The sequence below is a fragment of the Curtobacterium sp. SP.BCp genome (assembly GCF_051903255.1).
Lineage (GTDB): Bacteria > Actinomycetota > Actinomycetes > Actinomycetales > Microbacteriaceae > Curtobacterium.
In genome coordinates, this window is the sequence record NZ_CP194338.1 from 57,672 (window position 1) to 113,937 (window position 56,266).

The 56,266-nt window shown below is 70.2% G+C and carries 50 protein-coding genes and 3 tRNA genes (2 of these 53 only partly in view); 29 read left to right on the forward strand and 24 right to left on the reverse strand.

Annotated features, from left to right (window positions below):
* The 10 genes from dnaN to ACRQ4C_RS00335 form a co-directional block, all read left to right on the forward strand.
* Positions 1–367, forward strand: partial view of a DNA polymerase III subunit beta gene (dnaN, locus tag ACRQ4C_RS00290; protein WP_290133375.1) — the final stretch only. It extends 779 nt beyond the left edge of the window; only the last 367 of its 1,146 coding nucleotides appear in the window; its start codon lies off the left edge, out of view; its stop codon occupies positions 365–367.
* Between the two features lie 70 nt (positions 368–437).
* The gene (gene gnd, locus ACRQ4C_RS00295; protein WP_439689630.1) at positions 438–1,325 is read left to right on the forward strand and encodes a phosphogluconate dehydrogenase (NAD(+)-dependent, decarboxylating); all 888 of its coding nucleotides are present in this window, start codon (positions 438–440) and stop codon (positions 1,323–1,325) included.
* Between the two features lie 33 nt (positions 1,326–1,358).
* The gene (gene recF, locus ACRQ4C_RS00300) at positions 1,359–2,597 is read left to right on the forward strand and encodes a DNA replication/repair protein RecF (protein ID WP_439689631.1); all 1,239 of its coding nucleotides are present in this window, start codon (positions 1,359–1,361) and stop codon (positions 2,595–2,597) included.
* Positions 2,597–3,097 carry a DUF721 domain-containing protein gene (locus ACRQ4C_RS00305; protein ID WP_290133372.1) on the forward strand — a complete coding sequence of 167 codons (501 nt, stop codon included), beginning with the start codon at positions 2,597–2,599 and terminating at the stop codon, positions 3,095–3,097. The genes recF and ACRQ4C_RS00305 overlap by 1 nt, the downstream gene beginning before the upstream one ends.
* A gap of 133 nt (positions 3,098–3,230) precedes the next feature.
* The gene (gene gyrB / locus ACRQ4C_RS00310) at positions 3,231–5,207 is read left to right on the forward strand and encodes a DNA topoisomerase (ATP-hydrolyzing) subunit B (protein WP_058724804.1); all 1,977 of its coding nucleotides are present in this window, start codon (positions 3,231–3,233) and stop codon (positions 5,205–5,207) included.
* A 128-nt stretch (positions 5,208–5,335) separates the two neighbouring features.
* On the forward strand, positions 5,336–7,972 hold the full coding sequence (gene gyrA / locus ACRQ4C_RS00315) for a DNA gyrase subunit A (RefSeq protein ID WP_439689632.1): 2,637 nt from the start codon (positions 5,336–5,338) through the stop codon (positions 7,970–7,972).
* Complete coding sequence (locus tag ACRQ4C_RS00320) at positions 7,965–8,372, forward strand: DUF3566 domain-containing protein (protein ID WP_022904049.1); 408 nt, start codon at positions 7,965–7,967, stop codon at positions 8,370–8,372. Before gyrA ends, ACRQ4C_RS00320 begins: the two co-directional genes overlap by 8 nt.
* A gap of 76 nt (positions 8,373–8,448) precedes the next feature.
* Positions 8,449–8,525: transfer RNA gene (locus ACRQ4C_RS00325), tRNA-Ile, on the forward strand.
* Between the two features lie 32 nt (positions 8,526–8,557).
* A tRNA-Ala gene (locus ACRQ4C_RS00330) sits at positions 8,558–8,630 on the forward strand.
* Between the two features lie 309 nt (positions 8,631–8,939).
* On the forward strand, positions 8,940–9,533 hold the full coding sequence (locus ACRQ4C_RS00335; RefSeq protein ID WP_439689633.1) for a dihydrofolate reductase family protein: 594 nt from the start codon (positions 8,940–8,942) through the stop codon (positions 9,531–9,533).
* A gap of 64 nt (positions 9,534–9,597) precedes the next feature.
* Here the strand turns inward: ACRQ4C_RS00335 and ACRQ4C_RS00340 are convergent, their stop codons facing one another.
* Positions 9,598–10,170: a hypothetical protein gene (locus ACRQ4C_RS00340; protein ID WP_058724803.1), complete on the reverse strand. Its 573-nt coding sequence runs from the start codon at positions 10,168–10,170 to the stop codon at positions 9,598–9,600.
* A 116-nt stretch (positions 10,171–10,286) separates the two neighbouring features.
* On the opposite strand from ACRQ4C_RS00340, the gene ACRQ4C_RS00345 reads away from it, so the two are divergent.
* Both ACRQ4C_RS00345 and ACRQ4C_RS00350 read left to right on the forward strand, forming a co-directional pair.
* Positions 10,287–10,826, forward strand: coding sequence for a peptidylprolyl isomerase (locus ACRQ4C_RS00345; protein WP_290133369.1), 540 nt, complete (start codon positions 10,287–10,289; stop codon positions 10,824–10,826).
* Between the two features lie 146 nt (positions 10,827–10,972).
* Positions 10,973–11,683 carry a rhomboid family intramembrane serine protease gene (locus tag ACRQ4C_RS00350; RefSeq protein WP_439689634.1) on the forward strand — a complete coding sequence of 237 codons (711 nt, stop codon included), beginning with the start codon at positions 10,973–10,975 and terminating at the stop codon, positions 11,681–11,683.
* 335 nt (positions 11,684–12,018) lie between these two features.
* Here the strand turns inward: ACRQ4C_RS00350 and ACRQ4C_RS00355 are convergent, their stop codons facing one another.
* The gene (locus ACRQ4C_RS00355) at positions 12,019–12,273 is read right to left on the reverse strand and encodes a cell division protein CrgA (protein ID WP_058724800.1); all 255 of its coding nucleotides are present in this window, start codon (positions 12,271–12,273) and stop codon (positions 12,019–12,021) included.
* Between the two features lie 82 nt (positions 12,274–12,355).
* On the opposite strand from ACRQ4C_RS00355, the gene ACRQ4C_RS00360 reads away from it, so the two are divergent.
* Positions 12,356–13,000, forward strand: coding sequence for an anthranilate synthase component II (locus ACRQ4C_RS00360; RefSeq protein WP_290133367.1), 645 nt, complete (start codon positions 12,356–12,358; stop codon positions 12,998–13,000).
* Positions 13,001–13,115: 115 nt separating this feature from the next.
* On the opposite strand, the gene pknB is transcribed toward ACRQ4C_RS00360, so the two are convergent.
* From pknB to ACRQ4C_RS00395, 7 genes are all read right to left on the reverse strand, one after another.
* Positions 13,116–14,936 (reverse strand): Stk1 family PASTA domain-containing Ser/Thr kinase, encoded by a 1,821-nt coding sequence (gene pknB, locus ACRQ4C_RS00365; protein WP_290133366.1) that lies wholly within the window; start codon positions 14,934–14,936, stop codon positions 13,116–13,118.
* A gap of 115 nt (positions 14,937–15,051) precedes the next feature.
* A complete protein-coding gene (locus ACRQ4C_RS00370) occupies positions 15,052–16,812 on the reverse strand; it encodes a protein kinase domain-containing protein (RefSeq protein WP_439689635.1) in 1,761 nt (586 codons plus the stop codon).
* Entirely contained in the window at positions 16,809–18,266 is a 1,458-nt protein-coding gene (locus ACRQ4C_RS00375) for a peptidoglycan D,D-transpeptidase FtsI family protein (RefSeq protein ID WP_290133364.1), read from the reverse strand. The genes ACRQ4C_RS00370 and ACRQ4C_RS00375 overlap by 4 nt, the downstream gene beginning before the upstream one ends.
* Positions 18,263–19,699 carry an FtsW/RodA/SpoVE family cell cycle protein gene (locus tag ACRQ4C_RS00380; protein WP_290133363.1) on the reverse strand — a complete coding sequence of 479 codons (1,437 nt, stop codon included), beginning with the start codon at positions 19,697–19,699 and terminating at the stop codon, positions 18,263–18,265. The genes ACRQ4C_RS00375 and ACRQ4C_RS00380 overlap by 4 nt, the downstream gene beginning before the upstream one ends.
* Positions 19,696–21,048, reverse strand: coding sequence for a Stp1/IreP family PP2C-type Ser/Thr phosphatase (locus ACRQ4C_RS00385; RefSeq protein WP_439689636.1), 1,353 nt, complete (start codon positions 21,046–21,048; stop codon positions 19,696–19,698). The genes ACRQ4C_RS00380 and ACRQ4C_RS00385 overlap by 4 nt, the downstream gene beginning before the upstream one ends.
* 4 nt (positions 21,049–21,052) lie before the next feature.
* Complete coding sequence (locus tag ACRQ4C_RS00390) at positions 21,053–21,601, reverse strand: FHA domain-containing protein FhaB/FipA (RefSeq protein ID WP_290133361.1); 549 nt, start codon at positions 21,599–21,601, stop codon at positions 21,053–21,055.
* On the reverse strand, positions 21,598–22,278 hold the full coding sequence (locus ACRQ4C_RS00395) for an FhaA domain-containing protein (RefSeq protein ID WP_290133360.1): 681 nt from the start codon (positions 22,276–22,278) through the stop codon (positions 21,598–21,600). The genes ACRQ4C_RS00390 and ACRQ4C_RS00395 overlap by 4 nt, the downstream gene beginning before the upstream one ends.
* Positions 22,279–22,364: 86 nt before the next feature.
* Between ACRQ4C_RS00395 and ACRQ4C_RS00400 the strand changes: the two genes are divergently transcribed.
* Positions 22,365–22,451 (forward strand) — tRNA-Leu (locus tag ACRQ4C_RS00400).
* Between the two features lie 179 nt (positions 22,452–22,630).
* Complete coding sequence (locus ACRQ4C_RS00405; RefSeq protein ID WP_439690928.1) at positions 22,631–23,296, forward strand: NUDIX domain-containing protein; 666 nt, start codon at positions 22,631–22,633, stop codon at positions 23,294–23,296.
* 12 nt (positions 23,297–23,308) lie between these two features.
* Here ACRQ4C_RS00405 and ACRQ4C_RS00410 read toward each other — a convergent pair whose 3' ends face one another.
* The gene (locus tag ACRQ4C_RS00410) at positions 23,309–24,331 is read right to left on the reverse strand and encodes a LacI family DNA-binding transcriptional regulator (RefSeq protein ID WP_290133359.1); all 1,023 of its coding nucleotides are present in this window, start codon (positions 24,329–24,331) and stop codon (positions 23,309–23,311) included.
* Positions 24,332–24,545: 214 nt separating this feature from the next.
* Here ACRQ4C_RS00410 and ACRQ4C_RS00415 point away from each other — a divergent pair, with 214 nt between their 5' ends.
* From ACRQ4C_RS00415 to ACRQ4C_RS00430, 4 genes are all read left to right on the forward strand, one after another.
* Complete coding sequence (locus tag ACRQ4C_RS00415; protein WP_439689637.1) at positions 24,546–26,579, forward strand: beta-galactosidase; 2,034 nt, start codon at positions 24,546–24,548, stop codon at positions 26,577–26,579.
* Positions 26,576–27,490, forward strand: coding sequence for a carbohydrate ABC transporter permease (locus ACRQ4C_RS00420; protein ID WP_400411550.1), 915 nt, complete (start codon positions 26,576–26,578; stop codon positions 27,488–27,490). The genes ACRQ4C_RS00415 and ACRQ4C_RS00420 overlap by 4 nt, the downstream gene beginning before the upstream one ends.
* The gene (locus tag ACRQ4C_RS00425; protein WP_439689638.1) at positions 27,487–28,437 is read left to right on the forward strand and encodes a carbohydrate ABC transporter permease; all 951 of its coding nucleotides are present in this window, start codon (positions 27,487–27,489) and stop codon (positions 28,435–28,437) included. The genes ACRQ4C_RS00420 and ACRQ4C_RS00425 overlap by 4 nt, the downstream gene beginning before the upstream one ends.
* Positions 28,438–28,537: 100 nt before the next feature.
* Complete coding sequence (locus ACRQ4C_RS00430) at positions 28,538–29,875, forward strand: ABC transporter substrate-binding protein (RefSeq protein ID WP_439689639.1); 1,338 nt, start codon at positions 28,538–28,540, stop codon at positions 29,873–29,875.
* A gap of 89 nt (positions 29,876–29,964) precedes the next feature.
* Here the strand turns inward: ACRQ4C_RS00430 and ACRQ4C_RS00435 are convergent, their stop codons facing one another.
* Positions 29,965–30,201, reverse strand: coding sequence for a PLDc N-terminal domain-containing protein (locus tag ACRQ4C_RS00435; RefSeq protein ID WP_439689640.1), 237 nt, complete (start codon positions 30,199–30,201; stop codon positions 29,965–29,967).
* A gap of 123 nt (positions 30,202–30,324) precedes the next feature.
* Here ACRQ4C_RS00435 and ACRQ4C_RS00440 point away from each other — a divergent pair, with 123 nt between their 5' ends.
* Entirely contained in the window at positions 30,325–30,543 is a 219-nt protein-coding gene (locus tag ACRQ4C_RS00440) for a hypothetical protein (protein WP_439689641.1), read from the forward strand.
* Positions 30,544–30,650: 107 nt separating this feature from the next.
* Positions 30,651–31,622, forward strand: coding sequence for an alpha/beta hydrolase (locus ACRQ4C_RS00445; RefSeq protein WP_439689642.1), 972 nt, complete (start codon positions 30,651–30,653; stop codon positions 31,620–31,622).
* Between the two features lie 93 nt (positions 31,623–31,715).
* Here the strand turns inward: ACRQ4C_RS00445 and ACRQ4C_RS00450 are convergent, their stop codons facing one another.
* Together ACRQ4C_RS00450 and ACRQ4C_RS00455 are read right to left on the reverse strand one after the other, a co-directional pair.
* On the reverse strand, positions 31,716–32,333 hold the full coding sequence (locus tag ACRQ4C_RS00450) for a TetR/AcrR family transcriptional regulator (RefSeq protein WP_439689643.1): 618 nt from the start codon (positions 32,331–32,333) through the stop codon (positions 31,716–31,718).
* A gap of 9 nt (positions 32,334–32,342) precedes the next feature.
* On the reverse strand, positions 32,343–33,929 hold the full coding sequence (locus ACRQ4C_RS00455) for a PucR family transcriptional regulator (protein WP_439689644.1): 1,587 nt from the start codon (positions 33,927–33,929) through the stop codon (positions 32,343–32,345).
* A 92-nt stretch (positions 33,930–34,021) separates the two neighbouring features.
* Between ACRQ4C_RS00455 and gabT the strand changes: the two genes are divergently transcribed.
* The 4 genes from gabT to ACRQ4C_RS00475 all read left to right on the forward strand — a co-directional run bounded on the left by gabT (position 34,022) and on the right by ACRQ4C_RS00475 (position 38,536).
* Complete coding sequence (gabT, locus tag ACRQ4C_RS00460; RefSeq protein WP_439689645.1) at positions 34,022–35,386, forward strand: 4-aminobutyrate--2-oxoglutarate transaminase; 1,365 nt, start codon at positions 34,022–34,024, stop codon at positions 35,384–35,386.
* Positions 35,383–36,903 (forward strand): NAD-dependent succinate-semialdehyde dehydrogenase, encoded by a 1,521-nt coding sequence (locus ACRQ4C_RS00465; protein WP_439689646.1) that lies wholly within the window; start codon positions 35,383–35,385, stop codon positions 36,901–36,903. Before gabT ends, ACRQ4C_RS00465 begins: the two co-directional genes overlap by 4 nt.
* Complete coding sequence (locus tag ACRQ4C_RS00470; RefSeq protein WP_439689647.1) at positions 36,900–38,270, forward strand: flavin monoamine oxidase family protein; 1,371 nt, start codon at positions 36,900–36,902, stop codon at positions 38,268–38,270. The genes ACRQ4C_RS00465 and ACRQ4C_RS00470 overlap by 4 nt, the downstream gene beginning before the upstream one ends.
* Before the next feature lie 110 nt (positions 38,271–38,380).
* On the forward strand, positions 38,381–38,536 hold the full coding sequence (locus ACRQ4C_RS00475; RefSeq protein WP_439689648.1) for a hypothetical protein: 156 nt from the start codon (positions 38,381–38,383) through the stop codon (positions 38,534–38,536).
* A gap of 4 nt (positions 38,537–38,540) precedes the next feature.
* Here ACRQ4C_RS00475 and ACRQ4C_RS00480 read toward each other — a convergent pair whose 3' ends face one another.
* Complete coding sequence (locus tag ACRQ4C_RS00480) at positions 38,541–38,993, reverse strand: hypothetical protein (RefSeq protein ID WP_439689649.1); 453 nt, start codon at positions 38,991–38,993, stop codon at positions 38,541–38,543.
* Between the two features lie 81 nt (positions 38,994–39,074).
* Here ACRQ4C_RS00480 and glgX point away from each other — a divergent pair, with 81 nt between their 5' ends.
* Positions 39,075–41,093, forward strand: a complete 2,019-nt coding sequence (gene glgX, locus ACRQ4C_RS00485) for a glycogen debranching protein GlgX (RefSeq protein ID WP_439689650.1) — start codon at positions 39,075–39,077, stop codon at positions 41,091–41,093.
* Between the two features lie 121 nt (positions 41,094–41,214).
* Complete coding sequence (locus tag ACRQ4C_RS00490) at positions 41,215–41,991, forward strand: hypothetical protein (RefSeq protein WP_439689651.1); 777 nt, start codon at positions 41,215–41,217, stop codon at positions 41,989–41,991.
* 33 nt (positions 41,992–42,024) lie between these two features.
* Here ACRQ4C_RS00490 and ACRQ4C_RS00495 read toward each other — a convergent pair whose 3' ends face one another.
* The 3 genes from ACRQ4C_RS00495 to ACRQ4C_RS00505 form a co-directional block, all read right to left on the reverse strand.
* Complete coding sequence (locus tag ACRQ4C_RS00495; RefSeq protein ID WP_439689652.1) at positions 42,025–42,513, reverse strand: hypothetical protein; 489 nt, start codon at positions 42,511–42,513, stop codon at positions 42,025–42,027.
* Between the two features lie 174 nt (positions 42,514–42,687).
* On the reverse strand, positions 42,688–44,070 hold the full coding sequence (locus ACRQ4C_RS00500; protein ID WP_439689653.1) for an NAD-dependent succinate-semialdehyde dehydrogenase: 1,383 nt from the start codon (positions 44,068–44,070) through the stop codon (positions 42,688–42,690).
* On the reverse strand, positions 44,067–45,497 hold the full coding sequence (locus ACRQ4C_RS00505) for an APC family permease (RefSeq protein ID WP_439689654.1): 1,431 nt from the start codon (positions 45,495–45,497) through the stop codon (positions 44,067–44,069). Before ACRQ4C_RS00505 ends, ACRQ4C_RS00500 begins: the two co-directional genes overlap by 4 nt.
* Before the next feature lie 335 nt (positions 45,498–45,832).
* Here ACRQ4C_RS00505 and ACRQ4C_RS00510 point away from each other — a divergent pair, with 335 nt between their 5' ends.
* Positions 45,833–46,960 carry an alpha/beta hydrolase gene (locus tag ACRQ4C_RS00510; protein WP_290133339.1) on the forward strand — a complete coding sequence of 376 codons (1,128 nt, stop codon included), beginning with the start codon at positions 45,833–45,835 and terminating at the stop codon, positions 46,958–46,960.
* A 40-nt stretch (positions 46,961–47,000) separates the two neighbouring features.
* On the opposite strand, the gene ACRQ4C_RS00515 is transcribed toward ACRQ4C_RS00510, so the two are convergent.
* The 7 genes from ACRQ4C_RS00515 to ACRQ4C_RS00545 form a co-directional block, all read right to left on the reverse strand.
* The gene (locus ACRQ4C_RS00515) at positions 47,001–48,017 is read right to left on the reverse strand and encodes an agmatine deiminase family protein (protein ID WP_439689655.1); all 1,017 of its coding nucleotides are present in this window, start codon (positions 48,015–48,017) and stop codon (positions 47,001–47,003) included.
* Positions 48,014–49,066, reverse strand: coding sequence for a nitrilase-related carbon-nitrogen hydrolase (locus ACRQ4C_RS00520; protein ID WP_439689656.1), 1,053 nt, complete (start codon positions 49,064–49,066; stop codon positions 48,014–48,016). Before ACRQ4C_RS00520 ends, ACRQ4C_RS00515 begins: the two co-directional genes overlap by 4 nt.
* Before the next feature lie 39 nt (positions 49,067–49,105).
* The gene (locus tag ACRQ4C_RS00525; protein WP_439689657.1) at positions 49,106–49,759 is read right to left on the reverse strand and encodes a hypothetical protein; all 654 of its coding nucleotides are present in this window, start codon (positions 49,757–49,759) and stop codon (positions 49,106–49,108) included.
* Positions 49,760–50,255: 496 nt separating this feature from the next.
* A complete protein-coding gene (locus ACRQ4C_RS00530; RefSeq protein WP_439689658.1) occupies positions 50,256–51,602 on the reverse strand; it encodes a flavin monoamine oxidase family protein in 1,347 nt (448 codons plus the stop codon).
* Positions 51,602–52,966 (reverse strand): NAD(P)/FAD-dependent oxidoreductase, encoded by a 1,365-nt coding sequence (locus ACRQ4C_RS00535; protein WP_439689659.1) that lies wholly within the window; start codon positions 52,964–52,966, stop codon positions 51,602–51,604. The genes ACRQ4C_RS00530 and ACRQ4C_RS00535 overlap by 1 nt, the downstream gene beginning before the upstream one ends.
* Before the next feature lie 2 nt (positions 52,967–52,968).
* Complete coding sequence (locus ACRQ4C_RS00540; RefSeq protein WP_439689660.1) at positions 52,969–54,399, reverse strand: aspartate aminotransferase family protein; 1,431 nt, start codon at positions 54,397–54,399, stop codon at positions 52,969–52,971.
* Complete coding sequence (locus ACRQ4C_RS00545) at positions 54,396–54,878, reverse strand: Lrp/AsnC family transcriptional regulator (protein WP_058724777.1); 483 nt, start codon at positions 54,876–54,878, stop codon at positions 54,396–54,398. The genes ACRQ4C_RS00540 and ACRQ4C_RS00545 overlap by 4 nt, the downstream gene beginning before the upstream one ends.
* A 133-nt stretch (positions 54,879–55,011) precedes the next feature.
* Between ACRQ4C_RS00545 and ACRQ4C_RS00550 the strand changes: the two genes are divergently transcribed.
* Positions 55,012–56,266: the 5' portion of a gamma-aminobutyraldehyde dehydrogenase gene (locus ACRQ4C_RS00550; protein WP_439689661.1), read on the forward strand. 191 nt of this gene lie beyond the right edge of the window; 1,255 of the gene's 1,446 nt are visible here — the first part of the coding sequence; its start codon is at positions 55,012–55,014; the stop codon falls past the right edge of the window.

Here is a 56,266-nt window from a genome sequence, read left to right on the forward strand (position 1 = left end):
GATCAACACCGCGGAGCTCGTCGAGGCGGTCCGACGGGTCTCCCTCGTCCTGGAGCGCGAAGCGGCGCTCCGGTTCTCCTTCTCGGTCGACGGGCTCACGCTCGAGGCGATCGGGTCCGAACAAGCGCAGGCGTCAGAGTCGATCAGTGCGTTGCTGACCGGAGAGGAAACGGTGGTCTCGCTGAAGCCCGCCTTCCTCCTGGACGGGTTGAACGCGGTGCACTCCGAGTTCGTCCGCATCTCCTTCACCAAGACGGAGAACCCGAACAAGCCCGGCCCGGTGCTCCTCACCGGCCAGACTTCGCAGGACGCACCTGCCACGGACGGATACCGGTACCTGCTGCAGCCCAATCTCCTGCTGCGGTAAGCGCAACAGCCGAACACTGCGCTGACGCGCCACCCCTGCATCAGCGCGACGACGAACAGAAGAGGAAATCATGCACATCGGTCTTGTCGGCCTCGGTCGCATGGGCAACAACATGCGTGCCCGTCTCCGCAACGCAGGCATCGAGGTCACCGGCTACGACGCGAACCCCGAGGTCTCGGACGTCGCTGACCTCGGCGCGCTCGCAGCGGCGCTCCCCGAGGGCAAGAAGCTCGTGTGGGTCATGGTCCCGCACGGCAAGATCACCGACGACGTGATCACCGACCTGTCGAACGTCCTGGGCGAGGGTGACCTCGTCATCGACGGCGGCAACTCGAAGTGGCTCGACGACGAGGTGCACGCCAAGCAGCTCGACGCCAAGGGCATCCGCTACATGGACGCCGGTGTCTCCGGTGGCGTCTGGGGCAAGGACAACGGCTACGGCCTCATGGTGGGCGGTGCCCCCGAGGACGTCGAGTTCGCCATGCCGGTCTTCGACGCGCTCCGCCCCGAGGGCCCGCGCGAACAGGGCTTCTCGCACGCCGGCGGCGTCGGCGCGGGCCACTACGCGAAGATGGTCCACAACGGCATCGAGTACGCGATCATGCAGGCGTACGGCGAGGGGTACGAGCTCCTCGAGGCGAAGGACATCATCCACGACGTCCCCGCCGTGTTCGCCGGGTGGCAGCGCGGCACCGTCGTGCGCTCCTGGCTGCTCGACCTGCTCGTGCTCGCGATCAACGAGGACCCGAAGCTCGACGAGCTCGAGGGATACGTGGACGACTCCGGCGAGGGTCGTTGGACCCTCGAAGAGGCGATCGAGCTCGCGGTGCCGATGCCCGCGCTCTCGGCCGCGATGTTCGCCCGCTTCGTCTCGCGTCAGGGCAGCGAGTCCCCGACGATGAAGGCCGTCGCGGCGCTCCGCAACCAGTTCGGCGGCCACGCCGTCAAGAAGGCGTAGCTCGGGTAACCACCTGAGCTCGTCTCGGCCCGCGTGCACGTCGACCACCTGCAACTCACCGACTTCCGGAACTACCGGGAGGCGGAGGTCGACCTCGCACGTGGGCCGAACCTGTTCGTCGGCCGGAACGGACAGGGCAAGACCAACCTCGTCGAGGCGATCGGCTACCTGTCGACGCTCGGCTCGCACCGGGTCCCGACCGACGCGGCGCTGGTCCGCCAGGGCTGCGATGCGGCGATCGTCCGCGCGAAGCTCGCGCACGAGGACCGCAGCATCCTCGCCGAGGTGCAGATCAACCGCTCGGGGTCGAACCGGGCGCAGGTGAACCGCGCGGCCATCAAGCCCCGGGAGCTCCCGCGCTACTGCACGAGCGTGCTCTTCGCCCCCGAGGACCTCGCGCTCGTCCGCGGCGAACCGGCCGGACGACGCCGTATGCTCGACGAACTCCTCGGACAGATCGCCCCGCGCATGCAGGGAGTCCTCGCCGACTACGACCGGACGCTCCGGCAGCGCAACACCCTGCTCAAGTCGGCGCGAGCCACCGGCTCCAAGGCGGGCGCCCTGTCGACGCTCGACGTCTGGGACGACCGACTCGTCCAGTTCGGCGCCGAGATCATCGCCGCGCGCGACCACCTCACCCGACGCCTCGCTCCGTTCGTGGCCGAGGCGTACGCGACCGTCGCCGGTGAACGCCACGAGGCGACCATCACCGGCGTGCTCAGCGTCCGCGGTGTCGACCCCGAGGACGCTGCTGCCACCGATCCGGTGCTCGGGACGCCGGACGAGCCGGTGAGCGTGCCCGCTGCGGCCGAGGCGTTCCGGAGCGCGCTCGAACGACGCCGTCGCGACGAACTCGACCGCGGGTTGACCCTCGTCGGTCCGCACCGCGACGACGTGCTCTTCCAACTGAACGGGTTACCCGCTCGCGGGTACGCCAGTCACGGCGAGTCCTGGTCGTTCGCGCTCGCCGTCCAGCTCGCGAGCGCCGCGGTGCTCCGGGCGGAGTCGACCCTGGGCGACCCCATCATCATCCTCGACGACGTGTTCGCGGAACTCGACGAGTCCCGTCGCGAACGTCTCGCGAACGCGGTCGCCGACTACGAGCAGGTGCTCATCACGGCGGCCGTGTTCGGGGACGTGCCCGCGCAGCTGGCGGCGCACACCGTGCACATCGAGGCGGGGACGATCGTCGACCCGACGAGTGCGGGGAGCATCGTCGACCCGAGCAACGCGGCGGTCGTCGACCCGTCGACCGCGGACACGGCGTCCTGATGCCGAAGCCGTGGAAGCCGACCGAGCCCTCCCGGTTCTACCGGCACCTCAAGGCGGTCTTCGGCGACCCCTCGCTCCGGACCGTCGATGCTCGTCGACGTCGCGCCCGCGAGGTCGACGCCGATTCGGTGCCGTACGGTCGCGGTCGTGAGCCGAAGGGCCTCGGCGACGTCGTCGGGTCGCTCGCGGACGAACTCGGTTGGGTCGAGCCGCTCGCACGTTCCGAGCTGTTCGTCGACTGGTCCGGCGTCGTCGGGGAAGAGCTCGCGAAGCACTCCCGTCCGGTGACCATCGACGACGGTGCGCTGGTCATCCGGTGCGACTCGACGGCGTGGGCGACGCAGCTCCGACTCATGCGGTCGACCATCACCACGACCATCGCCGAACGGCACCCGCAGGCCGGGGTCCAGTCGATCCGGGTTTCCGGGCCCGACGCCCCCACCTGGAAACGCGGTCCCAGGACGGTCCAGGGGCGCGGTCCTCGCGACACCTACGGTTGAGCCGACAATTTCATCCTGCCGGGCGAAAAAAGGCCCGTCAGCGCCCGGATTCCGCCTCGAACGAACGCCCGACGCGGTAGACTGGGCAGTGCAGTGTGCGGGTGTTCCGCGCGCAGGCAGGAGCTCTCTCGACATGACATCAGGATCTGACGACGCACAGAAGAACGAACCGTCCTACGGTGCAGACCAGATCCAGGTGCTGGAGGGCCTCGAAGCCGTCCGCAAGCGCCCGGGCATGTACATCGGCTCGACGGGTCCGCGCGGTCTCCACCACCTGGTCTACGAGATCGTCGACAACTCTGTCGACGAAGCCCTCGCCGGCTACTGCGACACGATCGGCATCACCATCCGTGAAGACGGTGGCATCCGCGTGGTCGACAACGGCCGTGGCATCCCGGTCAGCACGCACCCGACCGAGGGTGTCTCCACCCTCCAGGTCGTCCTGACCGTCCTCCACGCCGGTGGCAAGTTCGGCGGTGGCGGCTACGCGGTCTCCGGTGGTCTGCACGGTGTCGGTTCGTCCGTCGTCAACGCGCTCAGCACCGAGCTCGACGTCGAGGTCGCCCGCGACGGGCACGTCTACCGGCAGAGCTACACCGACGGCGTCCCCGTCGCCCCGGTCGCCGAGGGTGAGGAGACCGACCGCACGGGCACGACGATCACGTTCTGGCCGAACGACCAGATCTTCGAGACGACCGAGTTCGACTACGAGACGCTGCGCACCCGGTTCCAGCAGACGGCCTTCCTCAACAAGGGCCTGAAGATCGAGCTCCGCGACGAGCGCACCCCGGACGAGGGCGAAGAGGCCCGGAAGGACACCTTCCACTACGAGCGCGGGCTCATCGACTACGTCGAGTACCTCAACGCGCAGAAGAAGTCCGACAAGGTCCACGAGGACGTCATCTCGATCGAGGCCGAGGACAAGGAGCGCCAGATCGCGCTCGAGATCGCGATGCAGTGGAACACCTCCTACCAGGAGAGCGTCCACACCTTCGCGAACACGATCAACACGCACGAGGGCGGCACTCATGAAGAGGGCTTCCGCGCCGCGCTGACCTGGCTCGTCAACAAGTACGCGCGTGAGAACAAGATCATCAAGGAGAAGGACGACAACCTCACGGGTGACGACATCCGTGAGGGTCTGACGGCCGTCATCTCCATCAAGCTCGGCGAACCGCAGTTCGAGGGCCAGACGAAGACCAAGCTCGGCAACACCGAGGCGAAGGGCTTCGTGCAGAAGGTCGTCGGCACCGAGCTCGCCGACTGGTTCGACCGCAACCCCACCCAGGCGCGCGACGTCATCCGCAAGGCGATCCAGGCGTCCCAGGCCCGACTCGCCGCCCGCAAGGCGCGCGAGACCACCCGCCGCAAGGGTCTCCTCGAGTCCGGTGGGATGCCCGGCAAGCTCAAGGACTGCCAGTCGAAGGACCCGACGATCTCCGAGATCTTCATGGTCGAGGGCGACTCCGCCGGTGGTTCGGCCGTGCAGGGGCGCAACCCGCTCACGCAGGCGATCCTCCCGCTGCGGGGCAAGATCCTGAACGTCGAGAAGGCGCGTCTCGACCGTGCCCTCGCCAACCAGGAGATCCAGTCGATGATCACGGCGTTCGGTGCCGGCATCGGCGAGGACTTCGACCCGGAGAAGGCGCGGTACCACAAGATCGTGCTCATGGCCGACGCCGACGTCGACGGCCAGCACATCACGACGCTCCTCCTCACCCTGCTGTTCCGCTACATGCGGCCGCTCATCGAGCGCGGCTACGTCTACCTCGCGCAGCCGCCGCTGTACCGACTGAAGTGGTCGAACTCGGCGCACGAGTACGTGTTCTCGGACCGTGAGCGCGACGCGCTGCTGCAGGCCGGCCTCGCGTCCGGCAAGCGGATCCCGAAGGACAACGGCATCCAGCGCTACAAGGGTCTCGGCGAGATGGACTACAAGGAGCTCTGGGACACCACCATGAACCCGGACACCCGCACGCTCCTGCAGGTCACCCTCGAGGACGCCGCCGCCGTCGACAGCGTCTTCGCGACGCTGATGGGCGAGGACGTCGACGCGCGTCGCCAGTTCATCCAGCAGAACGCCAAGGACGTCCGCTTCCTCGACATCTGAGCTCGTCACCAGCCGAGCCGGGAGGCACGGCGTGAGCAGCGAGCACCAGACCCGACCACCTGTGGTCGCGCCCGGCGCGACCAACGGAACCACAGCCTCCAGGCTGTCCAGAAAGGGAACGAAGCCACATGGCTGACGACAACGAGAACGGCGCCGACGAGCAGCCCGAGATCGTGCACGGCGACAGCGGAGACATCGTCGTCTCCGGTGACCGCATCTCGCAGGTCGACCTGCAGCTCGAGATGCAGCGCTCCTACCTCGACTACGCGATGTCGGTCATCGTCGGCCGCGCGCTGCCGGAGGTCCGTGACGGGCTGAAGCCGGTGCACCGCCGCGTCCTCTACGCGATGTACGACGGCGGCTACCGCCCCGACCGCGCGTTCTCGAAGTGCTCCCGCGTCGTCGGCGACGTCATGGGCCAGTTCCACCCGCACGGCGACTCGGCGATCTACGACGCGCTCGTCCGCCTCGTGCAGCCGTGGTCCCTGCGGTACCCGCTCGCGCTCGGCCAGGGCAACTTCGGCTCTGCCGGCAACGACGGCGCCGCCGCTCCGCGGTACACCGAGACCAAGATGGCCCCGCTCGCCCTGGAGATGGTGCGGGACATCGAGGAAGAGACCGTCGACTTCCAGGACAACTACGACGGTCGTACCCAGGAGCCGGCGATCCTGCCGTCGCGGTTCCCGAACCTCCTCGTCAACGGTTCCGTCGGCATCGCGGTCGGCATGGCGACGAACATCCCGCCGCACAACCTCCGCGAGGTCGCGGACGGCGCGAAGTGGGCACTCGAGAACCCCGAGGCCACGCGCGAGGAACTCCTCGTCGCGCTCATGCAGCGGATCAAGGGCCCGGACTTCCCGACCGGCGCGCAGATCCTCGGCACCAAGGGCATCCAGGACGCCTACCGGACCGGCCGCGGCTCGATCACGATGCGCGCCGTCGTGAACGTCGAGGAGATCCAGGGCCGCGCGTGCCTCGTCGTCACCGAGCTGCCGTACCAGGTGAACCCGGACAACCTCGCGATCAAGATCGCCGAGGGCGTGAAGGACGGCAAGCTCGCCGGCATCGCCGACATCCGCGACGAGACGTCGGGCCGCACCGGTCAGCGCCTCGTCATCGTGCTGAAGCGCGACGCGGTGGCGAAGGTCGTCCTCAACAACCTGTACAAGCACACGCAGCTGCAGGAGAACTTCGGCGCGAACATGCTCGCGATCGTCGACGGCGTGCCCCGCACCCTCGCGCTCGACGGGTTCATCTCCGCCTGGGTCGACCACCAGATCGACGTCATCGTCCGCCGGACCCAGTACCGCCTGCGCGAGGCCGAGAAGCGCGCGCACATCCTGCGCGGGTACCTCAAGGCCCTCGACGCGCTCGACGAGGTCATCGCGCTCATCCGTCGGTCGCCCGACGCCGAAGAGGCCCGCTCCGGCCTGATGGAGCTCCTGGACGTCGACGAAATCCAGGCGCGCGCGATCCTCGAGCTCCAGCTCCGTCGCCTCGCCGCCCTCGAACGGCAGAAGATCCACGACGAGGCCGAGGAACTCGAGCGGAAGATCGCCGACTTCAACGACATCCTCGTGAAGCCCGAGCGGCAGCGCGCGATCGTCATCGAGGAGCTCGACGAGATCGTCGCGCGCTTCGGGGACGACCGTCGCAGCGAGATCATGCTCGGGTTCGACGGCGACATGTCGATGGAAGACCTCATCCCCGAAGAGGAGATGGTCGTCACCATCACCCGCGGCGGGTACGTCAAGCGCACCCGGAGCGACAACTACCGGTCCCAGCACCGCGGTGGTCGCGGGGTGAAGGGCGCGCAGCTCCGCGCCGACGACGTCGTCGAGCACTTCTTCGTCACCACGACGCACCACTGGCTGCTGTTCCTGACGGACAAGGGCCGGGTCTACCGCGCGAAGACGTACGAGCTGCAGGAGGCCGGCCGCGACGCCAAGGGTCAGCACGTCGCGAACCTCCTCGCGATGCAGCCCGACGAGCAGATCCAGCAGGTGCTCGACATCCGCGACTACGAGGCCGCGCAGTACCTCGTGCTCGCGACGCAGCACGGGCTCGTCAAGAAGACCGCGCTCACCGAGTACGACACGAACCGCAGCGGCGGCATCATCGCGATCAACCTCCGCGACGGGGACACCCTCGTCCAGGCGCTGCTCGTCGACGAGACCGACGACCTGCTCCTCGTGTCGAAGCACGGCATGTCGCTGCGCTTCACCGCCTCGAACGACGCGCTCCGCCCGATGGGCCGATCGACCTCGGGTGTGAAGGGCATGTCCTTCCGCGACGACGACTCCCTGCTCGCGGCGCGGGTCGTCTCGGACGACGGATACGTCTGGGTGATGACCGAGGGCGGGTACGCGAAGCGCACCTCCGTCGACCAGTACCGCGTGCAGGGCCGTGGCGGTCTCGGCATCAAGGTGGCCAAGCTGGCGGCCGACCGGGGCGACCTTGTGGGGGCTCTCATCGTGGGCGAGGACGACGAGGTGCTCGTCGTGCTGCAATCGGGCAAGGTGGTAAGGTCTGCCGTGGCCGAGGTGCCCGCCAAGGGCCGCGACACGATGGGCGTCGTCTTCGCGAGGTTCGCGGACAACGACCGCATCATCGCAGTGGCCCGGAACAGTGAGCGGAACCTGGACGACCAGGACGACGCCGAGATCGAGCCCGCGGGCCCGGTGGAGACGGTCAGCCCGACCGAAGCAGCCGACGACCAGCCCGCCGACCGCGAGGCCGGAGAGGACCAGTCAAGCAATGAGTAGTGTCGCCGAGAAGCTCCAGAAGAAGGCGAAGCGGCCCGTCGGCACCCGGCAGGTCCGCCTGCGACTGGTGTACGTCGACTTCTGGTCGATGGTGAAGCTGAGCTTCCTCATCGCCCTCGCCGGTTCGATCGTCATCGTCGTCGCCACGGCGCTGGTGTGGGTCATCCTGAACCAGACGGGCGTCTTCACCCAGGTCGACGCCCTGCTGAAGGACGTCACCGGTCAGAACAACTACTCGATCATGGACCAGTTCTCGCTGGGCCAGGTGCTCGGGTTCTCGATCGTCGTGGGCATCCTCAACGTGGTCGTCGGCACCGTGCTCGGCGCGATCGTGAGTGTCCTCTACAACCTCAGTGTGCGGATCACCGGCGGCCTGCTCGTCGGCTTCACGAACAACTGACACACCCGGGCCAGGTGGGGTCGACCGCTCGATTTCGTTCTGCGAGATCGGTACGGTAGGCTCTCATCTGGTCTGAGGGGCTATAGCTCAGGCGGTTAGAGCGCTTCGCTGATAACGAAGAGGTCCAAGGTTCAAGTCCTTGTAGCCCCACCATCTCCTCCTCGGTCCAGTACGCTGGACCTCTCGGGGCCTTAGCTCAGTTGGTAGAGCGCCTGCTTTGCAAGCAGGATGTCAGGAGTTCGATTCTCCTAGGCTCCACTCGCAGAAGCCCCTGGTCGCGACTCCGTCGCTTCCCAGGGGCTTCGTCGTGTGCCCATGACGCGCCGCCGCTCCTGCGGCGCGTGCGTCGCAGGCGCCCCTGGTCGCGACTCTGTCGCTTCCCAGGGGCTTCGTCGTGTGCTGATGACGCGCCGCCGCTCCTGCGGCGCGTGCGTCGCAGGAGCACCGGGTCGCGCCGTCGTCGCCGTGGGTCGGGACGGACTGGAGGCGCGGGTCGGCGCCGCCACGGGCCTCCCGTCCGCTGGTCCGTGCGGAACGCACGCTGCGCCACCGGCGCAGGATGGGCCCATGGGAACGCTCGTGGTGGTGGAGAACGTCAGTCTCGACGGCGTGATGCAGGCACCGGCGTCACCCGACGAGGACACCCGCGGAGGGTTCCGGCTCGGCGGGTGGGCGGTCGCGCCCCTCGCGGCGGACCCCGAAGCAGCGATGGCGGCCTTCGGCGGCGGATCGGGATCGGCGGACGGGGCGATGCTGTTCGGTCGGCGGACCTACTCCGACGTCGTGGGGCACTGGCTCGGCGTGACCGAGGAGAACCCCTTCACCCCGGTGCTGCGGGACACCCGGAAGTACGTCGTCACGCGCGACCCGGACCTCGAGCTGCCGTACCCGAACTCCGAACGGCTCGCCGGGGACCTCGGTGCAGCGGTCCGGCGCGCCGTCGACACGGTCGAGGGCGAGGTCGTCGTGCTGGGGAGCGGTGACGTCGTCCGGCAGCTCGCTGCCCTCGGGCTCGTGGACCGCTACGTCCTCACGGTGATCCCCGTCGTGCTCGGTGGCGGTCAGCGGCTGTTCGGGGACACCCCCGCGGAACTCCAGGTCGTGCGCACGTCGGTCTCGCCCACCGGGATCGTCACCGGCGTGTACGACGTCGTGCACTGAGACGGACAGCGGTACGACGACGGCCCCCGGCGCGTGCCGGGGGCCGTCGTACGAACCGAGGAGGTCAGGCGGCGGGCTTCTCCGCTGTGTCGGCGTCGTCGGCGACCCAGAGGTCGTCGTCGGCGCGGAGGGTCTGGTACGCGGCGTAAGCAGCGCCCGCGACGGCGACGACACCGACCACGATCAGTGCGACACCCCCGAAGCCGAGGCCCTTCTTCTTCTGGTGCGGCACGTACTTCTCCGCCGTCTTCTTCGCCTTCTTGCCCTTCTTCTGGGCCTCCTTGACGATCTTCTTGACGCGCGGGTCGCTCGCGAGGTCCTTGACGCTCATCACGGAGCCCGCGGTCGCGACGAGTCCGGGGACGACCTCGGTCTGGAAGCGGTGCGAAGCGGTCTGCGCGGCGCTCTTCGTCGCGTGCACGCCCGTAGCGACGGCGGGACGGATCCCGTTGTCGATGGCGTTCTGCACACGGGGTGCGATGTCCTTGCGGGCCGCGTCGGCCGCGTTGGAGCGGGCCTCGGCCAGGATCGCGTTCGCGTGCTCGAGGACCTTGCGCTGCTCACCGAGGAGCGAGGCGGTCTTGCCCTTGAGCTTCTTGATCTGCTTCCTGCGCTTGCGCGGGATCTCGATCGTCATCTGGTACCTCCACAGGATCGGCGTGTCCCCATCCTGCCACCGCGCCGCCTGACAGGTCACGGAGGCTTGCCTGTGCGTACCGTCTGTACGTCAGCAGTACATGCGAGAATCGGAACATGTCTCTGCACACCGCTGTCGCAACGATCCACACGAACAAGGGCGACATCCGCGTCAACCTCTTCGGCAACCACGCTCCCAAGACCGTCAAGAACTTCGTCGACCTCGCGACGGGCAAGCAGGAGTGGACCCACCCCGGGACCGGGAAGGTCTCGACCGACAAGCTCTACGACGGCGTCGTCTTCCACCGCATCATCAAGGACTTCATGATCCAGGGCGGCGATCCGCTCGGTCAGGGCATCGGCGGCCCGGGCTACCGGTTCGACGACGAGATCCACCCGGAGCTCACCTTCCAGAACCCGTACATCTTCGCGATGGCCAACGCCGGTATCCAGGGCGGCCGCGGGACGAACGGCTCGCAGTTCTTCATCACGACCGTGGCGACGCCGTGGCTGCAGGGCAAGCACACCATCTTCGGCGAGGTCGCGGACGACGAGTCCCGCGCGGTCGTCGACGCCATCGAGGGTGTGGCGACCGACGGTCGTGACAAGCCGCTCGAGGACGTCGTCATCGAGAGCATCGACGTCGAGGACGTCTGAACCCGTTGACCGACCCGGCATCCAACCCGAACACCTGCTACCGGCACCCCGACCGGCAGAGCTTCGTGCTCTGTCAGCGGTGTGGCCGGACGATCTGCCCCGAGTGCCAGACGCCGGCGGCGGTGGGTGTGCACTGCCCGGAGTGCGTGCGTGAGCAGCGGGCGCAGTTCCAGGCGAACCGTCGGGCATCGGGTGCCCCGAGCGGTCTGACCGTCGCTCGACGACGGTTCGCGATGCTCGACCAGAAGGGGACCGTCGTCCTCGTGGCGGTCAGCGTCGCGGTGTGGCTGCTCGACCAGGTGACGGGGCGGGCGCTCACGAGCGCGATGCTGTACTTCGCACCGGTCGCGGACACGCAGCCGTGGCGGATCGTCACCGGGCTGTTCGTGCACTCGTCCATCTTCCACATCCTCTTCAACATGTGGGCGCTGTGGATCTTCGGGCGGATGCTCGAGAACATCCTCGGGACCTGGCGGTTCCTCGCGCTGTTCTTCCTGTCGGGCCTCGGGGGCGACCTCGCGGTGACCCTGTTGAGCCCGAGTTCGCCGGTCGTCGGCGCTTCCGGTGCGATCTTCGGCCTGTTCGCTGCGTTCTTCGTGATCCAGCGGAGCCTCGGGTACAACGCGGTGCAACTGCTCGTGATCATGGGACTGAACCTGATCGTGGGGTTCCTGCCCGGGACGAACATCTCGTGGCAGGCGCACATCGGTGGCATCGTGCTCGGGTTCATCACCGGATTCGTGTTCTCCAAGACACGGAACATCCGCCAGCGCGGTCTGCAGACGGCGTTGCTCGTGACCGAGGCGGTGGTCCTGCTCGCCGGGATCCTCCTGGGGGCGACGGGCATGTTCGCCTGATCTCGACGTCCTGAACGCCCTGTCGCACGAAGCGGCAGGGCGTTCGTCGTTCCCAGAGGTGCGTCGGAGGCTGCGTTTCCACAACCTCCGCATCGAGTTGTCCACAGCTGTGGACAGGTCGGTGAGTTACACGCGTGTGATTATCCCCACTGTGGATTCACATGTGGATAACTCGGGGATCTACATGTGGAGAGCGGTGTGGAAAGTGTGGATAGCTGTGGGTGATCGGTGGAGAACGCGCTCGCCAGCGCGCGCGGCAACCCGAAGCTTGTGGAGAAACGACGACGCCCGCCGTACCGATCGGCACGACGGGCGTCGAGGAGTGTGGAGGCCGGTCAGCGCCACCGCGTGGTCATCAGGAAGCCGATGAACATGATGCCGAAGCCGATGAGGATGTTCCACGAATCGAGCGACGGCACCGGGAGCGTGCCCTGGGACACGTAGAAGACGATGACCCAGGCGAGCCCGAGCAGCATGAAGCCGAACATGACCGGCTTGAACCACACAGGGTTCGGGCTGTCCCCCGCGGTGTCGACCGAGTCGGCTCGGGTCCTCCGGGCGGGCTTGGTGCGGTCCTTGTCCTTGGCCATGGCCGGTATCCTACCGTCAACACAGGTGTGCAGAGGCCTCGTTCCGACTGTGCACATCCCCCAGGAGTACGGTGAACCGCTCATGACCAAGATCCTCGTCGTCGACAACTACGACAGCTTCGTCTACACGCTGAACGGGTACGTCCAGCAGCTGGGCGCCGAGACGGACGTCGTCCGCAACGACTCGTTCTCCGAGGACGAGATCGCCGAGCGGATCGCCGACTACGACGGCGTGCTCCTCTCCCCGGGCCCTGGCACCCCCGCGGACGCCGGTGTGTCGATCCCGACCGTCCGTGCGGCCATCGCCGCCGACAAGCCGCTGCTGGGCGTGTGTCTCGGCCACCAGGCCATCGCCGAAGCCCTCGGCGCGGTCGTGACCCACGCGGACGAGCTCATGCACGGCAAGACGTCGCAGGTCGACCACGACGACAGCACGCTCTTCACCGGTGTCCCGCACCCCTTCACCGCGACGCGCTACCACTCCCTCGCGATCGTCGACGGAACGGTCCCCGACGAGCTCGTCGTGACGGCTCGGACGGGTGGCGGCGTGATCATGGGCGTCGAGCACCGCGACCACCCCGTCTACGGCGTGCAGTTCCACCCCGAGTCCGTCCTCACGGAGGGCGGCTACCGGATGGTGGGCAACTGGCTCCAGACCACCGGGTTGGACGGCGCCGCTGCGCGGGCGGCCGACCTCAACCCGCTCATCGCCGCACACCGGCCCTGACGCCGCTCCGCGGCCGAGGCGACCAGGAGCACAGGCCCGGTGTTCCTGGGACCCGTGGCGGGCCTCCCGGCCGGATCGGCGTCAGCCGTCGTTGCGCTTGCCGGACGGACCGGCGTCAGCCGTCGTCGCGCTTGCCGCCGTCGCCCTTGCCGCCGTCGCCCTTGCCGCCCGAGGAGTCGCCGGGCGACGGCTGCTCGGTCTGCTGCGGCTGCGCAGAACCGGCGCAGTAGGTCAGCGTGACGGTGCTGCCCTGGGCGATGTCGCCCGCGGGCTGGTCCTGCTGCGTGACGAGACCACCCGTGCAGGAGTACGACGGGTTCTGCCCGACGGTCAGCCCGAGGTTCTGCAGCGTCTGGTTCGCGGCCGGGAACTGCTGGTTCGTGACGTCGGGGAGCTGCACCTTGCCGTTCGACACCGTGAGGTTCACGACCGTGCCCTTGGTGGCGGTCGAACCGCTGCCCGGGTCGCTGCTCAGCACGGTGCCCTCGGGCACGCTCGACGAGTAGTCGGAGCTCACCGCGCCGACCTCGAGCCCGGCGGCCTGGAGCGCCTGCTGGGCGGCGTCCTGCGTCTGGTTCGCGACGTTCGGCACGGTGACCTGGGCCGGCCCGGAGGACACCACCACGTTCACCTTGTACTTGCGCGCGACCGTGTTGCCCGATCCGGGTTCCGTCCGGATGACCGATCCGCGATCGACGTCGTCCGAGGCCTCCGGGACCTTGACGGGGACCAGGTCGTCCTTCTTCAGTCGCGTGGCCGCCGAGTCCCACGTGGCACCGACGACGTTCGGGACCGTCACCGAGGACGACACGGGCGCCTTGCCGGGCTGCAGGTTCGCGACGAAGAACACGGTCGCGGCGATGATCGCGACGATGAGCACGATGCCCACCCAGATCCACGCCACCGGGGGGCGGTTCTGCGTGCGTTGCGGCCGGTGCTCGGCGGTGTCGTCGTCGAGCTCGCGGAACGCCACCGCCGGGTTCGACGTGGTGCGCGGGTTGACGCCGAACAGCATCGTCGAGGCGTCGCTCGCGTGCTGCTGCTGGAGCTTCCGCGTCGAGGACGGCACCTGACCGGCGGCCGCCTGCTGCAGGTCGGTCCGGAACTCCGCCGCGCTCTGGAACCGACGCGTGCGGTCCTTGACGAGGGCGTGCAGGGTCACGGCGTCGAGTGCCGGGGAGACGTCCGATGTGATCGTGGACGGAGCGGCAGGCTGCTCGCTCACGTGCTGGTAGGCGACCGCGACCGGGCTGTCGCCGATGAACGGCGGACGTCCGGTGAGCAGTTCGAAGAGGACCACACCGGTCGAGTAGAGGTCGGTGCGGGCGTCGACGGTCTCGCCGCGCGCCTGCTCCGGCGAGAAGTACGACGCCGTGCCGAGGATCGAGGTGGTCTGCGCGACCGTGGCGGAGGTGTCCGTGATGGCGCGGGCGATGCCGAAGTCCATCACCTTCACCTGGCCGGTGTGCGTGACCATGATGTTCGCCGGCTTGATGTCGCGGTGGACGACCCCGGCACGGTGCGAGTACTCGAGGGCCGTGAGGATGCCCTCGGTGATGCGGACGGCCTCGGCCGGGGCGACCGGACCGTCCGAGATGATGTCGGAGAGCGGACGCCCCTCGACGTGCTCCATCACGATGTACGGCACCTGGACCTCGGCACCGGAGGTCTCCGTCACGGTCTCCTCGCCCGCGTCGTACACGCGCACGATCGTCGGGTGGGCCATCCGCGCGGCCGACTGGGCTTCCTGCCGGAAGCGGGTCCGGAACGCCGGGTCGTTGGCGAGGCTCGGCTTCAGCAGCTTGACGGCCACCTTGCGCCCGAGCCGGGTGTCGTTGCCGAGGTGCACGGTGGCCATGCCGCCACGACCGATGACGTCACCGATCTCGTAGCGGTCGGCGAGGAGCGTGATCCCCGCTGTCACACCTTCTGGCACGTACTCCTCCGTCTGTTCGTCCGGCCAAGTGTACGGCAGGACGACCTGGTGGGACGCTGGTGACGTGCGCCCGCGCCGAACCGTTACGGAACGGTGTCGAGCCCCCGATCGGGGGTCAGTTCGGGTCTTGCGGCGAGCCGGTCGATCCGTCGCCGGGGTCGGTGCCGTCGCCCGGGTCCGTCGTGTCGCCGACGGTCCAGGTCGCCGTGGCGGCGTCGGAGCCGGGCGACTTGGCGAGGTTGTTGCCGCCGGCGCCGCACGTCACCGAGTACTTGAACGTGACGGGCTCGTCCGCAGCGTCGGCCTGGATGTTGACGGCGGTCGAGGAGATCGTCCCGGACGTGGCGCCCGAGGAGTCCTTGCCTCCGGTGGCGATCCACGTGTAGGTCGAGACCGTGTACCCGGTCGGGCAGGTCGCCTCGGCCCAGCTGAACGTGACCGCACCCGTGTCCGAGACATCGCTCGCGGTGGGCGTCGCGGGCTTCTCCACGCTCGGCGGCGTCGTGTACTGCCGGATGGTGATCGTCGTGCCGGCGGTCAGGCTGCCGGTCGGGTCGAGCGACTGCACCGTGTTCGGCTGGTTCGACCCGGTCGCGGGGTCGCCGTCCACGACGTTCGGCACGAGCTGGAGGTTCCGGAGTTCTGCCTCGACGTCGCTCGTGGCACGGCCGACGTAGTCCGACGAGTCGATGTCGATCCGGCTCACCTGCGTCGGGGTGGGCGTCGGCGTGCTCCGGGTCGGAGTCGATCGCGGGGACGAGCTGGTCGATGCGGGCGTCTCGGGTTCCGCGTTGCCGTTCAGGGCGACCGCAGCGATCACACCACCGATGGCGAGCAGGACGACGATGCCGACCACCCACCAGATCCACGCGCGCTTCTTCTTCGGCTCGTCGTCCTCCGAGGTGGGCGACGGCGGGGTGCGGGGACCACCGACCGATGAGCCGGCCTGGGTGCCGAGGAGCGCGGTCGCGGCGTCGTCACCCTGCCGCTGCGGCGGGTTGAAGGCGACGGTCCCGGCGTCGGCGAGCATCGGGACGGCGACGGTCGCGGCAGCGACGTCCCCGCGGCGGAGCGCCTGTGCCGCGCGGGCCAGGTTCGCCGCGGTCGCGGGGCGGTCCGCCGGCTTCTTCGCGATGCAGGACATCACCAGCGCGGAGACCGGCTCCGGGACGTCGGCGGGCAGCGGCGGCGGCTGTTCGTTGATGTGCGCCATCGCGATCGCGACCTGCGACTCGCCCGTGAAGGGGCGCCGTCCCGCGAGGCACTCGTACGCCACGATGCCGAGCGAGTAGATGTCGGTCGACGGCGACGCCGGGTGTCCGCTGGCCTGTTCGGGCGAGAGGTACTGGACGGTGCCCATCACCTGGCCCGTCGCGGTCAGGGGGACCTGGTCGGCGATGCGTGCGATGCCGAAGTCGGTGATCTTGACGCGGCCGTCCGGCGTGATGAGCAGGTTGCCCGGCTTGATGTCGCGGTGCACGAGGCCCACGGCGTGCGCGGCCTGGAGGGCGTTCGCGGTCTGCGCGACGATGTCGAGCACCTTGTCGACCGGCAGCGTGTGCTCCCGCTCGATCATGGTGGAGAGGGCCTCACCGGGCACGAGCTCCATCACGAGGTAGGCGCTGCCGTCCTCCTCGCCGTAGTCGAAGACGTTCGCGATGCCCTCGTGGTTGACGAGCGCCGCGTGCCGGGCCTCGGCGCGGAAGCGCTCGAGGAACCCGGGGTCACCGAGGTACTCGTCCTTGAGGATCTTGAGCGCGACGGTGCGGCCGATGACCAGGTCGGTCGCCTGCCACACCTCACCCATGCCGCCGATCGCGACGCGGGACGAGAGCTGGTACCGCCCACCGAAGGTGAGCCCGCTGGTGGGTCTCATTTGTTCAGCACCGCCTCCATGACCTTCTTCGCGACCGGAGCCGCGACCGTGTTGCCGACCCCGGACTGCCCGAGACCGCCGCCGTTGCCGACGACGACCGCGACGGCGACCTCCGGGTCCTTCGCCGGAGCGAAGCCCGTGAACCAGAGCGTGTAGGGGTCGCCGGTCCCGCCCTCGGCGGTCCCGGTCTTGCCCGCGACGTCGACCCCGGGGATCTTGGCGTTCGTCCCGGTCCCCGCGTTGACGACGCTCTGCATCGCCTCGGTGAGGTCACCGGCCTCCGACGAGGACAGCGGGCTGCTGAACTCCTTCGGGGAGAACGACTCGACCGTCTTGAGGTCGCTCGTCGTGATCGAGTCGATCAGCGTCGGCTGCATCACCGTACCGCCGTTCGCGATGCCCGCCGACACCATCGCCATCTGCAGCGGGGTGACGCGGACGCTCGCCTGGCCGAACGCGCTGAGCATGAGCTGGGCGGTGTCGTCGCTGACGTCGGGGTACTGGCTCGCGGTGGCCTTCATCGGGACCTCGATCTGGTCGCTGAAGCCGTACTTGTCCGCCATGCTCTTGATCGCGTCGTAGCCGAGCTTCTGTCCGAGCTCCGCGAACGGGATGTTGCACGAGTACTGGATCGCCGTGCGGAGCTTGACCTTGTCGCCGCCCCCGCACGAGCCGCCCTCGGCGTTGTTGATGTACGTGCTCGTGCCCGGGAGCTGCAGCCGCGAGGGGTTGGGGAACGTCGAGTCGAGGGTGTACTTGCCGCCCTCGAGTGCCGCCGACGCGACGATGAGCTTGAACACCGAGCCCGGCGTGTAGAGGTCGCCCGCGATCGCACGGTTCTTCAGCGGCTGCCCGGCGGCCTGCTCGAGCGCCTTGTACTTCGCGACGACGTCGGCGGTGTCGTGCGAGGTCAGGACGTTCGGGTCGTACGACTCCTTCGAGACCATCGCCAGGATCTTGCCGGTCTTCGGCTGGATCGCCACGACGGCACCGGTGTTCGAGCCCAGGGCGTCGTACGCGGCCTTCTGCACGTCGGGGTCGATCGTCAGGTTGACGTTGTCGCCCTGGACGTCCTGGCCGGTGAGGATCGCGTTGAGGTTCTGGAAGAACGAGGCGTCCGAGTTGCCGGACAGCACTCCGTTCTCCGCGCTCTCGATGCCGGAGTTGCCCTGACCGATCGTGAAGTACCCCGTGACCGCCGAGTAGAGGTCACCGTCGGTGTACTTCCGCTGGTACTGGTACTGGTCGTTCGACGGGGAGGACTCCGCGATCGGGCTGCCGTCCACGAGGATGGCGCCGCGCTTCGTGGAGTAGCTCGCGAGGATCGTCCGGGAGTTGCGGGGGTCGGCACGCAGCTGTTCGGCCGAGAAGAACTGGATCGACGTGGTCGACACGAAGAGCGCGACGAACATGAGCACGATGACGGTGGACACACCGCGGAGTTGTCGGTTCACCGGGCACGCTCCTTCCTGGTCGCCCCTCGTCCGCGAGCAGCGGGGATCGACCCCTGCTGCACGCGCTGTTCGGCCGGGATCGCATCGGTCAGGCGCAGCAGCATCGCGGCGATGATCCAGTTCGCGATCAGGGAGGATCCACCGGCCGCCATGAACGGTGTGGTGAGGCCGGTCACGGGGATGACGCGCGTGATGCCGCCGACGACGACGAACACCTGCAGGGCGATGATGAAGCCGAAGCCGACGCCGAGGAGCTTGCCGAAGTCGTCCTGCGCCATGAAGCCGACGCGGATGCCGCGCGAGGCGAAGACGATGAACAGGGCGAGGATGGCGAACACGCCGATCAGGCCGAGCTCCTCGCCGAGCGACGCGACGATGTAGTCGGCGTTCGCCACCGGGGTGATGTAGGGCCGCCCCTGCCCGAGCCCCGTGCCGGTGATGCCACCGTTCGCGAAACCGAACAGACCCTGCACGAGCTGGTAGCTGGCCTGGGTGTCGGCGTTGTAGATCGCGTTGTCGAAGGGGTTCAGCCACTGCTCGAACCGGCCGTGCACGTACACGAGGACCGACTGCGCCACGAGGGCGCCGCCGACGAACAGCACGAGGCCGATGAGCACCCAGCTGAGCCGCGCCGTCGCGACGTAGATCATGACGAGGAACAGGCCGAAGTAGAGCAGTGCGGTGCCGAGGTCGCGCTGGAACACGAGGACGCTCATCGCAGCGGCCCAGATGATGAGGATCGGCCCCAGGTCGCGGGCACGCGGCAGGGTCATGCCGAGGACCTTGCGCCCGACGATCGACAGGGAGTCCCGCGCGGTCACGAGGTAACCGGCGAAGAACAGCGCCATCGTGATCTTCGCGAGCTCACCGGGCTGGAAGGTGAACGAGCCGACCTTGATCCAGACGCGTGCGCCGTTCACGTTGTGCCCGATGAGCGGGAGCATCGGCATGAGCAGCAGGAAGATCGTCAGCGCCATGAAGATGTAGCGGTACCGCTGCAGGAACCGGTGGTTGCGGACGACGAGCAGGACGACGATCGCCACGGCCATCGCGAGGATCGTCCACACGATCTGCTTGACGCCGATCGCCGACCAGCCGGTCAGGCCGTCGTGGACGTCGATGCGGTAGATCTCCGCGATGCCGATCCCGTTGAGCACCAGGGCGACCGGCAGGATGAACGGGTCGGCGTTCTTCGCGACGATCCGCAGCACGACGTGCATGATCAGTGCCAGGCCGAGGATGGTCGCGCCGATCCACAGCACGGACGTGTCGAAGAGCCGTCCCTTCGTGCCGAGCTGCACGAGCACCATCGCGCCGGCGCAGATGCCGCAGGCGATGACGAGCAGGACGAGCTCGAGGTTCCGGGCCCGCGCGGGTTCGCGCAGCTTGATCGTGATCGCTTGCGTGAAGGACTGGGCGGTCGCGTTGCTCATCGCTTCTTCCCGGGGGTGGGCGAGGGCGACGGCGTCGGGGAACCGGTCGCGGACGGCGACGCCGACGGTGAGGAGCCACCGGTCCCCGCCTGGTCCTGCCCGGTCTCGGCGGCCTTGCGGAGTCGATCGACGATCTCGCGCGCGTCGGACAGTGACTGCGCGTTGATCGTCGACCGGACGTTCTCCCGCGTGTACTCGGGCAGGCCGCTCACGCTGATGTCGGTGTCCTCGTAGACGTCTGAGAGCGCGATCGGTCCGATCGACTGCTGGACGCCCTTGTAGATCGCCACCGTCCCGCGGTCGGAGCCGACGTAGTAGTGGTCCTGCGTGATGCGCCAGCCGAGGAACACGGCACCGACGAGGGCTGCGATCGCGACGACGAGCGCGATGCTCCAGGCGACGCGGCGACGGACGCGCCGACGGTGGTCCTCCGCGATGAGTTCCGCGAAGAACTGGTCCGACTCGGGCTCGAAGTGGGAGTCCTCCGGTGCCGTGGTGACCTTGAGCGGGTGCAGCAGGATGGTGGGGAGGCGGATCGGCTTGCGGCCGGTCGACGCCTCGAAGGTCAGCGGTGCGGCGGCCGATCCGACCGTCGTCGCGGCGTCGTCCTCGTCGACGACATCGGCGTCCGTGACGTCCATCACGACGACGGTGACGTTGTCCGGGGCGCCGTGGTCCAGCGTCTCCTTGACCAGGCGCTGGGTGGCCTGGTTCGCGTCCATGTTCGACGCGAGCGCGTGGCGGATGCGCTCCTCGGCGAGGTAGGAGGACAGGCCGTCCGAGCAGAGCAGCCAGCGGTCGCCCGGCTGGATGTCCATGACCGCGGTGTCGACCTCCGGCGCCGCGTCGACGTCGCCGAGCACCCGCATGAGCACCGAGCGTCGCGGGTGGACCGCGGCCTCTTCCGGCGTGATGCGTCCGCTGTCGACGAGCCGCTGCACGAAGGTGTGGTCGGACGTGATCTGCTGGAGCTCGCCGTCGCGGTAGCGGTAGATGCGGGAGTCACCGATGTGCGCGATCGCGATCTGGTCGCCGACCCGGATGAGCGCAGACACCGTGGTGCCCATGCCGGTGAGCTCCTGGTGCTCGAAGACCGTCTCGGTGATGAGCTGGTTCGCCGCGATGAGTGCCGACTGCAGGGCGAACTCGGCGTCGTGCGCCGACGGGAACTCGCGGTCGACCTCGCGGATGCGGCGGATCGCGATCGCCGAGGCGACGTCACCGCCGGCGTGCCCGCCCATGCCGTCCGCCACCGCGAACAGGTGCGCGCCGGCGTAACCGGAGTCCTGGTTGTTCGCGCGGATGCGCCCCACGTGGGACACAGCGGCGCTCAGCGTCCGTGCCGTCATCCGCCTACCGCCGCAGCTCGAACGTCGTCGTCCCGATCGTGATGGGCGTCCCCTCGGCGACGAGCACCGGGGAGGTCACCTTCTGACCGTTGACGAACGTGCCGTTGGTGGACTCGAGGTCGGTGACGACCCAGCCCTCGGCACGCAGATCGAGTCGGGCGTGGTTGGTGGACGTGTAGTCGTCACGGATGACGACGTTCGACTCGCTCGAGCGTCCGATCGTGATCGGACCGCCGCCGAGGGGCATCTCCATGCCCTCGCGCGACCCCTCGGTGATGACGAGTCGGGTGGCGACGGCGGCGTTCGACGCGGTGCCCCCACCCTGGTTGATGAGCTCGGTGAACGCCCCGGCCGGAGCGGAGGCGGTCGTCGCTGCGGTCGGGATCGACGGGGTGGTCGGCCCGGACGGCGCGGCCTTGGGGTCGGTGGGGATCGTCCGGACGCGCTGGCCGAACAGGTCGCTCCGGAGGGCGAAGACGATCACGAACACGAACAGCCAGAGCACCGCGAGGAACGCGAAGCGCAGGACGAGCAGGGTCAGCCCCGTGGTCATCGAGCACCTCCGTCGTTCTCCGGGATCACCCGGAACACCATACGGGTACGACCGATCTCGATGGTGGAGTCCGGCTCCACGATCGCCTGCTGGAAGCGTTCGCCGTTCAGCTTCGAGCCGTTCGTCGACCCGAGGTCGTTCGCCTGGGCGTGCTTGCCGTCCCAGATCACCTCGACGTGCTTGCGGCTCGTGCCGGTGTCGGCGACGGTGATGTCGGCGTCGGAACCGCGCCCGATCACGGTGCGCCCGCGCTGGAGCTTGTGCCGCTGGGAGCCGATGTCGAGCACCGCGACCCAGGCGACGTCGCGTTGGACGGTCGAGGAGTCGATCTGCAGGATCCCCGTGGAGAGCGTGCCGTCCTGCTTGAGCGTGATCGAGACCGGCCCGGAGAACGAGTAGTTCTGCGCCACCGCGTGCTGCTGCACCATCTGCCGCAGTTCGTCGATGAGCGGCTGGCCGATGTCCGTCATGCGCGTGCAGTCCGGCGGGGCGAGCCGGACGGTGAACTCGTTCGGCACGAGGATGCGCTCACGGGAGACGACGGCCGCCTTCGTGTCGAGCTCGCGCCGGAGAGCGCTCGAGATCTCGACGGGCTGCACGCCGGAGCGGAAGGTCTTGGCGAACGCACCGTTCACGGCGCGCTCCAACCCCCGCTCGAAGCTGTCCAACAGGCCCATGGGTCTCCAGTGTTCTCGGTCAGGGACTCCTGCATGGTAGTGGCTGGCGCCTGGGGCCGTCTGTGCATGGTAGTGTTCTGGGGCTGGCGCGAGTGGCGGAATTGGTAGACGCGCACGGTTCAGGTCCGTGTGCTGGAAACGGCGTGGGGGTTCAAGTCCCCCCTCGCGCACCAGGCGAGCAACAGGCCCCCGGAGGAATCCGGGGGCCTGTTGCGTTCCGCCCGCGCCCGCCCGGGCGAGACCCGGCGACCGGCCTGGAGGCACGGCTCGGCCCCGGCTCGTCGGTCGCGTCGTCCGCGGCTCATCCTGGTGCGTCCGACCGCCGCGCTACCGTGGCGGCGTGGACACCCCGATGACGAACGCACGCCCCGGCGAGACGGTCCCGGACGACCGGGGTCGCACGGGCCTCGACGCCGTCGGCCGTGACCTCGACCGCAACCCGCACGTGGTCGTCCACGACGTCGAGGTGGTCTCGAACGGCTGGCACGTGCTCCGCCGGACGACGCTCGACGTGCGGCGGCGCGACGGCCGGTGGGACCGCCAGCAGCGCGAGACCTACGACCGGGGGAACGGCGCCACGGTGCTGCCGCACGACCCGGAGCGCGACACCGTCCTGCTCACCCGGCAGTTCCGCTGGCCGGCGTACGTCAACGGCCACCCGGACGGCATGCTCGTGGAGGCCGCGGCGGGACTGCTCGACGAGGACGACCCGGAGACGGCGGTCCGGCGTGAGGCAGCGGAGGAGCTCGGCATCCGGCTCGGGGTGTTGACGAAGGTGTTCGACGCGTTCATGAGCCCCGGGTCCGTCACCGAGCGGGTGCACGGGTACGTCGGGGCGTACACGCCGGTGGACCGGGTGGGGGACGGCGGCGGCATCGAGGACGAGGGCGAGGACATCGACGTGCTCGAGCTCCCGGTGCGCGAGGCGCTCGCGATGGTCGACGACGGGCGGATCTCCGACGGCAAGACGATCATGCTGCTGCAGTGGCTCGCTCTGCACCGGAGCGCTCGGGGCTGACCCGACCCTTCGTCAGGCGCTCGCCCGCCAGACCACCTCGGTGGGCAGGATGAGCCCGTGCGGACCCTCGTCGGAGCCGGCGATCTGCTCGAGCACCTGTCGCGCTGCGTGCTCGCCGAGCGTCTTGGCCGGCTGCCGCACGGTCGACAGCGGCGGGTCGCAGCGGAGCGCCCACGCACTGTCGTCGAAGCCCACCACGCCGACGTCGCCGGGGACGGACCGACCGGCGCGCTGCAGGACGTCCATCGCCCCGGCGGCGACGGCGTCCGACGCCGCGAAGACCCCGTCGATGTCCGGCGCACGGTCGAGGAGCTCGCGCATGCCCTCGACGCCGGCCGTGTAGCTGAAGAGCGGGTTCGGGGCGACGAGCAGGGGGTCGAAGCGGTCGCCGAGCGCGGCCTCGAAGCCCGCGAGACGGTCCTGCCCGGAGTCGCGGTCGAGGCCGGACGCGAGCATGCCGATGCGCTGCCGTCCGGTCTCGACGAGTCGACTCGTGATCTCGTACGCGGCGGCGCGGTTGTCGATCGCGATGTACGAGGTGTTCGGCGCATCCGACGGGTGGCCGACGAAGCACGCGGGCAGCCCGATCTCCTCGACGGCCCGGGTCACGGCGTCGCCGTCGCGGGCGGAGAGCACGATCGCACCGTCGACGAACCCGCCGCGCAGGTACTCGACCACGCGCTCGTTGTCGCGGGCGGAGTCGACCATGATCGTCACGAGCTGCTGGTCGGCCTCGGACAGCACGGTGTTCGTGCCGATCAAGATGTTCCCGATGTTCGGGTCGTCGAGCACCTGGACCGAGGGCTCGTGGACGATGAGCGCGATCGCGCCGGAACGCCGCGTGACCAGGCTCCGGGCTGCGGCACTGCGGACGTAGCCGACGCGACGGACGGCCTCCTGGACGGCCTCGCGGGCCTTCGGCGACACGTACGGCTCGTCGTTGAGGACGCGGGAGACCGTGCCGCGCGAGAGGCCTGCCTCGTCCGCGACGTCCTGGATCGTGGCGCGGGAACGGGCGGCACGGACGTCGGACATGCGGCAAGCGTACCGACCGCTCTGCCTGGTCGATGACCGTGCCGTGTTGACATCGGCGGCGCGCTGGTGTTCACTCTGGGAGCGCTCCCAGAACTTCTCGGTCCCGATCGATCGCAGCGGACTGGGAGCGCTCCCAGAATCCTGGGTGACCTTCGCCGTCGAAGGGGTCGCACGCGGCCGGACGGCAGGACCGCCCCGACCAGCGAGGACTCCCGTGACCACCACCACCCAGCCGACCGTCGCCACCGGCGCGCTCGGGCTCGGCTCGACCGGCCTGGCGTTCGGGTGCGACTACAACCCCGAGCAGTGGGACCCCGAGGTCTGGGTCGAGGACGTCCGGCTCATGCGCGAGGCCGGCGTGAACCTCGTCGCGATCAACGTCTTCGGGTGGTCGCACGTCGAGCCGCGCCAGGGCGAGTACGACTTCAGCGCACTCGACCGCGTCATCGAGCTCCTGCACGACGCCGGCATCGGGGTCGACCTCGGCACCGGCACCGCCTCCACCCCGCCGTGGCTCACGACCGCGCACCCCGAGGTCCTGCCGGTCGTCGCCGACGGCACCACCCGCTGGCCCGGCGGACGCCAGGCGTTCTGCCCGAGCTCCCCGGTCTACCGCGAGCACGCACTCGCGCTCGTCCGTGCCACTGCCGAGCGGTACGGCGACCACCCGGCCGTGAAGCTCTGGCACGTCTCGAACGAGCTCGGCTGCCACAACGCCCACTGCTACTGCGACGTCTCCGCCGAGGCCTTCCGCACCTGGCTCCGGGCCCGCTACGGCTCCGTCGAGGAACTCAACGCCGCGTGGGGCACCGCGTTCTGGAGCCAGCGCTACTCCGCGTGGGAGCAGGTCCTGCCGCCCCGGGCCACGCTGTCCTCCACCAACCCCGGCCAGACGCTCGACTTCGACCGGTTCTCGTCCGACGAACTCCTCGCCCACCACCGCGCCGAGGCCGAGGTGCTCCGCAGCCTGAGCGACAAGCCCGTCACGACGAACTTCATGGTCGCCGCGCACATCACGGCGATGGACTACTGGACGTGGACCGGCGACATGGACGTCATCGCCAACGACCACTACCTCGACCACCGCCTGCCCCGGCCGCACGTCGAGCTCGCCTTCGCCGCCGACACCACGCGCGGTCTCGCCGGTGGCGCCCCGTGGCTCCTCATGGAGCACTCGACGGGCGCCGTGAACTGGCAGCCGCACAACGTGGCGAAGGCCCCTGGCGAGATGCTGCGGAACACCGCGGCGCACATCGCCCGCGGAGCCGACGGCGTCTGCTTCTTCCAGTGGCGTGCGTCCGTGCAGGGCAGCGAGAAGTTCCACTCCGCGCTGCTCCCGCACGCCGGCACCGACTCCCGCACCTGGCGTGACGTCGTCGAACTGGGTTCCCTGGTCGAACGGCTCGGCGAGCTCCGAGGGTCCCGCGTCACCGCGGACGTCGCGCTCGTGTTCAGCTGGGAGAACCAGTGGGCGGCCGACCTGGAGGCCCACCCCACCACCGCGCTCAAGTACCTGGAGCAGGTGCACGCGCTCCACGGCGCACTGTGGGACCTCGGCGTCACGGTCGACGTCGTCGCGCCGGGGGCACCCCTCGACGGGTACGCCGTCGTCCTCGTCCCCGAGCTGTACCTCGTCCGCGACGAGCACGCCGCGGTGATCGCCGACCACGTCGCCGGCGGAGGTCGAGCGGTCGTGACGTTCTTCAGCGGCATCGTCGACGAGCGCGACCGGGTCCGCCGCGGCGGCTACCCCGGGGCGTTCCGCGAGCTCCTCGGTGTCCGCGTCGACGAGTTCCTCCCGCTGCCCGCTGGCGGCGAGGTGCACCTGTCGGACGGGTCCGTCGGCACGGTGTGGCGCGAGCCGGTCGAGCTCCGCGGCGCCACGAGCGTCCTCGACTACACGGACGGCGAGGTCGCCGGATCACCAGCCGTCACCCGCAACGACCACGGGGCCGGAGCTGCCTGGTACGTCTCCACCGTCCTCGCCGCGGAGACGCTCCGAGGACTCCTCCGCGACGTCCTCGACGAGGCCGGGGTGTCGCCGGACCCCGCCGCCCAGCCGGGACTCGAGGTCGTCCGACGCCGTGACGACCAGCACGAGTGGGTGTTCCTGCTCAACCACACCGACCGGGCCGTCGAGCACCACGAGGCGGGCCACGAACTCGTCGCCGACCGCGCCGTCGCCGGCACCACGACCATCGCCCCCGGTGGCACCCAGATCATCCGCACGGACAGGAAGCGCCCATGACCACCACAGCCCAGCGACCCCGGGTCGCCCGACGTCGACGCGGCGGGGGCTTCCGGTACCGCCGCGCGATCGCGGTCTTCGTCACGCCGTTCGCCGTGCTCTTCACCGCGTTCTACCTCGTCCCGATCCTCTACGCGGTGTGGCAGTCGCTGCTGAAGATCGAGCGCCAGGGCACGTTCGGTGCCCCGACGCAGGTGTTCGGCGGCCTCAGCCAGTACGTGCTCGTGTTCCAGAACAGCGAGTTCTGGGGCTCGGTCCTCCGCGTGCTGCTGTTCGGCGTCGTGCAGGTCCCCGTGATGCTCGCGCTCGCCCTGGTCTTCGCGCTCCTGCTCGACTCCCCGCTCCTGCGCGGCAAGCGGTTCTTCCGCCTGGCGTTCTTCGCGCCGTACGCCGTCCCCGGGGTCATCGCCGCGATCATGTGGGGCTACCTCTACGCGCCGGACCTCTCGCCGTTCTCCGCCGTCACGTCGAAGGTCGACCTGCTCGGCTCCGGCACCGTCCTCTGGGCCGTCGCGAACGTCGTCACCTGGGTCTACGTCGGCTACAACATGCTGATCATCTACTCGTCGCTCCTCGCGATCCCGACCGAGATCTACGAGGCCGCGAAGCTCGACGGCGCCTCGCAGCTCCGCATCGCGCTCTCGATCAAGATCCCGATGGTGATCCCGGCGATCGTCCTCACCGCGGTGTTCTCGATCATCGGCACCCTCCAGCTCCTCACCGAGCCGACCGTGTTCCGGCAGTTCACCTCGACGATCTCGTCGACCTTCACGCCGAACATGCTCGTCTACTCGACCTCCTCGGTGCCGAACTTCAACCTCGCCGCGGCGTTCTCGGTCGTCCTCGCCGTCGCCACGTTCGTCCTGTCGATCGGGTTCCTCCGACTGACCCAGCGGAAGGCCGCCCAGTGACCGTCAACGCACCCTCCCGCCGCGACCTCGTGGTGGACGCAGGCCGACCGCTCGAGCCGAACCGTGCCTCCCGGCCGCACCAGCGCGGAGCGCGGGGACCGCGTGAGAGCGTCATCTCGCGCGGCACGGCGATGCTCGTCATGGGCGTCTTCACCGTCTACTTCCTGCTGCCGATCTTCTGGCTGCTGGTCTCGTCGACGAAGACGACCGCGAACTTCAACACGACGTTCTCGCTGTGGTTCAGCGCCTCCAGCGTGCAGGACTTCCTCGGCAACCTCGGCAGGCTCTTCACGTACCAGGACGGCGTCTACGTCCGGTGGATGCTCAACAGCATCGCCTACGCCGGCGTCGCCGGGCTCATCGGCACCGTGCTCTCCGCGATGTGCGGGTACGCACTCGCCAAGTACCGGTTCCGCGGCCGCGAGGCCCTCTTCAACGTGTTCCTCGGCGGCGTGCTCGTCCCGGCGACCGCGCTGGCCCTGCCGCTGTTCCTCATCTTCAGCCAGGTCGACCTGACCGACACGTTCTGGTCGGTGTTCCTGCCGAGCATCGTCAGCCCGTTCGGCGTGTACCTGTCGCGGCTGTTCGCGGCGTCGAGCGTGCCGGACGAGATCATCGAGGCCGCCCGCATCGACGGCTCCGGCGAGGTCCGCACCTTCTTCACCGTGGCCGTTCGGCTCATGTCGCCCGCACTCGTGACGATCTTCCTGTTCCAGTTCGTCGCGATCTGGAACAACTTCTTCCTGCCGCTCGTGATGCTCCGCGACTCGTCGCTGTTCCCCGTCACCCTCGGCCTCTACACGTGGAACTCGAGCGTGAACCAGTACCCGGACCTGCGCACCCTCGTGCTCATCGGGTCGTTCGTCTCGATCATCCCGCTGCTCATCGCGTTCCTCTCCCTCCAGCGGTTCTGGCGGTCCGGCCTCGGCGCCGGCGGCCTGAAGTAGCAGCATCCCCGACCCCGTCGCGGCTGTGATCCCCCAGCCGCAGCCGCGACGGCCTCCACCAGCACCACCGACCCTTCACCCACATCCGAACGGAAACAGCATGAAGACAACGAAGTTCCTCAGCGTCGCCGCCGTGGCGGTCGCCGCGACCGTGGCCCTCGCCGGCTGCAGCGCCGGCGGCAGCGGCTCCGGAGGCGGTTCCGACACCGCGGCCGCGAGCTGCAAGCCGTCGAGCGGCAAGGTCACGCTCGACTTCACCACCTGGGTCCCCAACATGGACAAGGTCGTGGCGATCTGGAACAAGGAGAACCCGGACATCCAGGTCAAGGTCTCCATCGTCGCGAACGGCAACAGCGGCACGTACCAGAACTTCTTCAACCAGCTGAAGGCGAAGCAGGCGCCGGACATCGGCCAGGTCGAGTACGACACGCTGCCGGCCTTCCGGGTGCAGGGCGGCCTCGAGGACATCGGCGCGTGCGCCGGCATCAGCGACGCGAAGAAGGACTTCTCCTCCGGCCTCTGGAACCAGGTCACCTTCGGCGAGTCGAAGTCGGTCTACGCCGTGCCGCAGGACTCCGGCCCGATGGCGCTGTACTACCGCAAGGACCTGTTCGAGAAGGCCGGCCTCGACGTGCCGAAGACCTGGGACGAGTACGCCGAGGACGCCGTGAAGATCAAGGCGATGGGCGGCAACATCACCAACTTCGCCAAGGGCGACGTCAACCAGTTCGCCGGACTCGTCTCGCAGGCCGGCGGCCAGTGGTTCTCGAACTCCGGCTCGGACTGGAACGTGAACCTCACCGACAGTGCGTCGAAGAAGGTCGCCGACTACTGGCAGGACCTCATCGACAAGAAGCTCGTCAACACGCTGCCGAGCTTCACCGACCAGTGGAACAACGCGTACGACAAGGGCCAGGACTGGACCTGGGTCTCCGCCGTCTGGGGAGCGAACACCATCTCGAGCGGTGCGCCCTCGACCTCGGGCAAGTGGGCCGTCGCGCCGATGCCGCAGTGGACCTCGGGTGAGACCAAGTCCGCTGCCTGGGGTGGCTCGTCCAACGTCGTCTTCACGGGCAGCAAGCACCCGGCCGAGGCGTCGAAGTTCCTCGTGTGGCTGAACACCTCGGAGGAGGCGCTCGCCGCCCTCAACAAGGAGGCCAACCTCTACCCGGCGTCCACCACCGGTGCCGACCTCCCGGCGCTGACCGAGGGGCTCCCCTTCTACGGCAACCAGAAGATCTACGAGGAGTTCGCGACCGCGGCGAAGGACATCCAGCCCTTCACCTGGGGTCCGACGATGACCCAGACCTACTCGGACGTGTCCGACGGGTTCGGCCAGGCGGCGTCCGGGAACGGCACGCTCCTCGAGGCGCTCGAGTCGGGGCAGTCCAAGACCGTGGCGGCGCTCAAGGCGCAGTCGATCCCGGTCAAGGGCTGACGCGCTGACGCGCTGACGGACGGGAGGCACGGTGCCGGCTGGCACCGTGCCTCCCGTCCGTCGTGTGGTCACGCTGGGATCGCACCGCGTCAGTGGGCGCCGCGCTTCCGCCGCGCCGCCGCGTGCTCGCGGTGCCGTGCGACGAACCACGCCGTGGCCCCGAGGAACGGGACGAACAGGACCACCAGCGTCCAGGCGAGACCACGACGACCCGTCAGCGCTCCTGCACGAGCGAGGGAGAGGAACGCGCCCAACGAGAGCACCACCGCCACGAGCGAGACGACCATCAACGTGCCGTCCAGCACGGTCGGTACGAGAGGGTTCACGATCAGCATCCTTCGATGTCCGTCACGGTGCTCGGTACCGCTGCTCTGCCGATGAGCAGCGTGAACTGTCAAACGACAGTGCGGGCCTGCCTGGTTCGCACCAGGAACGGGCATGGTGGACGGATGGTGATCGACCGACGCGAGCGACGACTGCGGAACGTCCAGACCCTGGCACTGGTCGGGCTCCTGGTGGCCGCGACGGCGTTGGCCGTCTTGTTGGTCGTCCTCGGTCTGCCGCAGCCGGTCGCCATCCCCATCAGCCTCGCCGCGTACTTCGTCGGCTGGCGCCGCATCCTGGCCGCGGTCCGCCGTCGGCGGGAGCGGAACCGGGAGGGACCGTGACGGTGCGCTAGGGTCGCGGCAGAGGGAAAACGTCCGTGGGCTCCGGCGCACGAGACCACGCACGCGTCTCACGGGAGTCGCCACTTCTCACCGAAGGAGTGCACCCCGTGCCCATCGACCGTCTCGTCCACCCGCCGTTCGACCCCGAGCTCGTCCCGTTCCTCGACGCGCTCGCCGCCCGCGGACCGTTCACCGTGACACCCGAGGCCCTGCCCCGGATGCGCCAGCTCGACGTCACCGAGGCCGAACTCGACGCCCGTCTCGAGAGCCGCGGGCTCGAACGGCGCAGCATCAGCGTGCCGGGACACCTCGGCGATCCGATCGACCTCGCCGTCATCCAGCGCCGAGGCCGCACCGGCACCGCACCGGTCGTGTACGCGATCCACGGCGGCGGCATGGTGTTCGGGCACCACCTCGGCAACCTCGACTCCTACGACCCGTGGCTCCTCGACCACAACGACGTCGTGCTCGTGAGCGTCGACTACCGCCTCGCGCCCGAGCACCCCGATCCGTACCCGGTCGAGGACTGCTACGCCGGACTGGTCTGGGTCGCGGAGCACGCCGAGGAGCTCGGGGTCGATCCGGAGCGCATCGTCGTCGCCGGCCAGAGCGCCGGGGGCGGACTCGCTGCCGGGACGGTCCTGCTCGCCCGTGACCGGCAGGGGCCGAACGTGCTCGCGCAGGTGCTCGTCTCGCCGATGCTCGACGACCGCGACGCGACGGTGTCGACCCGGCAGATCGACGGCGTCGGGGTCGCGGACCGGCAGCTCACGCGCTTCGGCTGGGACGCGTACCTCGGCGCCCGCCGCGCGACCGCCGACGTGTCCGAGTACGCCGCGCCGGCACGGGCGACGGACCTCGACGGGCTCCCGCCGACGTACCTCGACTGCGGCACCGCGGAGGTCTTCCGCGACGAGACGGTCGCCTACGCGAGCGCCCTCTGGGCCGCGGGCGTCGACGCGGAGCTGCACGTCTGGCCGGGGGCGTTCCACGGCTTCACGAGCATGGTCCCGGACGCGGCGGTGTCACGCCGCGCGGTCGCGGCGCTCGCCGACTGGACGGCGCGCGTCCTGGGGTGAGCGTTGCCACCTCCGGACTGGAGGCGCGGGGCGGGCCCGACCCGTGCCTCCAGTCCGGTGCGCGGTCGCGCTGCGCTCGCGCGGCGACGACGCTCAGCGCCGCAGGGTGGCCGCGTCGAGGCCGACGGCGCGGGCGATCGTGCTCCGGACGAGATCGTCACGCGTCGACCGGTCGAGGTGGTCGACGAGGGCGTAGCCGTTCGTGGCGTCGACGAGGGCGAAGAGCAGCCGTCCGACGGCCGCCGGGTCCTCGGCGTGCAGGACCCCGGCGCCCACCCCCGCCTCGACGACAGCGGTCGCGAGCCGCTGCCAGTCGTCCATGACGTCGCGCGCGGCGGCGGCGAGCACCGCGTTCGTCCGGCCGAGGCTCCAGGCGTCGGCCCAGAGGACGGCCACGTCGTCGCGGGCGGGATCGGTGACGGCGGTGACCAGGACGGCCAGCCGTGCGACCGGGTCGGCCTCGCGCGCCACGAGCCCGGCGACCTCGGCGACCTCGGCCGACGCGATCGAGCGGAACGTCTCGCCGACGAGGTCCTCCATCACCGGGCGGTAGTGCGCCACGAGTGAGGGGGCGACCCCGACGGCCGCGGCGACCCCGCGAAGCGTGACGGCGGTGAGGCCGTCGGTACGGGCGACCGCGGCGGCCGTCTCGGTGATCTGGGACTCCCGCTCGGCCGGGCTGAGGCGCCGGCGGGGCGGTGTGGTCGGCACGCGCACAGCCTAGACGGCAGCCACTCCGCCGGTGCCGGTCGTACCGGTGGCGCCGATCTGGCCGCCGCTGCCGTCGACGACGAACGCGGCCCAGAGGTCGGCGCGGGTGGCGAACGCGGAGAGGTCGCGGTCGAGCAGCCGGCCGGCGTGTTCCACCCGGGCGCGGGCGGTGTGCCGGTGGACGCCGAGGGCCTGCGCGGTGCGGTCGTACTCGCAGTTCTGCTCCAGCCAGGTCCGGACGGTCCGGGTGAGATCGGTCCCCGCGGCCCGGTCGTGGTCGAGCAGCGGGGCGAGGAACGCGCGTGCGACGGCCCCGGCGTCGACGTCGACGTGGGCCAGGTGGGCGAGCACCCCCTCACGGGCGAGGTCGCCGAACTCGGTCGTGCCGGGACGTCCTTCGCGGCGGCGGTCGAGCGCCTGCACGGCCTCGGTGCGGGCGCGGCCGAAGTACCGGTACGAGGCACCGTCGGACAGTCCGGCGTGCAGTTCGAAGCGGTCGACGAGGTCCTCGACCACCGCGGTGTCCTCCGCGCCGACGCAGAGGAAGAGCGCGTCGTCCACGGCGAAGAACAACCGGCCGGGGCGGTCCTGCACCCAGAGCTCGAGCAGGTCGACGACCGCGTCGAGGTCCTGGTCGGCCACGTCGACGGCCGCGATCCGCACCGGTTCCGCGGGCAACGGCCCCCAGACCTCGCGCGAGGTCGAGTCGACGACGGCCGGGTCCCCGACCGACAGCATCGTCAGGAGTCCGGTGCGCAGGAGCCCCCGGGCCCGGGCGAGCTCGCGGTTCTGCTGCAGGGCCAGTCCGGCGAGGGCGATGACGGCGGTGACGACCTCGCGGCCCGCCCGGTCGAGCGCCCCGCCGTTCTGGATCGCCAGCACACCGGCGAGGTGCCCGCCGCTGCCGAGCGTCTGGAGCGTGTACCCGGTGCGGTGCTCGGTGGTGACCGGCAGGCTCGCCCGCTGACCCGCGCGCAGGAGCCGCAGCGCCTCGGACCGCAGCACGTCGAGGTCGGTGACCGGGACGGCACCGTCGGGGAACCCGCGGTCGAGCCGCCCGGAGAGGTCGAAGAGCCCGACCCAGCCGTCGAGCTGCCGGGAGAGCTCGGCGATCGTCGCGCCGAGGCCGTCCGGCCGCATCGCCGCGAGCGAGATCGCCCGCTGTGCCGCGAGTGCCCATGCGTTCCGGGCGTTGGCCTCGCGGGACACCGCGTCGGCGTTCGCCTGCGCGACGGCGATGAACGACGTCTCGTAGGGCACCTCGAAGAGCGGCAGGCCGTGCGCGTCACAGGCCGCGACCAGCGACGCCGGGGTGCCGTTCCGGACGACCTCCGTGCCGAACCCGAGCGCGACGACGCCGCGCCGCCGGAGTCGGTCGACGTAGCCCTCGGCGACCTCCGCGTCCACCTCGGCGTCGCCGAACTGTGTGCCCGTCGTCAGCAGGCCCTGCCCGTCGGCGAGGAACGGCGTCGGGTCCTCGAGGTCGGAGCTGTGCAGCCAGGACAGCGGGGCGTCCAGCGCCGGGGCGTCGTCGCGCGTGAGCAGCCGGAGCCGGAGGTCGGCGCGGTGGAGCAGGGAACGCAGGGTCGCGGACATGGTCGGACTCTATCCGCTGTGGCGAACGAGGCCAGTACTGCTGTACGCCGTGGACGGTGGGGCTCCCGGCGTGAGGCTCCTACGATCGCCGCATGACCTCCACCGTCGCACCCTCGACCAGCGCCGCCACGGGCGGCCCCTCGCTGCCGCAGGAGCGCCGGCTCGTCACCGAGGTGCCGGGTCCCCGCTCCCGGGAGCTCATGGACCGCAAGCGCGCCGCGGTGGCCGCAGGCGTCGGGGTCGCGGTACCGATCGCGGTCGTCGCGGCCGGGGGCGGTGTCGTCGTCGACGCGGACGGCAACTCGTTCGTCGACCTCGGGTCCGGCATCGCCGTGACGAGCGTCGGCAACGCCCACCCCCGCGTGGTCGAGGCCGTGCAGCAGCAGGTCGCGTCGTTCACGCACACGTGCTTCACGATCGCGGCGTACGACGGCTACGTCGAGGTGGCCGAGGCCCTGAACCGGCTGACCCCCGGTGACCACGAGAAGCGGACGGCCCTGTTCAACTCCGGTGCCGAGGCCGTCGAGAACGCCGTGAAGATCGCGCGCAAGCACACCGGCAAGCAGGCCGTCGTGGTGTTCGACCACGCGTACCACGGTCGGACGAACCTCACGATGGCGCTGACGGCGAAGAACCAGCCGTACAAGAACGGCTTCGGCCCGTTCGCCCCCGAGGTCTACCGCGTCCCGATGTCCTACCCCTTCCGCGACGGCGGCCTGTCCGGCGCCGAGGCCGCGAAGCGCGCGATCATCCAGATCGAGAAGCAGGTCGGCGCCGAGAACACCGCGGCCGTGCTCATCGAGCCGATCCAGGGCGAGGGCGGCTTCGTCGTCCCCGCACCAGGGTTCCTGTCGGCGCTGTCCGAGTGGGCGACCGCGAACGGCGTCGTCTTCATCGCCGACGAGGTCCAGACCGGGTTCGCCCGCACCGGCGCGATGTTCGCCAGCGAGCACGAGGGCATCGTCCCCGACCTCGTCACGACCGCGAAGGGCATGGCCGGCGGGATGCCGCTCTCCGCCGTCACCGGTCGTGCCGACATCATGGACTCCGCGCACGTCGGCGGCCTCGGCGGCACGTACGGGGGCAACCCGGTCGCCTGCGCCGCCGCACTCGCCGCGATCGACGCCTTCGAGCACGACGGGCTCGTGGAGCGCGCGGCAGCCATCGGCGACCTCCTGCTCGGGCGCCTCCGTTCCGCGCAGGCCGAGGACCCCCGCATCGGCGACGTCCGGGGCCGCGGCGCCATGGTCGCGATCGAGCTCGTCGACCCGGAGACCGGTGAACCCGATGCCGCGCTCACCGGTCGTGTGGTCAAGTACGCGTACGAGCACGGTGTGATCGCGCTCACCGCGGGGACGTACGGCAACGTCCTCCGCTTCCTCCCCCCGCTCGCGATCGACGACGCCCTCCTCGGCGAAGGCCTGGACGTCGTCCTGGAAGGACTCGCCGCAGCATGACCGACACCCAGACCGACCTCAGCACCCGCACCGACGCCGAACGCGAGCTGCTCGCGAAGGTCCCCACGGGCCTCCTGGTCGACGGCACCTGGCAGCAGGCAGCCGACGGCGCGACGTTCCCCGTCGTCGACCCGTCCACAGGCGAGACGCTCCTCGAGATCGCCGATGCAACCCCCGAAGACGGTGTCCGTGCCATCGACGCCGCCGCAGCTGCCCAGCAGGCCTGGGCGTCGACCCCGCCGCGGCAGCGCGCCGAGGTCCTGCGGAAGGCGTTCGACCTGCTCCAGGAGCGCCGCGCGGACTTCGCGCTCCTCATGACGCTCGAGATGGGCAAGCCGCTCGCCGAGGCGAACGGCGAGGTCACGTACGGCGGCGAGTTCCTCCGCTGGTTCTCCGAGGAGGCCGTCCGGATCGGCGGCTCCTACGGCACCAACCCCGAGGGCTCCGGGCGCGCGATCGTCACCCACAAGCCCGTCGGTCCGACGTTCCTCATCACCCCGTGGAACTTCCCGCTCGCGATGGCGACGCGCAAGATCGCCCCCGCGCTCGCCGCCGGGTGCACCGCGGTCGTGAAGCCGGCCGAGCTCACCCCGCTCACGACCCTGCTGTTCGCGGACCTGCTGCTCGAGGCCGGGGTGCCCGCCGGGGTCGTCAACGTCGTCCCGACGAGCCACGCCGGCGCGCTCTCCGAACCGATCATCAACGACCCCCGGCTCCGGAAGCTGTCGTTCACGGGGTCGACCCCCGTCGGCCGGACACTGCTCGCGCAGGCCGCGCAGAACGTCCTCCGCACGAGCATGGAGCTCGGGGGCAACGCGCCGTTCCTCGTCTTCGAGGACGCCGACCTCGACCTCGCCGTCGAGGGTGCCCTCGCGGCGAAGTTCCGCAACACCGGGCAGGCGTGCACCGCGGCCAACCGGTTCATCGTGCAGGAGTCGGTCGCCGAGGAGTTCGCCCGGCGGCTCACGGAACGCGTCGAGGCGATGACCGTCGGCCGCGGCACCGAGGACGGCGTCGCCATCGGACCGCTCATCGACCAGCGCGCCGTCGACAAGGCGCACCGGCTCGTGACCGACGCCCTCGACCGGGGCGCCACCCTCCGCACCGGCGGCCAGCCCGTGGACGGCCCCGGGACGTTCTACGCGCCGACGGTGATCACCGACGTGCAGCCCGGCAGCGACCTGCTCCGCGACGAGATCTTCGGACCGGTCCTCGCGATCCGCACCTTCTCCTCCGAGGACGAGGGCATCGCCGCGGCGAACGACACCGAGTACGGCCTCGTCGGGTACGCGTTCACCGAGGACCCCGCCCGCGGACAGCGGCTCATGGAGCGGCTCGAGACCGGCATGCTCGGGCTGAACACCGGCATCGTGTCGAACGCCTCCGCCCCGTTCGGCGGCGTCAAGCAGTCCGGGCTCGGCCGCGAGGGCGGCGGCGAGGGCCTGCACGAGTACCTCGAGACCATGTACACACTGACGCCCGACCCGTTCGGGCGCACGAAGGGAACGCAGCGATGACCATCGAGAAGGACGTCGTCGTCATCGGCGCCGGGGTGACCGGACTCGTCGCCGCGAACCGTCTCGTCGCGCAGGGCCGGAGCGTCGCCGTGCTCGAGGCCCGTGACCGCGTCGGCGGCCGGACGTGGACGAACGACATCGAGGGCGTCACGCTCGAGATCGGCGGGCAGTGGGTCTCCCCGGACCAGACCGCCCTGCTCGAGACGCTCGACCAGCTCGGGCTCGCGACGTACGACCGGTACCGCGAGGGCTCGAGCGTCTACATCGACCAGCACGGCTCCCGCACCGAGTACACCGGCGACATCTTCCCGCTGCCCGAGGCCACCGCGACCGAGATCGAACGGCTCGTGGCCGTCGTGGACGAGTACGTCGCGAAGGTCGACCCGTCGCGGCCGTGGGAGACCCCCGACGCCGCAGTGCTCGACGAGGTCTCCTTCCGCGAGTGGCTCCGGCGGCTCAGCGACGACCGGGTCGCGACCGAGAACGTCGAGCTCTTCATCGCCGGCGCCATGCTGACCAAGCCCGCGCACACCTTCTCCGCGCTGCAGGCCCTGCTCATGGCGGCCTCGGCGGGCAGCTTCTCGAACCTCGTCGATGCCGACTTCATCCTCGACAAGCGCGTCGTCGGCGGGATGCAGCAGGTCTCAGAACGCCTCGCCGCGAAGCTCGGCGACGACGTGCACCTGAACGCCCCGGTCCGGACGCTCCGCTGGGACGACGAGGGCGTGGTCGCGATCGCGGACGGCGGCATCGAGGTGCGGGCACGGCAGGCCCTCGTGGCCGTCCCGCCGCCCCTCTACTCGCGGATCTCCTACGAGCCGCCGCTGCCCCGACGGCAGCACCAGCTCCACCAGCACCTCTCGATGGGCTTCGTGATCAAGGTGCACGCCGTCTACGACCGGCCGTTCTGGCGGGGCGCGGGGCTGTCCGGCACCGCGTTCAGCCCGTACGAGCTCGTGCACGAGGCGTACGACAACTCGATGCACGGCTCGGAGCAGGGCACGCTCGTCGGGTTCGTCTCCGACCAGCACGCGGACGACGTCTTCGCGCTGTCGGCGGAGGAACGCAAGGCCCGCGTGCTCGACTCGCTCGCGCACTACTACGGTGACGAGGCGCGCCGCCCGGTCGTCTACTACGAGAGCGACTGGGGCACCGAGGAGTGGACCCGTGGCGCCTACGCCGCGAGCTTCGACCTCGGCGGGCTCGTCCGGTACGGCGCCGACCAGCGCGCGGCCGTCGGACCGCTGCGGTTCGCGTCGAGCGACCTCGCCGGGCACGGGTACCAGCACGTGGACGGGGCGGTGCGGATCGGTCGCGAGGCGGCCGCCGAGATCCTCGCGGCTCTGCCGCAGCCGGCGGTGCGGTAGACGGGACCGGACGACGGCCGGGAGGCGCGGTGCCTGCCCGCACCGCGCCTCCAGTCCTCCTCCTGGTCACCTGGATGGGTGTGACGCGCGCCGCGCGTAGCGTCCCGGCCATGAGCGACACGAGCAGCAGCCAGCCGTCCGACGCCGAGCGCGAGTACACCGAGGACCTGCCGGACGGATCGCCGTCGGGCGACGCGACCGAGGACCCGTCGCAGGACAGCGACCACGACTCGGGCGGTGAGCCCGAGGAGCCGCAGGCGGACTAGTCCGTCACTCGCTGGCGCGGATCGGCTCGCCCGTCTCCGGGTCCCAGCCGACCACGCGCGGCTGCTGCGCCTTCGGAGCGCGAGCCGGACGCGGCGGGAACCAGGCCCGCGCCGGCGGGAGGTACGGGAGCACCCCGGCGACGGCCGCGGCCACGCGCTCGGCGGTGGTCAGGCCGTACGGCGGGACCACCGCGTTCAGCAGGCCGAACGCCGCGAGCACCGCGAGCCAGAAGCGTGCGCGGCCGGAGCCCCGCGCCAGTCGGATCGCTCCGAAGGCGACGAACCCGATGAGCCCGAGCCCGATGACGTACCCGGCGACGGACCACGGCCCGTACTGCGCGGCGGTCCGGCCGATCACCAGGGTGCTGCCGATGAGCTGGGCGGCGGAGACCAGCAGCCAGAGCACGACGGCAGCGGTCACGAGGGCGGGGCGGGAGCGCGGAGCACCGGTGGTCACGAGCCGATCCTACGACCGGCCGACCCGCCCGGGGTACGTCGTCCGGCACAGGTCACAGTGACCGACCGGTACAAGGACGACATGACCACTTCCTCCCGCACCCCGCTCGGCGTGACGCTCGTCGACGGCGGCGCGAACGTCGCACTCTTCTCCAGCACCGCCGAGCGCGTCGAGTTCTGCCGCTTCGACGAGGACGGCACCGAACACCGCACCGAACTCACGAACCGCACCGGGTACACCTTCCACGACGTCGTCCCGGACGTCACCGTCGGTACCCGCTACGGCTTCCGCGTGCACGGTGCGTGGGACCCCGCGAACGGCCTGCGGCACAACCCGGCCAAGCTCCTGCTCGACCCCTACGCGACCGCGATCGACGGCACGTACGAGTGGGGCCAGGCACTGTTCGGGCACGACATGGACCAGCCGGACCAGCTCGACGACACCGACTCCGCGAGCGCGATGCCGAAGTCCGTCGTCGCCGACCGCGCGTTCGACTGGGCCGGCGACACCCGACCCGGGACGTCCTACGCCGACACCGTCGTGTACGAGGTGCACGTCAAGGGGTTCACGAAGCAGCACCCCGACGTCCCCGAGGAGATCCGCGGCACCTACGCCGGCCTCGCGCACCCGGCAGCGATCAAGCACCTCACCGACCTCGGCGTCACCGCCGTCGAACTCCTGCCCACGCACCAGTTCGTCCAGGACTCGACCCTCGCGGACAAGGGCCTCCGGAACTACTGGGGCTACAACTCCATCGGGTTCTTCGCCCCGCACGACGAGTACTCGTCCTCCGGCACTGCCGGCCAGCAGGTGACCGAGTTCAAGGAGATGGTCAAGGCCCTGCACGCCGCCGGGCTCGAGGTCATCATGGACGTCGTCTACAACCACACCGCCGAGGGCAACCACATGGGCCCGACGCTGTCGTTCAAGGGCATCGACAACCAGGCGTACTACCGGTTGGTCGAGGGTGACGAGGCGAACTACTTCGACACCACCGGCACCGGCAACAGCCTCAACGTGTCGCACCCGTCCGCGCTCGGGCTCATCACCGACTCGCTCCGTTACTGGGTCGAGGAGATGCACGTCGACGGCTTCCGCTTCGACCTCGCCACCACCCTGACCCGGCAGGACGGCGAGGCCGAGAAGCACTCCGCGTTCCTCGACATCGTCCACCAGGACCCGGTGCTCCGCGAGGTCAAGATGATCGCCGAGCCGTGGGACACCGCGGGCTACCAGGTGGGCGGGTTCCCCGCTGACTGGTCGGAGTGGAACGGCAAGTACCGCGACGACCTCCGCGCGTTCTGGCGCGGCGACGAGGGCACCCTCGGCGAGGCCGTCCAGCGCGTCCTCGGCAGCCCCGACGTGTACGAGGGGTCCCGGCGCTCGCCGCTGTGCTCCGTCGACTTCATCACCGCGCACGACGGCTTCACCCTCGCCGACCTGACGATGTACGCCGAGAAGCACAACGAGGCGAACGGCGAGGACAACAACGACGGCGAGAGCGACAACGCGTCGTTCAACGGCGGGGTCGAGGGGCCGACCGACGACGGCGCGGTGAACGACTACCGCGATCGCCAGCGCCGCAACTTCCTCGGCACGCTGATGCTCTCCGCCGGGGTGCCGATGATCCTCGGCGGCGACGAGATCGCGCGCTCGCAGGGCGGCAACAACAACGCGTACTGCCAGGACGACGAGATCTCCTGGTTCGACTGGGCAGCCGCCGACCAGGACCTCCTCGCGTTCGCGACGGCTGCGATCGCCTTCCGCCGCGAGCACCCGGCGCTCCGGCCCGAGTGGTACCGCACCGCCCCCGGTGACTCCGACTCGACCGTGCAGGTACTCCGAGCCGACGCGCAGGGCTTCGAGGACGCCGACTGGGCCGACGGGGGCAACCGGGCGGTCACGCTCGTGCTGACCCGTGGTGACGACGCCGTGGCGGTGCTCCTCAACGCCTCGGACACGACCGTCGAGTTCACGCTGCCGGAGAAGCCGGGTGGCGGGAGCTGGGCGCTCGGGCTGTCGAGTGACCAGGAGCAGGCGGTCGGCGGCGACGCCACGACCGTGCTGGTGCGGGACGCGTCCTTCACGGCGCTGGTCTAGACCACAGGACTGGAGGCGCGGTGCCAGCCGGCACCGCGCCTCCAGTCCGTCGTCCTGCCTGATCGGGGCCGTCGGCCGATGCGGAGCCCAGCCATCTCGCGCTGTACCGGGCGACGGCGGCGTGCATCTGGTCGTCCGAGAAGTCGCGCTTGATGATGCGCTCGACGCCGACCCGTTGCTGCCGCAAGGCGTGCAGGACCTGCGATGCGCTCTTCGTGCCGTCACGGATCAGCCTGCCTCCACTCGATCGCGCTTCCGCCGTTCTCTTCCTCACCAGGACAACGCTATGTCAACGGTGAAATGTCAGCAAGCGGCTGACGGGGAGGAAGAGATGGTCACCAGAATGATCACCAAGTCTGCCGCCGTCCTCGGCGGGGCGGTGCTGATCGGTGCCGCGACCACGGCGCCGGCGAGTGCTTCGGCGGGCTTGTCCGAGGTACGCGAGTTCGAGCGCGCCCTCACTGCGGCGTCAGCGCCGTACGACGCGGCGGCGGACGGGGGATCGAACGCACGGGGTGGCTTCGCTTCCCGGCCGGTCGGCTCGTTCTCATGGAGCTGGAAAGGCACGACGATCAACGTGCCCGCAGGGTGCTTCTTGAACATGTCGGTCCGGGGCAGTGGTCTGAACCTGAGCGGCACCACGACTGGCGTTGACTGCATCGGTCCTGCGGCGATCGTCCCCGGCATGTTCTGCAACTGGAGCGGCCGGTACCAGTTCAAGGACACGTCGGATCGTGTCTACGCGACGGAGACCACGTCCGTGCGATCTGGATGCGGGCAGGCCTCGTTCCACATCCCCGGGGCGAAGAAGCGCACGATGCGGGCGGGCAGCATCTGCGTGCAGTTCCGGAACAACGGCGTCGTTCGCGGAACCACTTGCATGGCGGTCTTCAAGTAAGGAGCCGACGGTGTGGCGGTGCTGACGTGCGAGTCAGTGCCGCCACCGCCGGATCACGACTCGACCGGCGACGAGCAGGGCGACGAACGCCCCGGACACGACGCTGCCCTGGATGAGGGCGGAGAGGCCAGCGTTCAACGTGCCTCCGCAGAACAGCACGATGAGCACTGTCCCCGCAGCTGCGCAGGAGATCGCGGCGACGGTGCGGCGGCGTGCTCCTGATCGCTCGGCCCCCACTCCGCATGCGAGGGTCAGGATCGGGGTCACGGCCAGCAGTGACAACGGTCCATCGAAGAGCATCGCTCCCGCGACGGCAGCGAGCGGGATCGCGAGTGCCGTGCGGGTCCAGGTCCTCCCATCCCAAGGCACGGGAGGCAGGCCGCGGAGGCGGGTGAGGAGGAGTGAACCGACGGTGACCACGACGCTCGCTACGAGTATGACCTCGCCTATTCCCCACCACAGTGCCGAGCTCGATCCCGTCGCGGACAGGCCGAGCATCGTGCCCCCGGCGATCACGGGCATTGCCGTCGAAGGGCTGATGCTCTCACGAGCGAATGATGCGATCCGCGGCATGATACGAAACATACCGGATGTGACAGAATTCCGGGGGAGTCAGCGGACGCGAGCAGCGACGGACGGGAGGCGCGGTGCCGGCTGGCACCGCGCCTCCCGTCCGTTGCTGGTCCGGTCGGACCGTCAGCCGATGCGGATGAGCTTCTTGTTGACGAACTCGTCGGCCCCGAAGGGGCCGAGCTCGCGCCCGAAGCCACTCGCCTTGACACCGCCGAACGGCAGCTCGGGGCTGTCCGCGCCGACGATGTTGACGTAGACCATGCCGGCCTCGATGTGGTCGGCGACCCGGAGCGCCTGGTCGGCGTCGGTGGTGAAGAGGTACGAGCCGAGGCCGAACGGGGTGTCGTTCGCGAGCTCGATCGCGGCGTCCTCGTCGGCGACCCGGTACACGGCCGCCACGGGACCGAAGAACTCCTCGCGGTAGGCGTCGTTGTCGGACGTGACGCCCGTCAGCACGGTCGGCGTGAACGCGTTGCCGCGGCGCTCGCCCCCGGTGACGACCGTGGCACCCTGCTCCTCGGCCGCCGCCAGCTGTGCTTCGAGCCGGTCGGCCGCGGTCGGCGAGGACAGCGGGCCGAGCTCGGCGCCGGAGACGCTCGGGTCGGTCGGTTCCACGGCGGACATGGCAGCGGTGAACTTCGCGAGGAAGTCGTCGTACAGGTGGTCCGCCACGAGGAAGCGCTTCGCGGCGTTGCAGACCTGGCCGTTGCCCTCCAGGCGGGTGGCGACGGCGGACTCGACCACGGCGTCGAGGTCGTCGGTCGAGAGCAGGATGAACGGGTCCGACCCGCCGAGCTCGAGCACGACCTTCGTGAGGTTCCGGCCGGCGATCTCCGCGACGGCGGCGCCTGCCCTGGCGGAGCCGGTGAGGGACACGCCCTGCACGCGCGGGTCGGCGATGACGTCGGCGACCTGGTCGTTGGTGGCGAAGACGTTCGTGTAGGCGCCCTCGGGGAACCCGGCGTCGTGGAAGACCGCCTCGATCGCGAGTGCGGACTCCGGGCACTGCGGAGCGTGCTTGAGCAGGACCGTGTTGCCGATGACGAGGTTCGGGCCGGCGAACCGGGCGATCTGGTACGCGGGGAAGTTCCACGGCATGATGCCGAGCAGCACGCCGACGGAGGACTTGCGGACGAAGGCGCTGCCCTCGCTGCCCTCCGCAAGCGTGATCGGCTGATCGGCGAGGAAGTCCTGCGCGTGGTCGGCGTAGTAGTCGTAGATGTCGGCGCAGAAGTCGACCTCGCCGTACGCCTGGTCGATCGGCTTCGCCATCTCGCGCACGATCGTGGTCGCGAGGGCCTCGCGTCGCTCGCGGTAGAGCTCGGCGACGCGGTGCAGGAGGGCGGCGCGGTCGGCCACGGTGGTGGACCGGCCCCAGTCCGCGTGCGTCCGGTCGGCGGCGGCGATCGCCTGCTGGAGCTCGGCGTCCGTGATCGTCGGGAACGTGGCGAGGACCTCGCCGGACGCCGGGTCGGTCACCGCGTAGGTGGTGGCGGTGTCGTTCATCGTGTCTCCTGTCGGTGCTCGTCGGTGAGCTGCTTGTTGACGCCGGTCACGGGCTGGTTCTCGTCGAAGCCCCTCGGCTGGATCCGGAACCCCTTCGTGATGACCAGCAGGTACACGAACCCGATCGCGGCCCACACCCCGCCGGCGATGAGCGCGTCGGCGTGCAGCTGAGACCAGAGAACACCCGTCAGGAGCATCGCGACACCCGGCAGCACGATGTAGGCGAAGCGGTCGCGGGCGATGTGCCGACGACCCTGGCGCCAGGCGAAGTGCACGATGACGGTCAGGTTGACGAAGGTGAACGCGATGAGGGCGCCGAAGTTGATGTACGACGAGATCGTGTCGAGCGAGAAGGTCATCGCGAAGAGCGTGACCGCGCCGACGATGATGATGTTCGGGATCGGCGTGCGGGTCTTCGGGCTGACGTAGCCGAACACCTTCTTCGGCAGGACGTTGTTCCGGCCCATCACGAGCAGCATGCGCGCGACGCTCGCGTGCGAGGCCAGCCCGGACGCCAGGGCGGCGACGAAGCCCGCGGCGACGAGGATGGCCTGGAAGACCGGACCGCCCACGAGCAGCCCGATCTGCGGCAGCGGGTCGTCGGTGAACTCCCCGAACGGTGCGTTGGTCGGGAACCGGAGCTGTGCGAAGTACGCGGACACCAGGAAGATCAGGCCGCCGAGCAGGACGGTGAGCAGGATCGCCTTCGGCATGATCCGGATGCTCTTCGCCTCCTCCGTGTACATCGTCACGGCGTCGAACCCGATGAACGAGAAGCACACCACCGTGGCGCCGGTGAGCAGGGCGGTCATGGTGACGCCGTCGTGCACGAACGGCTCGGTGCTGACGACGGTGCCCGCTCCGGCACCGCGGACGAGCTCGATGACCGCGAACACGACGAACGCGATCATCGCGAGGATCGCTCCGACGAGCAGGACCATGTTGAGGTTCGAGGTGCCGCGCATGGAGAGGCAGATCACGGTGGTGACGAAGAGCGTGTACACGACGACCGTGACCCACGCCGGCAGCGCGGGGAACACCTGCTCGAGGTACAGCCGGATGATGAGCGCGTTGACCATCGGCAGCAGCAGGTAGTCGAGCAGGGAAGCCCAGCCCACCATGAAGCCGGCGTTGGGGTGGATCGACTCCCGCACGTACGTGTACGCCGAACCGGCCGCCGGGTAGACCCGCACCATCTTCCCGTAGCTGACCGCGGTCAGGAGCATGATGACGAGCGCGATGACGTAGGCGCTCGGCACGGCGCCGTTCGTCTCGTCGGACACGATGCCGAACGTGTCGAACACGACCGTCGGGGTCATGTAGCCCAGGCCGAGTCCGACGATGGCCCACAGGCCGAGACTCCGCTTCAGGGAACCGCCACGGGCGGTCGAGCCGGACGCCGCTGTGGCGAGGGTCGGTGTTGCCAAGGGTCGTTCCCTCCTGCTCGCGGCCGGGCCGCGGGGCCGGGGTCGGGGCGACGGTGCCCCGACCGGTACGGGTACCGGGACGCCCGTTCGGAGCGACCCGGTGCGCAGACGATACCGACGACGGCAAGCGCGCCGGGCACGCCGTCGAGTACACGGGGGCGGTGTCGGTTGTACGTCATGTCGCTTGCTCGGAGGACGCCCGACGGTCGCTGAAGGCGGGCGGGGAAGACCCTCAGCCGACCGTCGCCGGACGGCAGCGAGTTCCCGGACCCGGTCCCTACGCTCGCGGCCGGAGAGCACCTCCGACGAGAGCGCACGCAGGACGAGGACGACCGATGGCACGCACACCCAGCACCCCCCGGCAACGACGTGGTGGAGCCCTGCTCGCCGGTGGACTCGCGGGGGGACTCGTCGTCGGGCTGGTCGTCGGAGGACTCGGCGGTTGGACGGCGAGCCACGCGTCGGCCCGCGCCGACGGACCGGCCGCGGCTGCCTCCGCGACGCCGACGCGTACCTCCCCGCGACCCGTGCCCACGTACACCCCGGTGCCGACGTCGTCGCTCGGCATCCCCGCCAGCGAGGCGCCCGGCGGGTCGACCGCCCCGAGCAGCGTCGACCTCGCGACCTCGTGGACGGCGCCCGACGGCATGCCGACCCAGGGGCGCCTGCTGCACGAGACGATCCCCGCGACGACGTCCCACTTCGCAGCGCGACAGGCCCTCGTGTACCTGCCACCCGCAGCCCTCACCGCCGACCCGCCGCACCTACCGGTCGACGTCCTGCTGTCGGGTCAGTCCCGCGGCGCCGGACCGAACGACGTGCAGAGCGGCGGGCAGATCGAGCAGACCATGGACGCCCTCGCCACCGTCGACCGCGGGCTCGCTCCGATCGTCGTCGTGCCGGACCAGCTCGGTCCGCAGTCCGCCAACCCGATGTGCGTCGACGGGAAGCTCGGCAACAGCCGGACGTACCTCACGAAGGACGTCCCCGCGTGGATCACGAGTCACCTCAAGGTGCAGACCGCGGCGTCGGCGTGGACGATCGGTGGGTTCTCGCAGGGCGGGACGTGCGCGATCCAGCTCGGTGCCGGTGACCCCTCCCGCTTCGGCAACCTGATCGACGTCTCCGGCGAGGACGGTCCGACGCTCGGCGGCGAGGCGAAGACGATCGCCGACGGCTTCGCGGGCAGCCGTGCCGCGTACCTCGCCGCGCAGCCGGCGGCCCTGATGCGGGCGAACGCGCCCTACCGGGACACGAACGCGTTCTTCGCGGTCGGGCAACTCGACCACACCTACGGGCCCGTGATGCCCGTGCAGGCAGCGCGAGCGCGAGCCGCGGGCATGCACGTCGCGACGTGGGTGGTGCCCGGCGACAAGCACAACTGGACGACCGCACGGGCGGCGCTCGCCGCGGGGCTGGCGTGGATGCAGTCGCGGATCGGGTTGGCGCCGTCCGGGGACTGACCGCAGCGGGCGCTCGTGTCCGGTCGGTGCAGCAGCCGTGTCAGTGCGCGCCGACGCTCGGCTGCTGCTGCGTGATGCAGTGCAGCCCGCCCCCACGCGCGAACACCTCCCGCGCGTCCACCGACCGCACCTCCCGCCCCGGGTACACGTCCGCGAGGACCCCGCGAGCCCGGTCGTCGGCCGAGGGCTCACCGAAGGCGCACGCGATCACGGCGCCGTTCACCACGACGTGGTTGACGTAGTTCCAGTCCACGGGGCCGTCGTCGTCGGCGAGCGTCGCCGGTGCCGGCAACTCGACGATCGTGGCGTCCGTCACACGTTCGAGCGCCGCCCGGACCTGTGGCATCACCAGGTGGTCCGGGTGGTCGGCATCCGGCTGCGCGTGCAGGAGCAGGACGTCCGGCGCAGCGAAGGTCGCCACCATGTCCACGTGCCCGCGGGTCCCGAGCCCGTCGTAGTCCCGGGTCAGTCCACGCGGCAGCCACACGACCTCGGACGCGCCGATGGTCCGTGCGAGCTCCTCCTCGACGCGGGCGTGGTCCGCGTACGGGTTCCGTCGGGGATCGAGCTGCACCGTCTCCGTGACCAGCACCGTGCCCCGGCCGTCGACGTGGATCGCCCCGCCCTCGTTCACGAGGAGCGACGGGATCCGTTCGGCGCCGGCGGCCTCGGCGACCGTGGCGGCGATCCGTGCGTCACGGGTCCAGGTCGACCACGCGTTCGCGCCCCACCCGTTGAACACCCAGTCCACCGCACCGAGTCGTCCGTCGTCACCCAGTACGAACGTGGGGCCGATGTCCCGCATCCAGAAGTCGTCGAGCGGCGCCTCGAGGACGTCGACGGTACCCGAGAGCAGGCGTGCTGCCTCCGCTCGGGCGACCGGGTCGACGACGACCGTGACGGGCTGGTACTCGGCGATCGTGTTCGCCGTCGTGGCCCATGCCGTCCGGGCGGCATCGGCGCTCGCCGCGTCTTCGCCGAGGGTCGCGCCCGGGCGGGGGAAGGCCATCCAGGTGCGGTCCTGCGGCGCGGTCTCCGCCGGCATCCGCCAGGTCACGCGCGTGCCGCCGCGGTCTGCGGGCCGACGGCTCGGCGCGGGGTGGCGGTGTCCGCCAGGGAGGCACGGATCGCCTCGTCGGCGCCGTACCCGTCACGCAGGCGGTCGACCGGGTCGGTCAGGGGTGCGTAGAGGTCGGGCCGCCGGGTCACGTAGAACGGGAAGAGCCGGAGCCACTCGGCCCGTGCGTCGAGGTCGAGGTCGGCCACGAGCACGGCGTCCGTGTCGCGCGGAGCCTCGACGAGCACCCGGCCGAACGGGTCCGAGATGAACGACGAGCCGTAGAACGTGATCGCGCCCTCGTCGCCCCAGCGGTTCGGCACGACCATGAACTGCCCGGCGGTGATGCCGTTCGCGACGATGACCTGCCGCCAGATCGGTGCGGTGTCGAAGTCGGGGAACGTCGGTTCGGACCCGATCGCGGTCGGGTAGGCGAGGACCTCCGCACCGGCGAGCCCGTAGGACCGCGCGACCTCGGGGAACCACTCGTCCCAGCACGTGGGGAGCCCGACCCGCACGCCGAGGATTTCCGGGTCGTACACGGGGAACGCGTCGTCGTCGGGGCCCGGCCGGAAGTAGGTGTCCTCGTAGTAGCCGGCACTGATCGGGATGTGGGTCTTCCGGGTCCGTCCGACGAGGGAGCCGTCCGGGCCGACGAGCACCGCGGTGTTGTAGCCACGGGGGTCGTCCGGCTGGTCGTCGTCGGCAGGTCGCTCGTACAGCGACGCGTGCATGAACACGCCGTGGCGCCGGGCCTGTTCGCGGGCGAAGGTCACGGTCGGGCCGTCCTCGAGCGACTCTGCCCCGTCCTTCGGTACCCCGTCCGCCGGCACGTCACCGGGGTACCGGGAGAGCGTGAGCTCCTGCAGGAAGACGGCGGTGGCTCCGTTCGCCGCCGCGGACGCGATCCCGTCGGCGAGCACGCGCTCGTGCTCGACGGGGTCCTCGTGCCAACGGGTCTGGACGAGCGCGACACGGACCCGGCGACGGGCGGTCCCGGTGTCCTCGCGCAGGGGAGACGGCTGGTCTGCAGCGGTGGTGACGTCCATGGCGCCATTGTTGACCTTGCGATCAACAAGCGCAAGGGGTCAGGAGATGATGTTCACCGCGCGGGAGATGACGAGTGCGAGCAGGATGAAGCCGCCGATCGCCTGGTAGGCCATGATCATCTTCGCCCGGACGGTGAGTGGCATCGTGTCGGTCGGGCTGAAGGCCACCATGTTCGTCATCGCGACGTAGAGGTAGTCGAGGTACACGGGTCGCCACGACGCCTTGGTCGGATCGGACTCCTGCGGGAACAGGAAGTCGGCCTCGTCGCTCGCCCAGAGCTGCGGCTGCCGACGTGCGACCGGACCACCGCGGTCCAGCTCCCAGTACACGAGCCCGAACGCGATGATGCTGCTCACCCACACCTGCAGGGCCGTGAGCAGCACCGCACCGCCGTCAGGGTGTCCGTGCAGGAGCTGGTCGATCGTCTTCACGACGGTGAGCTGGTTCGCCACCGTGAGCAGCACCGCGAGGCCCGTGGACAGCCAGCGCGACCAGGTGGTCTCACGGGTGAGTCGTCGCGGGTTGAACACGATGAGCGGTGTGAGGAGCAGGACACCGAGCAGCGGCACGACCCACGAGGGGAAGAACAGCACCTGGTCGGGCAGGAAGAGACTCAGGGCGAGGTTGACGAGCACGGCCACGGCGACCGGCGCACGGTGTTCGTGCTCGTGGGTGGTCCGCGTCGTCGTCACGGTCCCGAGTGTGGCACCGCTGCGCGGGGCCACGGCGCTGCGACCCGTGCGGACCCTCTCAGCGGACTGCCCCGTGTCGCGATGGTGGAACGTGGAGCATCAGTAGGCTGGCCGTGGGCCGCGCCACCGCCGGAACGAGGCCCGGGCAAGGATGAAGCCCACCGCTGCGCGAACAGCGATGGGCTTCGATTTGCTCTCCGAGTGGAGAACGAGGGACAACACGGGTCCCGAGCTTGATCTCGGAACCAGTGTAACCCGATCCACGATCGGGTCGCACGTCCCTCGGCCCCTGCTCTTCGTGTTCGCCGGCGCTGACACGGAAGGTGGTTCGCATGTCGCACGACGACGAACCGCGCCGACGCCGTCAGGTGCCGTGGTTGGGGATCGCGACGTTCATCGTGACCCTGGCCCGGTTCCTGCGCGACCTCTGGCGCAAGGGCTGAGCCCCGGGTGTCCCGCGCTCCGCAGCGCGGGGCACCCGTCGGGGTCCGAGACGTCAGGTGGGAAGCGGTTCGGTGAGGGAGACCGGCTCGACCTCGCGCCCGAGCAACCGCCCCGCCGCACGCAGCCCGGAGAGCAGCGCCCCGTGGACGGTCGCGGGGTCGTCGCCCCACGTGGCCTCCCCGGCGAGCTGCACCCGGCCGGACGGCGAGCCGAGCAGGTCGTGGTCGTCCGGGGACGCCCCGACGTGCAGGTAGGAGTACGACCCCCGCGCGAACGGGTCCGCCGCCCACCGGGTGATGCGCACGGCGTCGGGCTGTGGGATGGACGGACCGAACATCCGTCGCAGCGCGGTGACGGCTTCGTCGACGACGAGGGCATCGGGCAGCGACTCGATCCGCCGGGCGCCGGCACCGCCGACGAGGGCGGCGAGCACCGGCTCGCCGGTCACCCGGGACATGTCGTACCAGGAGTGCCAGTCGACACCGGCCGGACCCTGCTGCCGCACGACCCAGTCGTCGCCCCAGAACCGCTCGGGGAACCGGAGGAACACCTTGTCGTAGACGCCCATCCCGAGCCGGCCCATCGCGTCGAGGACGTCAGGGCCGAGCGGGGGCTCGAAGGTGATGGCACCTGCCTGCAGGACACCGAGCGGGACGGTCACGACGACCGCGGCGGCGGTGACGACCCGACCGTCCGCGAGTTCGACCGCCGCACCGTCCGGAGACTGCCGCACGGCCCGGACCACCGAGGACAGCCGGACGTCGAGACCCTCGGCGAGGGCGCGGGCGTACTGGCCGTACCCGCGGGGGAAGACGACCTCGTCGCCGGGCACGTGCTCCTCGTCGAGGCCGTGGGCATCGAGCACGGTGACGGGTGCACCGCAGAGGTCCTCGGAGCGGTGCGCCGTGTACTCCCGGACGCGAGCGGCGCGGTCGCCGTCGATCCGAAGGTCGCGCAGGACGGCGTTCACGGCGCTGGCGTAGGTGGACGGCGGCGGCGCGTGTTCCACCACCTCGGGCAGTGCGGCGTCGAGGGCGTGCAGGTCGGCGACGAACGACGCGGCCTCGGCCTCGGTGAGCCGGCGACCGGACGGTGCGTGCCAGCCGATCGGGCGACCGTCGAACTGGAAGCTGCCGACGGTGAACTCGACGGTGTCGATCCCGAGCGCGGGCGCGAGCTCCCACAGCGGGTTGCCGTCGATGCCGTGGATCCACGAGGCGCCGAGGTCGACCGGGACGCCGAGTGCGTCGTCGGTCCAGGTGCGCCCGCCGATGCGGTCGCGGGCCTCGAGGACGGTGACCGACCGCCCGCCCTGCACCAGGGCCCGAGCGGCGGCGAGCCCGGAGACCCCGGCCCCCACGACGACGACGTCGGCATCCGGACCAGGAACGTCGGACATCAGTGCCCTCCCGTCAGCGGGGCCATCAACCGTGCGGCGAGGCTCGGCCGCCCGGTCAGTGCTTCCTCGCGGTCCGCCAGGTCGGTCGCCACGAGTCCGGCGTTCGCGCCGAGGAACCGCAACGGCTCGGGCTCCCAGTCCGGCGAGCGGTGGTTCACCCACGGCAGCGCGGTCAGCGGCGACGCCACCCCGCGGACGAGGTCGGCGAGGGTCCGGCCAGCGAGGTTCGTCGTCGACAGACCGTCGCCGACGTAGCCGCCGGCGGTCCCGACGTGGCCGTCCCAGGTGACCGAGGCGTACCAGTCGCGGGGCACCCCGAGGGGTCCGCCCCACGAGTGCGTGACCGGAGCGTCGGCCACGGCGGGGAAGAGGTCGACGAGTGCCCTCCGCAGGTGCTCGAACACCCGCGGCACCCGGTCGTGACCCGGTTCGATCGACGAGCCCCAGTGGTAGCGGGCACCCCGTCCGCCGAAGGCGATGCGGTCGTCGGCCGTCCGCTGCCCGTACACGAGCAGGTGCCGGTAGTCCGCGAACGTCTGCCCGTGCTCGAGCCCGATCCGGTCCCACACGGCGGCGGGCAGCGGCGCCGTCGCGATCATGAGCGAGTACAGGGGCAGCACGCGGCGTCGGGTCTGCTGGAGCTGGGCACCGTAGCCCTCGACCGCGACGACGACGGCACCCGCCGAGACGGTCCCGCGCGAGGTGACCACCCGGCCCTGGTCCCAGGACGAGGCGGGCGTGTGCTCCGCGATCCGGACGCCCCGTGCCTCCAGGGCGGCCGCCAGGCCACGCACCAACGCAGCGGGCTGCACGCGCGCGCAGTCGGGGGTCCACGCGACGCCGGCTGACCCGGCGGCGTCGCCGGGGCGTGCGTCGCGGTACGTCATGTCGTCACCCCAGGCGGCGGAGGACGCGACCTCGTCACGGGCGGCGCGCTCCTGCACGGCGGAGCGCGCGTAGAGGACGGTGCCGCCCTTGACGAAGTCGCAGTCGACCCCGGCTTCGGACGCTGCGCGTCCGACCTCGTCGACGGTGTCGCGCATGGCCGCGCGCAGGGCGTTGGCCGCGTCCCACCCGTCGCGTTCCGCGATCGACGCGGCGGACGCCGGGAACAGGGCCGAGCACCAACCGCCGTTGCGGCCGGACGCGCCGAACCCCGCGATCTCGCGTTCCACGACGACGACCTGGAGGCGCGGGTCGGCCTGGTGCAGGTACCACGCGGTCCAGAGACCCGTCAGTCCGGCACCGATGATGCAGACGTCGGCGGTCGTGTCGCCGTCGAGCGGGGGCCGGGGCGTCAGGTCGTCGCGACCGCTCGTGACGAGCGCGTCGAGCCAGAACGAGACGCCTCGGTAGCCCGTCATGGTCAGATCTTCGTCCAGGCCTCGGTCAGGACGCTCCGCAGGATCGACGTCATCTCGCGGAACTCCGGCTGCCCGATGGTCAGCGGCGGCGCGAGCTGCACGACGGGATCTCCCCGGTCGTCGGCGCGGCAGTACAGGCCCGCGTCGAAGAGCGCCTTCGACAGGAACCCGCGGAGCAGGCGCTCCGACTCGGCGTCGTCGAAGGTCGTCTTCGTCGCCTTGTCCTTCACGAGCTCGATGCCGTAGAAGTACCCGTCGCCGCGGACGTCACCGACGATCGGCAGGTCGCGGAGCGTGTCGAGCTCGGCCTTGAAGAGCGGCGCGTTCTGCTGGACGTTCTGCAGCAGCCCCTCTTCCTCGAAGATGTCGAGGTTCTCCATCGCGACGGCCGCCGACACCGGGTGCCCGCCGAACGTGTAGCCGTGGTAGAAGGTCGTGTCGCCGGTGGAGAACGGCTCGAACAGCTTGTCGCTGATGATCGTCGCGCCGATGGGGGAGTAGCCCGAGGTCATGGCCTTCGCGCAGGTGATCATGTCCGGCACGAAGTCGTACGTGTCGCACGCGAACATCGTGCCGATCCGGCCGAACGCGCAGATGACCTCGTCGGAGACCAGCAGCACGTCGTACTCGTCGCAGATCTCGCGGACGCGCTGGAAGTAGCCGGGCGGCGGCGTGAAGCACCCGCCGGAGTTCTGCACCGGTTCGAGGAAGACCGCGGCGACGGTGTCGGGCCCCTCGAACTCGATCATCTCGCGGATGCGCTCGGCTGCCCAGAAGCCGAACTCCTCTTCCGATCCGCCGGCGAAGCCCATCTCCGCGGCGCGGTAGTAGTTCGTGTTCGGGACGCGGAAACCACCAGGGGTGAGCGGCTCGAACATCTGCTTCATCGCCGGGATGCCCGTGATCGCGAGGGCGCCCTGCGGGGTGCCGTGGTAGGCGACCGCACGCGAGATCACCTTGTGCTTCATCGGCTTGCCGCGGAGCTTCCAGTAGTACTTCGCGAGCTTGAACGCGGTCTCGACGGCCTCTCCGCCGCCGGTCGAGAAGAACACCTTGTTGAGGTCGCCCGGGGCGTGGTCGGCCAGCCGGTCGGCGAGCTCGATCGCGGCGGGGTGCGCGTACGACCAGATCGGGAAGAACGACAGGGTCTCGGCCTGCTTGGCGGCCATCTCGGCCAGACGCTTGCGGCCGTGCCCGGCAGCGACGACGAACAGGCCGGAGAGTCCGTCGATGTACTCCTTGCCGCGGCTGTCGTAGACGTGGTGCCCCTCGCCCCGGACCATGATCGGGACGTCGGCTCCGGCCTGGTTCGCGCCGTGCCGGGCGAAGTGCATCCAGAGGTGGTCGCGCGACTTCTGCTGCAGCGCGGCGTCGTCCACCGGGGCGAACGGGTCGTAGGACCCCAGGCGTGCACGTGGTTCGGAGATGGTCATCGCGTTCCCCAGTCGTAGAGCTGTTTGCGGAGTTGCAGGTAGACGAAGGTCTCGGTCTCGGCGACCCCCGGGATCGCCCGGATCGTGCCGTTGAGCAGTTCGATGAGGCCGTCGTCGTCCTCGCAGACGACCTCCACCATGAGGTCGAAGCTCCCGGCGGTCATGACGAGGTAGTCGACCGCCGGGAGCCGTTCGAGTTCGTCGGCGACGGTTCGGGTGTCACCGCTGACCCGGATGCCGATCATCGCCTGCCGGTGGAACCCCAACTGCAGGGGGTCCGTGACCGCGACGATCTGCATGACGCCGGTCTCCGTGAGCTTCTGCACCCGTTGGCGGACCGCCGCCTCGCTGAGACCGACCGCCTTGCCGATCTCGCCGTACGGGCGGCGTCCGTCTGCCTGGAGTTGCTCGATGATCCGCTTCGAGGTCTCGTCGATCGGTCCCGGACGTCGTGGTGCTGCCGCCATGCCGGACAGCATGGCAGCGGTGTCCGAGCCGCGCAAGGGATTTCGTTGTGAACACGATGTTTCGCGACGATTTCCGTTGTTACGGTTCTCCACAACCTGCGGAATCTTCTTCCGGAGCGGGGGATTCCGTGCCAGTATCGCCGCCATGCTGGACAGTGACACAGCCACGCGGGTGCTCCGGAACTTCGTCGGGGGCGAGCAGGTCGAGGCCCGCGGCGACGCGACGATGGACCTCGTCGCGCCCACCGACGAGCACGTGTACGGCACCTCGCCCGTCTCCACCCCCGAAGACGTCGACGCCGCGTTCGCCGCCGCGGCCGAGGCGTCCACGACCTGGCGTCGCACCACCCCCGGCGAACGCCAGCTCGCCCTGTTCCGGATCGCCGACGCGATGGAGCAGCGTGCCGAGGAGTTCGCCGACCTCGAGTCCCTGGACACGGGCAAGCCCCGGGCGACCCTCGTGCAGGACGAGATCCTGCTGTCCGTCGACCAGATCCGCTTCTTCGCCGGAGCGGCCCGGAACCTCGAGGGTCGGAGCGCAGGCGAGTACCTGCCCGACCACACGTCGTTCGTCCGACGCGAGCCCATCGGCGTCGTCGCGCAGGTCACGCCGTGGAACTACCCGCTCAACATGGCGGTGTGGAAGTTCGCCCCGGCGATCGCCGCGGGGAACACGACCGTGCTCAAGCCGAGCGACACCACGCCGCTCTCGACGCTGCTGCTCGCCGAGGTCGCCGCCGAGTTCCTGCCGCCGGGCGTCCTCAACGTCGTGCTCGGCGACCGGACGACCGGTGCCGCGATGATCGACCACCCGACTCCGCAGCTGGTGAGCATCACCGGCTCGGTCCGCGCCGGCGTGCAGGTCGCCCGTGCCGCCGCGACCGACCTGAAGCGCACGCACCTCGAACTCGGCGGCAAGGCACCCGTCATCGTGTTCGACGACGCCGACATCCCGTCCGCCGTCGCCGGGATCGTCGCCGCGGGGTTCTTCAACGCCGGACAGGACTGCACCGCCGCCACCCGGCTGCTCGTGCAGGACGGCATCCACGACGAGTTCGTCGCGGCCCTCGTCGCCGAGGCGCACGCGAACGCCCGCACCGGCCCCGACGTCGCCGACCCCGCCTTCGGCCCGGTGAACAACGCCGGCCAGCTCGCGCAGGTCCGTTCGTTCCTCGACTCCCTCCCCGACCACGCCACGGTCGAGACGGGCGGCCACCGGATCGGCGACCGCGGGTTCCACCACGAGGCCACGATCGTCTCCGGGCTCCGGCAGGACGACCGCATCGTGCAGGAAGAGGTCTTCGGTCCGGTCCAGACGGTCCAGCGCTTCCGGACCGAGGACGAGGCCCTCCGGCTGGCGAACGACGTCGAGTACGGCCTCGCGAGCTCGGTGTGGACCA

Excerpts from the sequence above, each read along its gene's own strand:
- gnd (WP_439689630.1), top strand. The coding sequence starts at position 438 with ATGCACATCGGTCTTGTCGGCCTCGGTCGCATGGGCAACAACATGCGT.
- ACRQ4C_RS00305 (WP_290133372.1), top strand. The coding sequence starts at position 2,597 with ATGCCGAAGCCGTGGAAGCCGACCGAGCCCTCCCGGTTCTACCGGCAC.
- gyrB (WP_058724804.1), top strand. The coding sequence starts at position 3,231 with ATGACATCAGGATCTGACGACGCACAGAAGAACGAACCGTCCTACGGT.
- gyrA (WP_439689632.1), top strand. The coding sequence starts at position 5,336 with ATGGCTGACGACAACGAGAACGGCGCCGACGAGCAGCCCGAGATCGTG.
- ACRQ4C_RS00320 (WP_022904049.1), top strand. The coding sequence starts at position 7,965 with ATGAGTAGTGTCGCCGAGAAGCTCCAGAAGAAGGCGAAGCGGCCCGTC.
- ACRQ4C_RS00335 (WP_439689633.1), top strand. The coding sequence starts at position 8,940 with ATGGGAACGCTCGTGGTGGTGGAGAACGTCAGTCTCGACGGCGTGATG.
- ACRQ4C_RS00340 (WP_058724803.1), bottom strand. The coding sequence starts at position 10,170 with ATGACGATCGAGATCCCGCGCAAGCGCAGGAAGCAGATCAAGAAGCTC.
- ACRQ4C_RS00345 (WP_290133369.1), top strand. The coding sequence starts at position 10,287 with ATGTCTCTGCACACCGCTGTCGCAACGATCCACACGAACAAGGGCGAC.
- ACRQ4C_RS00355 (WP_058724800.1), bottom strand. The coding sequence starts at position 12,273 with ATGGCCAAGGACAAGGACCGCACCAAGCCCGCCCGGAGGACCCGAGCC.
- ACRQ4C_RS00360 (WP_290133367.1), top strand. The coding sequence starts at position 12,356 with ATGACCAAGATCCTCGTCGTCGACAACTACGACAGCTTCGTCTACACG.
- ACRQ4C_RS00370 (WP_439689635.1), bottom strand. The coding sequence starts at position 16,812 with ATGAGACCCACCAGCGGGCTCACCTTCGGTGGGCGGTACCAGCTCTCG.
- ACRQ4C_RS00380 (WP_290133363.1), bottom strand. The coding sequence starts at position 19,699 with ATGAGCAACGCGACCGCCCAGTCCTTCACGCAAGCGATCACGATCAAG.
- ACRQ4C_RS00385 (WP_439689636.1), bottom strand. The coding sequence starts at position 21,048 with ATGACGGCACGGACGCTGAGCGCCGCTGTGTCCCACGTGGGGCGCATC.
- ACRQ4C_RS00390 (WP_290133361.1), bottom strand. The coding sequence starts at position 21,601 with ATGACCACGGGGCTGACCCTGCTCGTCCTGCGCTTCGCGTTCCTCGCG.
- ACRQ4C_RS00395 (WP_290133360.1), bottom strand. The coding sequence starts at position 22,278 with ATGGGCCTGTTGGACAGCTTCGAGCGGGGGTTGGAGCGCGCCGTGAAC.
- ACRQ4C_RS00405 (WP_439690928.1), top strand. The coding sequence starts at position 22,631 with ATGACGAACGCACGCCCCGGCGAGACGGTCCCGGACGACCGGGGTCGC.
- ACRQ4C_RS00410 (WP_290133359.1), bottom strand. The coding sequence starts at position 24,331 with ATGTCCGACGTCCGTGCCGCCCGTTCCCGCGCCACGATCCAGGACGTC.
- ACRQ4C_RS00420 (WP_400411550.1), top strand. The coding sequence starts at position 26,576 with ATGACCACCACAGCCCAGCGACCCCGGGTCGCCCGACGTCGACGCGGC.
- ACRQ4C_RS00430 (WP_439689639.1), top strand. The coding sequence starts at position 28,538 with ATGAAGACAACGAAGTTCCTCAGCGTCGCCGCCGTGGCGGTCGCCGCG.
- ACRQ4C_RS00440 (WP_439689641.1), top strand. The coding sequence starts at position 30,325 with ATGGTGATCGACCGACGCGAGCGACGACTGCGGAACGTCCAGACCCTG.
- ACRQ4C_RS00455 (WP_439689644.1), bottom strand. The coding sequence starts at position 33,929 with ATGTCCGCGACCCTGCGTTCCCTGCTCCACCGCGCCGACCTCCGGCTC.
- gabT (WP_439689645.1), top strand. The coding sequence starts at position 34,022 with ATGACCTCCACCGTCGCACCCTCGACCAGCGCCGCCACGGGCGGCCCC.
- ACRQ4C_RS00465 (WP_439689646.1), top strand. The coding sequence starts at position 35,383 with ATGACCGACACCCAGACCGACCTCAGCACCCGCACCGACGCCGAACGC.
- ACRQ4C_RS00470 (WP_439689647.1), top strand. The coding sequence starts at position 36,900 with ATGACCATCGAGAAGGACGTCGTCGTCATCGGCGCCGGGGTGACCGGA.
- ACRQ4C_RS00475 (WP_439689648.1), top strand. The coding sequence starts at position 38,381 with ATGAGCGACACGAGCAGCAGCCAGCCGTCCGACGCCGAGCGCGAGTAC.
- glgX (WP_439689650.1), top strand. The coding sequence starts at position 39,075 with ATGACCACTTCCTCCCGCACCCCGCTCGGCGTGACGCTCGTCGACGGC.
- ACRQ4C_RS00495 (WP_439689652.1), bottom strand. The coding sequence starts at position 42,513 with ATGCCCGTGATCGCCGGGGGCACGATGCTCGGCCTGTCCGCGACGGGA.
- ACRQ4C_RS00500 (WP_439689653.1), bottom strand. The coding sequence starts at position 44,070 with ATGAACGACACCGCCACCACCTACGCGGTGACCGACCCGGCGTCCGGC.
- ACRQ4C_RS00510 (WP_290133339.1), top strand. The coding sequence starts at position 45,833 with ATGGCACGCACACCCAGCACCCCCCGGCAACGACGTGGTGGAGCCCTG.
- ACRQ4C_RS00520 (WP_439689656.1), bottom strand. The coding sequence starts at position 49,066 with ATGGACGTCACCACCGCTGCAGACCAGCCGTCTCCCCTGCGCGAGGAC.
- ACRQ4C_RS00530 (WP_439689658.1), bottom strand. The coding sequence starts at position 51,602 with ATGTCCGACGTTCCTGGTCCGGATGCCGACGTCGTCGTCGTGGGGGCC.
- ACRQ4C_RS00535 (WP_439689659.1), bottom strand. The coding sequence starts at position 52,966 with ATGACGGGCTACCGAGGCGTCTCGTTCTGGCTCGACGCGCTCGTCACG.
- ACRQ4C_RS00540 (WP_439689660.1), bottom strand. The coding sequence starts at position 54,399 with ATGACCATCTCCGAACCACGTGCACGCCTGGGGTCCTACGACCCGTTC.
- ACRQ4C_RS00545 (WP_058724777.1), bottom strand. The coding sequence starts at position 54,878 with ATGCTGTCCGGCATGGCGGCAGCACCACGACGTCCGGGACCGATCGAC.